General features: G+C 66.3%; 62 protein-coding genes, 1 pseudogene and 1 riboswitch. Of the genes and pseudogenes, 28 read left to right on the forward strand and 35 right to left on the reverse strand.

Features of this window, described 5'->3' with window-relative positions; all coding sequences use genetic code 11:
* Positions 1-246 (reverse strand): annotated as a pseudogene (locus KUG41_RS00680) (phycocyanin subunit beta); the annotation flags it as partial.
* Between the two features lie 125 nt (positions 247-371).
* On the opposite strand from KUG41_RS00680, the gene KUG41_RS00685 reads away from it, so the two are divergent.
* From KUG41_RS00685 to KUG41_RS00695, 3 genes are all read left to right on the forward strand, one after another.
* Positions 372-1,658, forward strand: a complete 1,287-nt coding sequence (locus KUG41_RS00685; protein WP_371733983.1) for a glutathione S-transferase family protein — start codon at positions 372-374, stop codon at positions 1,656-1,658.
* A 95-nt stretch (positions 1,659-1,753) separates the two neighbouring features.
* Positions 1,754-2,251 (forward strand): DUF2808 domain-containing protein, encoded by a 498-nt coding sequence (locus tag KUG41_RS00690; RefSeq protein WP_254216697.1) that lies wholly within the window; start codon positions 1,754-1,756, stop codon positions 2,249-2,251.
* Positions 2,252-2,292: 41 nt separating this feature from the next.
* The gene (locus KUG41_RS00695) at positions 2,293-2,571 is read left to right on the forward strand and encodes a DUF427 domain-containing protein (protein WP_216900066.1); all 279 of its coding nucleotides are present in this window, start codon (positions 2,293-2,295) and stop codon (positions 2,569-2,571) included.
* Between the two features lie 54 nt (positions 2,572-2,625).
* On the opposite strand, the gene KUG41_RS00700 is transcribed toward KUG41_RS00695, so the two are convergent.
* From KUG41_RS00700 to KUG41_RS00715, 4 genes are all read right to left on the reverse strand, one after another.
* Positions 2,626-2,880: a hypothetical protein gene (locus KUG41_RS00700; RefSeq protein ID WP_371733984.1), complete on the reverse strand. Its 255-nt coding sequence runs from the start codon at positions 2,878-2,880 to the stop codon at positions 2,626-2,628.
* Positions 2,881-2,962: 82 nt separating this feature from the next.
* Positions 2,963-4,141, reverse strand: a complete 1,179-nt coding sequence (locus tag KUG41_RS00705) for an NAD(P)/FAD-dependent oxidoreductase (protein WP_216900068.1) — start codon at positions 4,139-4,141, stop codon at positions 2,963-2,965.
* Positions 4,138-4,557: a tellurite resistance TerB family protein gene (locus KUG41_RS00710; RefSeq protein ID WP_216900070.1), complete on the reverse strand. Its 420-nt coding sequence runs from the start codon at positions 4,555-4,557 to the stop codon at positions 4,138-4,140. The genes KUG41_RS00705 and KUG41_RS00710 overlap by 4 nt, the downstream gene beginning before the upstream one ends.
* A gap of 132 nt (positions 4,558-4,689) precedes the next feature.
* A complete protein-coding gene (locus KUG41_RS00715) occupies positions 4,690-4,950 on the reverse strand; it encodes a DUF3136 domain-containing protein (RefSeq protein ID WP_216900072.1) in 261 nt (86 codons plus the stop codon).
* Positions 4,951-5,174: 224 nt separating this feature from the next.
* Here KUG41_RS00715 and KUG41_RS00720 point away from each other — a divergent pair, with 224 nt between their 5' ends.
* On the forward strand, positions 5,175-5,354 hold the full coding sequence (locus tag KUG41_RS00720) for a hypothetical protein (RefSeq protein WP_216900074.1): 180 nt from the start codon (positions 5,175-5,177) through the stop codon (positions 5,352-5,354).
* A gap of 145 nt (positions 5,355-5,499) precedes the next feature.
* On the opposite strand, the gene KUG41_RS00725 is transcribed toward KUG41_RS00720, so the two are convergent.
* From KUG41_RS00725 to KUG41_RS00755, 7 genes are all read right to left on the reverse strand, one after another.
* The gene (locus KUG41_RS00725; RefSeq protein ID WP_216900076.1) at positions 5,500-6,312 is read right to left on the reverse strand and encodes a TIGR01458 family HAD-type hydrolase; all 813 of its coding nucleotides are present in this window, start codon (positions 6,310-6,312) and stop codon (positions 5,500-5,502) included.
* A 29-nt stretch (positions 6,313-6,341) separates the two neighbouring features.
* Positions 6,342-8,510, reverse strand: coding sequence for a glutamine synthetase III (locus KUG41_RS00730; RefSeq protein ID WP_216900078.1), 2,169 nt, complete (start codon positions 8,508-8,510; stop codon positions 6,342-6,344).
* A 105-nt stretch (positions 8,511-8,615) separates the two neighbouring features.
* A complete protein-coding gene (locus tag KUG41_RS00735) occupies positions 8,616-9,044 on the reverse strand; it encodes a Hepatitis C virus core protein (protein ID WP_216900080.1) in 429 nt (142 codons plus the stop codon).
* Positions 9,045-9,069: 25 nt separating this feature from the next.
* Positions 9,070-9,435, reverse strand: coding sequence for a hypothetical protein (locus KUG41_RS00740; RefSeq protein ID WP_216900082.1), 366 nt, complete (start codon positions 9,433-9,435; stop codon positions 9,070-9,072).
* A 70-nt stretch (positions 9,436-9,505) separates the two neighbouring features.
* A complete protein-coding gene (locus tag KUG41_RS00745; protein WP_216900084.1) occupies positions 9,506-10,243 on the reverse strand; it encodes a pirin-like bicupin family protein in 738 nt (245 codons plus the stop codon).
* 9 nt (positions 10,244-10,252) lie between these two features.
* The gene (locus tag KUG41_RS00750; RefSeq protein ID WP_216900086.1) at positions 10,253-10,771 is read right to left on the reverse strand and encodes an NADPH-dependent FMN reductase; all 519 of its coding nucleotides are present in this window, start codon (positions 10,769-10,771) and stop codon (positions 10,253-10,255) included.
* Position 10,772: 1 nt separating this feature from the next.
* Positions 10,773-11,840, reverse strand: coding sequence for an alkene reductase (locus KUG41_RS00755; RefSeq protein WP_216900088.1), 1,068 nt, complete (start codon positions 11,838-11,840; stop codon positions 10,773-10,775).
* Positions 11,841-11,962: 122 nt separating this feature from the next.
* On the opposite strand from KUG41_RS00755, the gene KUG41_RS00760 reads away from it, so the two are divergent.
* Positions 11,963-12,319 (forward strand): helix-turn-helix domain-containing protein, encoded by a 357-nt coding sequence (locus KUG41_RS00760; protein ID WP_254216699.1) that lies wholly within the window; start codon positions 11,963-11,965, stop codon positions 12,317-12,319.
* On the opposite strand, the gene KUG41_RS00765 is transcribed toward KUG41_RS00760, so the two are convergent.
* Positions 12,228-14,231 carry a glycosyltransferase gene (locus tag KUG41_RS00765; protein WP_216900090.1) on the reverse strand — a complete coding sequence of 668 codons (2,004 nt, stop codon included), beginning with the start codon at positions 14,229-14,231 and terminating at the stop codon, positions 12,228-12,230. The genes KUG41_RS00760 and KUG41_RS00765 overlap by 92 nt on opposite strands.
* Before the next feature lie 117 nt (positions 14,232-14,348).
* Between KUG41_RS00765 and arsS the strand changes: the two genes are divergently transcribed.
* Positions 14,349-15,326, forward strand: a complete 978-nt coding sequence (arsS, locus tag KUG41_RS00770; protein WP_254216700.1) for an arsenosugar biosynthesis radical SAM (seleno)protein ArsS — start codon at positions 14,349-14,351, stop codon at positions 15,324-15,326.
* A gap of 487 nt (positions 15,327-15,813) precedes the next feature.
* Here the strand turns inward: arsS and glnT (KUG41_RS00775) are convergent, their stop codons facing one another.
* From glnT (KUG41_RS00775) to KUG41_RS00785, 3 genes are read right to left on the reverse strand one after another with little or no spacing between them, the layout of a single operon-like run.
* On the reverse strand, positions 15,814-17,061 hold the full coding sequence (gene glnT, locus KUG41_RS00775) for a type III glutamate--ammonia ligase (protein ID WP_216900092.1): 1,248 nt from the start codon (positions 17,059-17,061) through the stop codon (positions 15,814-15,816).
* Positions 17,062-17,119: 58 nt separating this feature from the next.
* Entirely contained in the window at positions 17,120-18,151 is a 1,032-nt protein-coding gene (locus KUG41_RS00780; RefSeq protein ID WP_216900094.1) for an alpha/beta fold hydrolase, read from the reverse strand.
* A gap of 24 nt (positions 18,152-18,175) precedes the next feature.
* Positions 18,176-19,159 (reverse strand): fatty acid desaturase, encoded by a 984-nt coding sequence (locus KUG41_RS00785; RefSeq protein WP_371733985.1) that lies wholly within the window; start codon positions 19,157-19,159, stop codon positions 18,176-18,178.
* A gap of 167 nt (positions 19,160-19,326) precedes the next feature.
* Between KUG41_RS00785 and KUG41_RS00790 the strand changes: the two genes are divergently transcribed.
* Both KUG41_RS00790 and KUG41_RS00795 read left to right on the forward strand, forming a co-directional pair.
* Entirely contained in the window at positions 19,327-20,187 is an 861-nt protein-coding gene (locus KUG41_RS00790) for a sugar phosphate isomerase/epimerase (protein ID WP_216900098.1), read from the forward strand.
* A 13-nt stretch (positions 20,188-20,200) separates the two neighbouring features.
* Positions 20,201-20,446, forward strand: a complete 246-nt coding sequence (locus tag KUG41_RS00795) for a hypothetical protein (protein WP_254216701.1) — start codon at positions 20,201-20,203, stop codon at positions 20,444-20,446.
* Here KUG41_RS00795 and KUG41_RS00800 read toward each other — a convergent pair.
* The 10 genes from KUG41_RS00800 to KUG41_RS00845 all read right to left on the reverse strand — a co-directional run bounded on the left by KUG41_RS00800 (position 20,410) and on the right by KUG41_RS00845 (position 29,142).
* Entirely contained in the window at positions 20,410-21,483 is a 1,074-nt protein-coding gene (locus KUG41_RS00800) for an aromatic ring-hydroxylating dioxygenase subunit alpha (RefSeq protein WP_216900100.1), read from the reverse strand. The two genes, KUG41_RS00795 and KUG41_RS00800, sit on opposite strands and share 37 nt — an antisense overlap.
* Positions 21,484-21,494: 11 nt before the next feature.
* Positions 21,495-22,262, reverse strand: coding sequence for an ABC transporter ATP-binding protein (locus KUG41_RS00805; RefSeq protein WP_216900102.1), 768 nt, complete (start codon positions 22,260-22,262; stop codon positions 21,495-21,497).
* Positions 22,263-22,267: 5 nt separating this feature from the next.
* On the reverse strand, positions 22,268-23,044 hold the full coding sequence (locus KUG41_RS00810; protein WP_216900104.1) for an ABC transporter permease: 777 nt from the start codon (positions 23,042-23,044) through the stop codon (positions 22,268-22,270).
* Positions 23,045-23,049: 5 nt separating this feature from the next.
* A complete protein-coding gene (locus KUG41_RS00815; protein ID WP_216900106.1) occupies positions 23,050-24,057 on the reverse strand; it encodes an ABC transporter substrate-binding protein in 1,008 nt (335 codons plus the stop codon).
* A gap of 80 nt (positions 24,058-24,137) precedes the next feature.
* Complete coding sequence (glnT, locus tag KUG41_RS00820) at positions 24,138-25,502, reverse strand: type III glutamate--ammonia ligase (protein WP_216900107.1); 1,365 nt, start codon at positions 25,500-25,502, stop codon at positions 24,138-24,140.
* Positions 25,502-26,203 carry a hydrogenase nickel incorporation protein HypB gene (gene hypB, locus KUG41_RS00825; protein ID WP_216900109.1) on the reverse strand — a complete coding sequence of 234 codons (702 nt, stop codon included), beginning with the start codon at positions 26,201-26,203 and terminating at the stop codon, positions 25,502-25,504. Before hypB ends, glnT (KUG41_RS00820) begins: the two co-directional genes overlap by 1 nt.
* A gap of 6 nt (positions 26,204-26,209) precedes the next feature.
* Positions 26,210-26,620, reverse strand: coding sequence for a hydrogenase maturation nickel metallochaperone HypA (locus KUG41_RS00830; protein WP_216900111.1), 411 nt, complete (start codon positions 26,618-26,620; stop codon positions 26,210-26,212).
* A 3-nt stretch (positions 26,621-26,623) separates the two neighbouring features.
* On the reverse strand, positions 26,624-27,748 hold the full coding sequence (speB, locus tag KUG41_RS00835; RefSeq protein ID WP_254216705.1) for an agmatinase: 1,125 nt from the start codon (positions 27,746-27,748) through the stop codon (positions 26,624-26,626).
* A 120-nt stretch (positions 27,749-27,868) separates the two neighbouring features.
* A riboswitch (guanidine-I (ykkC/yxkD leader) is annotated at positions 27,869-28,016 on the reverse strand.
* A gap of 69 nt (positions 28,017-28,085) precedes the next feature.
* Positions 28,086-28,364: a DUF3136 domain-containing protein gene (locus KUG41_RS00840; RefSeq protein WP_216900114.1), complete on the reverse strand. Its 279-nt coding sequence runs from the start codon at positions 28,362-28,364 to the stop codon at positions 28,086-28,088.
* A gap of 91 nt (positions 28,365-28,455) precedes the next feature.
* A complete protein-coding gene (locus KUG41_RS00845) occupies positions 28,456-29,142 on the reverse strand; it encodes a response regulator transcription factor (RefSeq protein ID WP_216900116.1) in 687 nt (228 codons plus the stop codon).
* 123 nt (positions 29,143-29,265) lie between these two features.
* Here KUG41_RS00845 and KUG41_RS00850 point away from each other — a divergent pair, with 123 nt between their 5' ends.
* From KUG41_RS00850 to ppk2, 3 genes are all read left to right on the forward strand, one after another.
* Positions 29,266-29,424 carry a hypothetical protein gene (locus KUG41_RS00850; RefSeq protein ID WP_216900119.1) on the forward strand — a complete coding sequence of 53 codons (159 nt, stop codon included), beginning with the start codon at positions 29,266-29,268 and terminating at the stop codon, positions 29,422-29,424.
* Between the two features lie 82 nt (positions 29,425-29,506).
* The gene (locus KUG41_RS00855; RefSeq protein WP_216900184.1) at positions 29,507-29,689 is read left to right on the forward strand and encodes a hypothetical protein; all 183 of its coding nucleotides are present in this window, start codon (positions 29,507-29,509) and stop codon (positions 29,687-29,689) included.
* 157 nt (positions 29,690-29,846) lie between these two features.
* A complete protein-coding gene (gene ppk2 / locus KUG41_RS00860) occupies positions 29,847-30,779 on the forward strand; it encodes a polyphosphate kinase 2 (RefSeq protein WP_216900120.1) in 933 nt (310 codons plus the stop codon).
* 412 nt (positions 30,780-31,191) lie between these two features.
* Here ppk2 and KUG41_RS00865 read toward each other — a convergent pair whose 3' ends face one another.
* Both KUG41_RS00865 and KUG41_RS00870 read right to left on the reverse strand, forming a co-directional pair.
* A complete protein-coding gene (locus KUG41_RS00865) occupies positions 31,192-31,770 on the reverse strand; it encodes a rhomboid family intramembrane serine protease (RefSeq protein WP_216900122.1) in 579 nt (192 codons plus the stop codon).
* A gap of 34 nt (positions 31,771-31,804) precedes the next feature.
* On the reverse strand, positions 31,805-32,716 hold the full coding sequence (locus tag KUG41_RS00870; protein ID WP_216900124.1) for an AEC family transporter: 912 nt from the start codon (positions 32,714-32,716) through the stop codon (positions 31,805-31,807).
* Between the two features lie 96 nt (positions 32,717-32,812).
* Here KUG41_RS00870 and KUG41_RS00875 point away from each other — a divergent pair, with 96 nt between their 5' ends.
* On the forward strand, positions 32,813-33,616 hold the full coding sequence (locus KUG41_RS00875; protein WP_216900126.1) for a prohibitin family protein: 804 nt from the start codon (positions 32,813-32,815) through the stop codon (positions 33,614-33,616).
* A 31-nt stretch (positions 33,617-33,647) separates the two neighbouring features.
* Entirely contained in the window at positions 33,648-34,607 is a 960-nt protein-coding gene (locus KUG41_RS00880) for an isopenicillin N synthase family oxygenase (protein WP_216900128.1), read from the forward strand.
* 4 nt (positions 34,608-34,611) lie between these two features.
* On the opposite strand, the gene KUG41_RS00885 is transcribed toward KUG41_RS00880, so the two are convergent.
* On the reverse strand, positions 34,612-34,887 hold the full coding sequence (locus KUG41_RS00885) for a hypothetical protein (RefSeq protein ID WP_216900130.1): 276 nt from the start codon (positions 34,885-34,887) through the stop codon (positions 34,612-34,614).
* Between the two features lie 99 nt (positions 34,888-34,986).
* On the opposite strand from KUG41_RS00885, the gene KUG41_RS00890 reads away from it, so the two are divergent.
* The 7 genes from KUG41_RS00890 to KUG41_RS00920 all read left to right on the forward strand — a co-directional run bounded on the left by KUG41_RS00890 (position 34,987) and on the right by KUG41_RS00920 (position 43,181).
* Positions 34,987-35,247, forward strand: coding sequence for a chlorophyll a/b-binding protein (locus KUG41_RS00890; RefSeq protein ID WP_216900132.1), 261 nt, complete (start codon positions 34,987-34,989; stop codon positions 35,245-35,247).
* Between the two features lie 375 nt (positions 35,248-35,622).
* A complete protein-coding gene (locus KUG41_RS00895) occupies positions 35,623-37,794 on the forward strand; it encodes an HAD-IIB family hydrolase (RefSeq protein ID WP_371733986.1) in 2,172 nt (723 codons plus the stop codon).
* Between the two features lie 14 nt (positions 37,795-37,808).
* Positions 37,809-38,651 (forward strand): HAD-IIB family hydrolase, encoded by an 843-nt coding sequence (locus KUG41_RS00900; RefSeq protein ID WP_216900135.1) that lies wholly within the window; start codon positions 37,809-37,811, stop codon positions 38,649-38,651.
* Positions 38,651-39,556, forward strand: coding sequence for a carbohydrate kinase (locus tag KUG41_RS00905; protein WP_216900137.1), 906 nt, complete (start codon positions 38,651-38,653; stop codon positions 39,554-39,556). The genes KUG41_RS00900 and KUG41_RS00905 overlap by 1 nt, the downstream gene beginning before the upstream one ends.
* A gap of 4 nt (positions 39,557-39,560) precedes the next feature.
* Entirely contained in the window at positions 39,561-41,513 is a 1,953-nt protein-coding gene (locus KUG41_RS00910; protein ID WP_216900139.1) for an alpha-amylase family glycosyl hydrolase, read from the forward strand.
* Positions 41,514-41,538: 25 nt separating this feature from the next.
* Complete coding sequence (locus KUG41_RS00915) at positions 41,539-42,516, forward strand: lytic transglycosylase domain-containing protein (RefSeq protein ID WP_216900141.1); 978 nt, start codon at positions 41,539-41,541, stop codon at positions 42,514-42,516.
* Between the two features lie 38 nt (positions 42,517-42,554).
* Positions 42,555-43,181 (forward strand): isoprenylcysteine carboxylmethyltransferase family protein, encoded by a 627-nt coding sequence (locus KUG41_RS00920; protein WP_216900143.1) that lies wholly within the window; start codon positions 42,555-42,557, stop codon positions 43,179-43,181.
* A 43-nt stretch (positions 43,182-43,224) separates the two neighbouring features.
* Here the strand turns inward: KUG41_RS00920 and KUG41_RS00925 are convergent, their stop codons facing one another.
* Positions 43,225-43,629, reverse strand: coding sequence for a molecular chaperone DnaJ (locus KUG41_RS00925; protein ID WP_216900145.1), 405 nt, complete (start codon positions 43,627-43,629; stop codon positions 43,225-43,227).
* A 44-nt stretch (positions 43,630-43,673) separates the two neighbouring features.
* Entirely contained in the window at positions 43,674-43,889 is a 216-nt protein-coding gene (locus KUG41_RS00930; protein ID WP_216900147.1) for a hypothetical protein, read from the reverse strand.
* A gap of 109 nt (positions 43,890-43,998) precedes the next feature.
* On the opposite strand from KUG41_RS00930, the gene KUG41_RS00935 reads away from it, so the two are divergent.
* From KUG41_RS00935 to KUG41_RS00945, 3 genes are all read left to right on the forward strand, one after another.
* Positions 43,999-44,427, forward strand: coding sequence for an RDD family protein (locus KUG41_RS00935; RefSeq protein WP_216900149.1), 429 nt, complete (start codon positions 43,999-44,001; stop codon positions 44,425-44,427).
* A gap of 64 nt (positions 44,428-44,491) precedes the next feature.
* Complete coding sequence (locus KUG41_RS00940; RefSeq protein WP_216900151.1) at positions 44,492-45,199, forward strand: hypothetical protein; 708 nt, start codon at positions 44,492-44,494, stop codon at positions 45,197-45,199.
* Positions 45,200-45,273: 74 nt separating this feature from the next.
* The gene (locus KUG41_RS00945) at positions 45,274-45,957 is read left to right on the forward strand and encodes a M23 family metallopeptidase (protein ID WP_216900153.1); all 684 of its coding nucleotides are present in this window, start codon (positions 45,274-45,276) and stop codon (positions 45,955-45,957) included.
* Between the two features lie 13 nt (positions 45,958-45,970).
* On the opposite strand, the gene KUG41_RS00950 is transcribed toward KUG41_RS00945, so the two are convergent.
* Positions 45,971-46,384, reverse strand: coding sequence for a DCC1-like thiol-disulfide oxidoreductase family protein (locus KUG41_RS00950; RefSeq protein ID WP_216900155.1), 414 nt, complete (start codon positions 46,382-46,384; stop codon positions 45,971-45,973).
* Positions 46,385-46,571: 187 nt separating this feature from the next.
* Here KUG41_RS00950 and KUG41_RS00955 point away from each other — a divergent pair, with 187 nt between their 5' ends.
* The 4 genes from KUG41_RS00955 (at position 46,572) to KUG41_RS00970 (ending at position 47,954) form a co-directional block, all read left to right on the forward strand.
* A complete protein-coding gene (locus tag KUG41_RS00955) occupies positions 46,572-46,874 on the forward strand; it encodes a hypothetical protein (protein WP_216900157.1) in 303 nt (100 codons plus the stop codon).
* A gap of 108 nt (positions 46,875-46,982) precedes the next feature.
* The gene (locus tag KUG41_RS00960; RefSeq protein WP_216900159.1) at positions 46,983-47,300 is read left to right on the forward strand and encodes a DUF1830 domain-containing protein; all 318 of its coding nucleotides are present in this window, start codon (positions 46,983-46,985) and stop codon (positions 47,298-47,300) included.
* A 202-nt stretch (positions 47,301-47,502) separates the two neighbouring features.
* Entirely contained in the window at positions 47,503-47,751 is a 249-nt protein-coding gene (locus KUG41_RS16015; RefSeq protein ID WP_371733987.1) for a hypothetical protein, read from the forward strand.
* Complete coding sequence (locus KUG41_RS00970) at positions 47,748-47,954, forward strand: hypothetical protein (protein ID WP_216900162.1); 207 nt, start codon at positions 47,748-47,750, stop codon at positions 47,952-47,954. The genes KUG41_RS16015 and KUG41_RS00970 overlap by 4 nt, the downstream gene beginning before the upstream one ends.
* On the opposite strand, the gene KUG41_RS00975 is transcribed toward KUG41_RS00970, so the two are convergent.
* Both KUG41_RS00975 and KUG41_RS00980 read right to left on the reverse strand, forming a co-directional pair.
* The gene (locus KUG41_RS00975) at positions 47,938-48,372 is read right to left on the reverse strand and encodes a nucleoside recognition domain-containing protein (protein ID WP_216900164.1); all 435 of its coding nucleotides are present in this window, start codon (positions 48,370-48,372) and stop codon (positions 47,938-47,940) included. The two genes, KUG41_RS00970 and KUG41_RS00975, sit on opposite strands and share 17 nt — an antisense overlap.
* Before the next feature lie 119 nt (positions 48,373-48,491).
* A complete protein-coding gene (locus tag KUG41_RS00980) occupies positions 48,492-48,944 on the reverse strand; it encodes a hypothetical protein (protein WP_216900166.1) in 453 nt (150 codons plus the stop codon).
* Between the two features lie 128 nt (positions 48,945-49,072).
* On the opposite strand from KUG41_RS00980, the gene KUG41_RS00985 reads away from it, so the two are divergent.
* Positions 49,073-49,666 carry a ferritin gene (locus KUG41_RS00985; protein WP_216900168.1) on the forward strand — a complete coding sequence of 198 codons (594 nt, stop codon included), beginning with the start codon at positions 49,073-49,075 and terminating at the stop codon, positions 49,664-49,666.
* Between the two features lie 30 nt (positions 49,667-49,696).
* Here KUG41_RS00985 and KUG41_RS00990 read toward each other — a convergent pair whose 3' ends face one another.
* Entirely contained in the window at positions 49,697-49,969 is a 273-nt protein-coding gene (locus KUG41_RS00990) for a hypothetical protein (protein WP_216900170.1), read from the reverse strand.
* Positions 49,970-50,071: the final 102 nt, after the last annotated feature.

Raw genomic sequence — 50,071 nt, forward strand, 5'->3', positions numbered from 1 at the left:
GCAGGCGGCCATGCGGCGATGGGTGTAGGCGTTGCCGCCGGGGGCGATCAGAGCGGGCTGCTGATCGAAGAGATCGCGGGCCGCGTTGGTGACGATCCTGGAGGCGCTGGAGGTGATGCGGTTGACGGTGTCCATCCGCTTGTTGCTCTCGGCAACCATCGCTGCCAGGGCATCGATCTGCCCAGGACTGAGGAATTCGCCGCGGGCATCGGCCTGGGCCACGAGCTTGGTGAAGGCGTCAAACATGGAAGCGAAGGTCTCGCGAAAGGTCCGGTTTCCCGACCATAGATTGCCGCTCCACGGCGGCGCGAGCCCGGCTGGCGAAGGAAAGCTGAAGGGTTTCCTAGGCTGGAATTCCCCGGTTTCGGTTCATGGCCGGCCTCGCACCCGCACCATTCAGGCCCATGGACTGGTGGGAGCTGGAACCGCTGGGGGCGCCACCGGACCCTGACCCGATGGGAGGTCCTGCCAGCGCCCGGGCGCTGCTGCGACTGTTCGGCCATTCCGAACGGGATGTCCGGGTGACGCTCTACCGCGACCACCACGCCTGGTGCCCCTATTGCCAGAAGGTGTGGCTTTGGCTTGAAGAGCGGCGGGTGCCCTACCGGGTTCGCAAGGTGACGATGTTCTGCTACGGGCAGAAGGAGTCCTGGTACACGGATCTGGTACGTGGCGGCATGCTGCCTGCCCTGGAGCTTGACGGTCGCCTGATCACCGAGAGCGATCAGATCCTCGAGGAACTTGAGCGGGCCTTCGGTTCCCTGGGGCCGGGGATGACCGATCCCGCCGTGCTGCCCCTGCGTCAGCTGGAGCGGCAGTTGTTCCGAGCCTGGTGCCAGTGGCTTTGCGTGCCCAGCCGCGATGGCTCGCAAGAGAGCAGCGGCAGGGCGGGCTTCGACCGTTTCGCCGAACGTTTCGGCCTGGCCCTCGTCGCTGATCCTGGGCCGTTCCTGCTGGGGGAGCTGAGTTCGGCGGATCTGATCTTCGTGCCCTATGTCGAGCGGATGTCGGCGAGCCTGGCCTACTACAAGGGCTATCTGCTGCGAGAGCGCCATCCCGCCATCGATCGCTGGTTCGCCGCCCTGGAGAGACGCTCCACCTATCTGGGCACCCAGAGCGATTTCCATACCCACGCCCACGACCTGCCCCCCCAGATGGGGGGCTGCCACGCCAGCGGCAGCCAGGAGCAACGGCACCTGGCGGGGCGGATCGACAGCGGGCCCTGGCCCATCCTCGGCCCGGAGCGGCCCGATCCGGAAACCAGCCAGAGCGCACCCGAGGACGCGGCCTCTGTTGCTCTTGCCAGGGTTGTGAAGCACCGGGCCGTTCTTCTGGCCCGCAATCCCCTGGGCCCGGATGGCATGGATCGGCCGCTGCGCTGTGCCCTGACCCAGCTGATCTCCGGTCGGTCTTGCCCTCCCCCCGCCGGATCGGCCGCGGGTCTGCGCTATCTGCGCGACCGCATCAGCGTGCCGAGGGACATGCCTCTGCATTCCGCCAGGTCACTGCGCAGCGCTCTGGAGCGAACCGCTGGCCTCGATCCGGCTGATCCGATGGCATCGGGCGAACCGATCCCATGGCGCCACCGGCGGGATCAGGATCCGGCCCCGTTCCTGGCGACCCCGACCCCTTCCCCCCCGAGAGGATCCTCCAGATGAACCACGCTGTATCGGTCGGCCTGCGGTTTGGCGAGCGCCTTGGTCGGCGCAGGGCCTGGGGCTGGAAGCTGCCGCTCCTGGCCCTGGCTATTCACATGGGCACAGCCGCTCCCGTCGCTGCCCTCGAGGTGGGAGGCACCACGCGGTTCGTCCGCGCCCCCTGGAAGGTGGAACTCACCAGCTACACCACCAATGTGGGCCAGATCCCTGCGGAGTACTTCTTCACGCTCCGCCTCGATCCAGACGCCGGCGCCGCGCTCGGAACCCTGACGATCCAGCAGATCCGTGGAGCCGACTGGCAGTTCCCTTTCTCAGTGGATCGCACCCGCGCCTTTCTCGGGGTCCCCCGCCGCGAGGGGACGCCAGTCCGTGTCCAGGCCAGCTTCGATGCCGCGGCCCGACGTTTCAACCTTCTGTTCCCGGAGCCCGTTCTCCCCGGGCAGACCATCACGGTCTCCCTCCGCCCGTGGGCCAACCCCTCCCAGGCGGACACCTACCTGTTTCAGGTGGTGGCTTTTCCTGCCGGCCCCGCTCCTGTCGCCAGTCCGGTGGGGGTGGGCACCCTGAGGATCTATCAGCCCACCGACCGGTAGGCCCGGGGACGCCAGAATGGAAACCCTCGGATTTGAAAACGATGCAGGCCAGTTGGAATGGACAGGTGGTCGCCAGCAGCGATGACATCGTCACGGTGGAGGGAAATGCCTATTTCCCGGCTGAATCGCTCGATCTCAGCTGCATCCGGGAATCGAGCCATCGCTCGGTCTGCGGATGGAAGGGCGAAGCCCACTACTACGACCTGGTCGTGAACGACCAGGTGAATGCCAACGCCGTCTGGTTCTACCCCGAGCCCAAGCAGGCCGCGGACAACATTCGGGGCCGGGTGGCGTTCTGGAAGGGAGTGAAAGTGAGCTGAAGTGACCGGGGAGCCCGGGGCAGTGGTGGTTCCGGCCCCAGGGGAGGGGAGGCTTCAGGTGCCCGGATGACGCAGGGTGCGCCATTCGCCGCTGAGGGTGCTCACCTCCACCCCGATGCCCACGGGCCCCTGGACCGGACCGAACTCCTCCTGCCACCAGTGCAACGCCTCGCTCCAGGCGGCATCCAGGGACTCGTAGAGGTCGTCAAGGACCGGATGGGGGTTTCCCTGCAGGTCCACCAGGCGGTAGGTGCGGCAGGCCGTGGGTGCCTTACGGCTGCGTGAGGACAGAGGTAAGGAGATCGCCACGGCTTGCCTCGCAGACAGATCTTCCATTGTGGGCCCTGTGCCAGATCAGAACTGTCACCTTCACGACATCTTCCGGTGTCGCTCAGGTGGAACCACCCCCGGAAGGCCTGCTGCCCGGGGGGCGTTTCCGTCCCGTGCGATGGCTGACCTGCCGGCTGCGCTCCTGGTAGCGGTGCACCACGGGCAGCCGCTCCTGCTCGTAGGCCTGCAGCGCCTGCCCCAGGGAGGTGGCGGCGCCGGGGGCGAGCCGTGCCGCCAGGGCCACCGCATCCTCCAGACCTGCTGTCATGCCCCGGGCCTGAGAGGAACTCATGGCATGGGCGGCATCACCGATCAGGGCCACCCGGCCCCCTGCCAGAGCGCGGAGGGGGTCGATGTCAAATGACCAGTTGGCCACCACGCACTGCGGCGGTGTGGCGGCGATGATCGCGGCCGCATCGGCCGGCAGTTTGGCAAGCGCATCGGCCGGGACCCCCTCGTCCAGCAACTGCCGCCGCCGATCGCGATCCTCCGGCAGTTCCTCCTCCTGGAAGAAGCCCCAGTGGGTCAGCTCCCTGCCCTCGGCGTCGCTGCCCAGATCAAAGAAGTTGGCGTAGATGCCCCGTCCGCGGGCATAGACGAAGAAATCACCGTCGCGGCAGAAGCTCCCATCCGCAACCACCCCCCGCCATACCCGATCTCCCAGGTAGCGAAGTCGCCGCTCCGGGCAGAGCAGGGGGGCCACCTGGGAGAAGATCCCGTCAGCTCCCACCAGCAGATCACCCGTCCATTCCCTGCCCTCGGAGAAGCGGGCGTGGACGCCCTCATCGTTCTGGCACCAGTCGACGAGCGCGTGATCGCCATGGAAACAGGCGGGATCGAGATGGCGCCAGAGAGCATCGAGAATGGCGCGGCGGTGGATCAGCAGAGACGGCAGATCTCCCGCTTCCCGTTCGGCGGGGCTGGCTTCGATCAGATCGCCCCGCAGGTTGCGGAAGACGAACCGCTGCACGGGATGGCCGCCGGCCAGCAGATCGTTGAGCAGCCCAGGGATGGCTGCGGCCGCGATGGCCTCAACGCCGCTTTTCACCAGGAGGATGCCGCAGCCTTCGGTGCGCAATTGCGGAGAGCGCTCGAACAGAGACACCCGGTGACCCTGGTGCTGCAGGATCAGGGCGAGCAGCAGTCCGGAACTTCCGGCACCCACCACGGCGATACGCAGTCCTGCAGGGGGGAGGGGCGTGTCGGCCAACAGCGGCTGCTGCACCTCCGCGGGGATCATGCGCTCACGGCAGACTCCAGGATGCTGGCATGGAGGATATCCATCACCTCCAGAACCTTGGCGGTTTCCTCCTGGTCCAGACGAAGGGTGGTAGCCAGGTCGGCAAGGATCGTCTGCTCCTGCTCCTGCAGCGGCCCGTCGGAGCGCATGATCTCGGCGGCCACGGCGTAGGCCGTGTGCCGTTGGCGGTCATCAAGCACCGCCGCCGCTTCCTCCATCAGGCCGATCGCCCCCTTGGCCCGCAGAGCCTGGAGCAGGGTGTCCATCAGGGAGATCATCTCCTTGTCGCCCCGGCCCTTGTAAGGGGCGCGGTAATCGAGGGCATGCCGGAGAGCCCGGGTGCCCGCCATGGTGAGGGCCCCGTCCCAGGAGACCGCAGCGAGCGCGACAGCAGCGAAGGCCGTTGGTGCGTCCATGGACTCCATCGTCAGTAACAGAAGATCCCGTCATCGTCCCGTGACGGGGTGCTTGTCAGTGGCCGATGTGACCGAATCCAGGACACATCACCCTTCGGAGCCAGCATCCCAGCCTGGGCTTGGGGACTTTCCTCAGCGTGTCCCGCCAGCGCCGGCGCGTCTCTCCCGGCACAGCTGCAGGTAGAGGGCATCCGGTTCCAGATAGCGGGCCGGCCGGCAGTCGTGCAGAAGGGCCAGCTGCTTCCAGCACACCGTCCGTTGGACGTTCTTGAGACTCTTCCCTTCCCGGACCAGCATCCTCATGGCCCGGCAGTAGGAGCCGTAATGGTCTTCCAGGTCCCGCAGATCGGGGGGCGGCTCCGCGGGGGAGAGCGGGTCGGTGGAGAGACTCATGGATTGACTTCAGCACTGACCAGCGCGGGGCGACTGTGCTGAAGGGAACCAAGCGTCCAGAACTTTGCAGCAGATCCTGCGGATTCAGGTGCCCGTGGCACCCTGAAGATTCGTTGCCCCCCGGCCCGATGGTGGAAAGGCCCGCCCGGGGATGGGTACGTTGATCGAAAGGGTGCCGGATGCCCAGGGGCCCGTGCTCACGCCCGCTTCCCTCCCATCGGTCCATGCAACTGCAGCTCGATGCCATCAACCTGATGCTCAGGGATCTGGGAGTACCTGACCACGCCCTGCTGCATCGGGCCGCCTTCCGTGGCTGCACCTGCGAACTGGCCGATCTTCGCGCCGAACTGATCGCCTACCTCCGGCAGCGCCGCGAGCGTCTCCGCAGCGGGGAGGACGCCTGAATCCCTGGCGGGACGCTCTTGCCCGGCGTCAACCGTCCCCTGGCTGCGGCACCAGATCAGACGGATCGCCTCCCCCTGCCCTGCCGGTGCAGGACTTCCGGCCGCCTCGAGGGTTGCCGGCGGGGGGCATGACCGAGCGGGATCCTCATTCTGGAGCGGCTGAGGGCGGCAGCCGCGGCGCTGGAGAACTCCACACGCTGTCGTCCAGGTCCGGCCAGGCCGCGATGGAAGCGATCACCAGCCCGCCCTGCGGCAGCCGTTCCTCGTCACCGGGACGGAACTTGCCGGTGCGCACCAGCACCCCTCGCAGCCCCCTGGCCATGGCCCCGGCCACATCCGCTTCCACGTCGTCCCCGACCATCAGGCAGTCCCCCGCTGGCAGCCCGGTGGAGGCCACCAGCTCATCGAAGAACGCGGCGGATGGCTTCCCCATCACCAGGGCTTCGGTTCCCGCGGCCCATTCAATGGCGGTGAGGAAGGCCCCCGCATCAAGCATCCAGCGGCCTCCCTCACGGAAGCAGCGGTTGCGGCCGATGCCGATCAGGGGTTTGCCCTGCTGCACCAGCTGGAACACCCGGTTGAGGGCCCCGTAGGTGAGCCGGTCCCTGGCATCGCCGAGCACCACGCAATCGGGATCCTCGGCAGATCCCTGGGGCAGCTTCAGGTCGGCGAAGAGGTCCTCGATCGCCGGATGCACCAGGGCATGGGGGTGCCAGCCGCGCCGCTGCAGGTAGCTGCGGGCGGCCAGGGGGGCGGTGAACAGCTCCCCTGAGCCGACCGAAAATCCCATCCGCTCCAGATCCGCCCGCAGGTCCTCCTGGGAACGGGTGGCCGTGTTGGTGACGAAACGAAGCAGGTGGCCCCGGCGTCGTGCCGAGGCCACCGCCTCCACGGCCCCGGGAAACGGGGTGCCGTCCTCGAACAGCACCCCATTGAGGTCGAGCAGCAGGGCCGTCATGGCTGCCGATCCTCAGGGGGCTCCGGTGCTCACCGGATGAAGAGCATCTCCTGGTAGGAGGGCAGGGGCCAGAGGTTGTCGTCCACCAGGGCCTCGAGGCCATCGACCGCTTCCCGCAGCTGGTGCATCAGGGGAACCAGGGTGTCGGAGGAGTAGCGCATGTGGGCCATGGTGCCGTGGGGCGCATTGCCGATGGCGCTCTCCAGGGTGCCGCTGAGCTCCATCAGCTTGGCGCTGAGGGAGGCCACCTTCGACTGGGTTTCCGGGGACACCTGCAGACCCATGGTGCTCTGCAGCTGGAGGGAACTGGCCAGTTCACCCAGATAGCGCATGGCGGCCGGATAGATCTGGGTCTGGGCGATCTGGACGGCCAGCTTGGCCTCCACATCGATGGCCAGGACGTACTGCTCGGCGTAGACCTCGAAGCGGCTTTCCAGCTCCAGGGGGCTGAGCACGCCGGTGCGGGAGAAGAGATCCCTCACGTCGGGACGCTGCAGCACCGGCAGGGAATCGGCGGTGGTGGGCAGGTTTTCGAGGCCCCGCTCCTCCACGGCCATGCGGTGCCACTCGCTGGAGTAGCCGTCGCCGCCAAAGACCACGTTGCCGTGGTCGGTCATGATCTGCTTGAGCACCGAGAAGCAGGCGCTCTGGAGGCTTTCTCCAGCCCCCATTTTCTGCTCCAGCTGGTCGGCCATGTAGGCAAGGGAATCGGCCAGGATCGTGTTCATGGCCACCAGAGGACCCGCCACGGACTGGTTGGAGCCGACGGCCCGGAACTCGAAGCGGTTGCCGGTGAAGGCGAAGGGGGAGGTGCGGTTGCGGTCGCCGGGATCCTTGGGGAATTCCGGCAGGGTGTCGACGCCGAGCTTCATCACGCCGGCGTGGGCGGAGCCGGTCACGTCCCCGTCCTTGATCTGCCGGAACACGTCCTCCAACTGGCTGCCCAGGTAGACGGAGATGATCGCCGGCGGAGCTTCGTTGGCCCCGAGGCGGTGATCGTTTCCGGCGGTGGCCACCACGGCACGCATCAGCGGGCCGTACTTATGCACCCCACGGATGACGGCTCCGCAGAACATCAGGAACTGCATGTTCTCGTGGGGGGTGTTGCCGGGATCCAGCAGGTTGCCCTGGGTGGGATTGCCCACCGACCAGTTGACGTGCTTCCCGGAGCCGTTGATGCCCTCGAAGGGTTTCTCATGCAGCAGGCAATTCATGCCATGGCGACGGGCCGTGGACTTGAGGATGGTCATCGTGAGCTGCTGGTGGTCCGTGGCCACGTTGGCCGCCTCGAAGAACGGGGCGATCTCGAACTGACCCGGAGCCACTTCGTTGTGACGCGTCTTGGCGGGGATGCCCAGCTTGTACATCTGGCGCTCCACGTCCTGCATGAACACCTGAACCCGCTGGGGGATGGCGCCGAAGTAATGGTCGTCGAACTGCTGCCCCTTGGCGGAGGGCTTGCCGAACAGGGTGCGTCCCGCCAGCAGCAGGTCGGGACGCAGGGGCACGTAGGCGCTGTCGATCAGGAAGTACTCCTGCTCGGCCCCGCAGCTGGAGTTGACCGGAGCCACCTCGGTTTCACCCATCAGCTTCAACAGGCGCTGGGCCTGTTTGTTCATCGCCGCGTTGGAGCGCAGCAGGGGGGTCTTCTTGTCGAGGGCCTCGCCGGTCCAGGAGATGAAGACCGTGGGGATACAGAGAGTGAGACCGTTGGGGGTCTCCATCAGAAAGGCGGGGCTGGTGATGTCCCAGGCGGTGTATCCCCGGGCCTCGAAGGTGGTGCGGATACCGCCGCTGGGGAACGAGGAGCCGTCGGGCTCGCCCTGCACCAGCACCTTGCCGGTGAATTCAGTGATCACCGAGCCGTCGCCCTGGACGGAGATGAAACCGTCGTGCTTTTCGGCGGTGGCGTTGGTCAGGGGATAGAAGACGTGGGCGTAATAGAGGGCGCCACGGCTGGTGGCCCATTCCTTCATCGCCTGAGCCACCACGTTGGCCACCGAGACATCAAGCTTGCCGCTTTCCTTGATGGTGCGCTGCACCGACTTGAAGATGTCCTTCGGCAGGGCCGCCTTCATCTTGGCCAGGCTGAACACATCGCTGGCCCAGAGCTCATCGAGGGACTCGATGGGGGGCGTCGCCACCGGAGGACGTTGGTGAATCTCCTGAAGGGCGGCGAAGCGTTGGGGGCTGGGCATTGGATCAGCTTGGATCGGCTGCCGGGTATCCAATCCTTGTGCCCGGCCCCATGGGTGGAGCCGTTGATACAGAACGCCAGGTTGGCCGGTGGTCTCCGCCGGCCCTCAGCGCAGGTAGGCGCGGATGGCTGGACGGCACCAGAACACCAGGGCGGCCACGGTCAGGACCCAGGTCAGAGGGGCGCCCACGGCCAGCAGGGTCCTCCCTTCGCTCACCAGCACGAGCCGCACGATGCCGTAGGCCAGCTCGATCGCCAGGCCCATCGCCAGGGCGACGATGGCCAGGATCTGGCCCCAGAGGCGCCACTGCAGCAGGGCGATGCAGGCCACCACGCCCAGGGCCACCGTGGGCAACAGGGCGCTGGTGTACACCGTGATGTTGGCGGTCCGCCAGATGCCGTCGCGCAGGATCAGCAGCAGACCCACCGGCAGGGCCAGCACATTGACCGCGAGGCCGGTCCATGCCAGGACGCGGTAGCCGCGGGGTGGCTGCAGCTCCGCAAGGGCGGCGGGGGTGGCCGATAGCGTGGGCATGGGGTCCATTCTCCCAGTTCTGCTTTCAATCGCGGTCCGGGAGGGCCCCGTCCCGGTCGGATCGAAACACCAGATCAAGGTCGGGCATCACCTGGGCGGCGATCGCCACCAGGCTCCCGAACCGTTCCTTGGTCTGGGGGGCGCCAGCTCCCATGGCCTCCCGGCTCATCAGCACCAGTTCCAGTACGGGACCATCGGCCTTGGCCTGCACGTCGGCGATCAACCGCAGCCGCAGCGTCTCATGCTCCCCTCGCACCATGGCGCTCAGGTGAGCGGGAGAGCGGTGCTCCACCTCGGCGCCGAACCGGTCGATCAGGGGCTCGAGCCGCCCGATGAGCTCGCGGGGAGTCAGCGGTGAGCGGGGCCTGAAGAGCAACAGGAAGCGGGCCATGACGTCGGGCTGCTGCCCCCATCCTGGGGCCGTTTCCGGGTTGCGCATCCCCTGAGGCGGTCCCGGACGCTCAACGCAGTTCGAACAGCAGCAGATCGGCTCCGTTCTCGCCGGCCTCAAAGGTCTCGCCGGGCCCGGCGGGAAAGCCCACGCCATCCCCCCGCTCCAGGGGGCGGCCGAAGGCTGTCCCCTGGCCGTCGATCAGCTGCAGCCAGCCCCTGGCATCGGAGGCGATCCCCAACGCCAGCCGATCCCCGGCGGCGGGGCGTGCCCGCCAGAGCCGTATCGGACGGTTGATGGCCAGGGCGCCCCTCTCGCCGTCCGGATCCAGCAGCGGGGTCCAGTCGGCCTGCAGCTGGAAGGGCTCCTGGCGATAGGCAGGGGGAAAGCCGTCCCGACTGGGTTCGATCCAGATCTGCAGCAGTCGGCAGGCCCGCTCGCCCAGATTCATCTCGCTGTGGACCACGCCCGTGCCGGCGCTCATCGCCTGCACCTCTCCCTCCCGCAGCACCTCGCTGTGGCCCATCGAATCGCGATGGTTGAGCTGGCCCTCCACCATCACCGTGACGATCTCCATGTCCCGGTGGGGATGCATGCCGAATCCGCGGCCGGCGGCGATGGTGTCGTCGTTGATCACCCGCAGCGGGCCGAATCCCATCCAGGCGGGATCGTGATGATGGGAGAAGGAGAAGCTGTGCCAGCTGTCCAGCCAGTCGAGGCGGCTGTGGAAACGCTCGGCGGCGGGCCTCACCACCAGAGAGGTCTCTGGACGGTCGTCAAAGAGGGGGGAGGAAGACGTCAGGGTCATGGGAAAGGTTCAGGTGTGGATCGGCTGCATGTGCTGGAGGCGGCGGACGATGTCATCGATGCTGCTGTCCTTGGCCGGGTTGTTGCGGTTGCTGGTGAGCTGGCGTCCCACCACATGGGCCCCCAGATGGGCCAGCTGGATGCGCAGCACGGTCATCACCTCGACGCCCGGACCGCCGGAGTGGGTGGCGATCGCGATCGGTCGGCCGTTGAACAGGCTGCGGAACCCATCCCCCTGCACCGACAGCCAGGCGATGGCGCTGGTCAGCACCGGGGGAAGGGAGCCGTTGTATTCCGGGGCGCAGATCACCCAGCGAGGGGAAGCCTCCAGCCGTTGGCTGAGGTTCGCCACTTCCGCGGGTACTCCGGACTCGGCATGGGTGCGGGGGTTGTAGAGGGGCAGGGAGAGGGTGGTGAGGTCCAGGACCTCCGCCTCCATGCCCCGGGCCCGGCCGGCGGCGGCGAAGCGTTCCGCAAGCTTGAGGTTTTCGCCGTTGCTGGCACTGAGCACGAGCAGATCGGGGGGCATGTCAGGCGGCCTCCAGGAAGGGGTAGTCGGTGTAGCCGGCGGGGCCGGCGGAGTAGTAGGTGGCCGGGTCGGGCTCCTGCAGGGGGGCGCCACGGCGGATCCGCTCGGGCAGATCGGGATTGGCCAGGAAGGCGTTGCCGAAGGCCACGGCATCCAGGTCGCCGGCGCTGATGGCAGCGTCCGCTTCGGCGGCGGTGTACCCCATGTTGGCCACCAGCACCCCGGTGAACCGTGCCCGGATCGGGGTGAGCAGATCACCCTGCTGCCGGCCCAGGAAGTCGCCCCGCATGACGTGGAGGTAGGCCAGCCCCGTGCCTTCCAGGCGCTCGGCGAGCCAGGTCGCCAGGCCGATCGGGTCACTGTCCTCCATGGCGTTGTAGCTGTTCAGCGGCGAGATGCGCAGGCCCACCAGGTCCGCCTCCTGGCGCACGGCGCCGAGAACCTCCAGCAGCAGCCGGGCCCGGTTGGCGATCGGTCCGCCGTAGGGACCGCCGCGCCGGTTGCTGCCGTCCCGCAGGAAGGAATCCAGCAGGTAGCCATTGGCACCGTGCACTTCCACTCCGTCGAAGCCGGCGGCCATGGCGTTGCGGGCGGCCGATCGGAAGCCCGCAACGATTCCAGGCAGCTCCTCGTCGGCCAGCTCCCGGGGCACCACATAGGGCTTCTTCCCCTCGGGGGTGTGCACGTCGTCGCCGGTGATGGCGATCGGGCTCGGTGCCACCGGCTGACGGCCGTCGTTGAGCAGGGGGTGGCAGGCCCGGCCGCCGTGCCAGAGCTGCAGCACGATGCGGCCTCCAGCCCCGTGCACCGCTTCGGTGGTGAGTTTCCAGCCCTCCACCTGGGCCGGCGAGTGGATGCCCGGCTCTTTCCAGAAGGCCGAGTGGCCCTCCATCACCATCGTGGCCTCGGCGATCAGCAGGCCGGCGCCGGTCCTCTGCCGGTAGTAGGCCGCCATCAGCGCGCCGGGCACGTGGTCCGGTTCGGCGCGGCAGCGGGTCAGGGGTGCCATCAGCACCCGGTTGGGCAGTTCGAGCTCGCCCAGGGTCAGGGGGGTGAACAGGTCGGTCATGGGAAAGGACCCGGCGGATGTCCCTAAGGTCGTGAAGCGACTCTGACCGAATCGCCTCGACCCTGACAAGAACGCACCGACTTGTGCCTGGGGCACCTGGCGGTAACCCCCGGGCTCCTCGCTTGACTGCCTTCCTCGATGAACCCCAGGGCCCTGGAGGCCCCCAGCACTGCCCGGCGGAACTGGCCCTTCAGGTCATGCGCGGTCGCTGGAAGGTACTGATCGTGCGGGAACTCATTGCCGGCACCCGCCGGTTCTCCGCCCTGAAGCGTTCCCTGGCGGGGGTGAGCCACAAGGTGCTTACGGCCCAGTTGCGTGAGCTGGAGACCGATGGCGTCGTGGAGCGCCGCGTGTTCGCCCAGGTGCCGCCGCGGGTCGATTACGACCTCACCGAGCGGGGTCGGGCACTGCTGCCGCTGCTGGAAGGTCTGCATGCCTGGGGAGCGGCAGGGCAGCCAGCGGCGGAAGCTGGGGAATGAGGCTGCGGCGGAACCAGCCCTCCGGCCGGATCCGCTGGAGCAGTCGCAGCAGCACCAGGGGCAGGGTGCGGAGCTCGGACGGGGCCCGGATGGTGGGCCAGAGGCCTTCGCGCCGGTAGAGCAGGGCATCGAGCCGGTCCCGTTGCAGCGGCGTGAGCGGCCCCCAGACCCCGCCGACGGCACCGGCGCCCTGGGCCATCGGCACGAAGGGCAGCGGCAGATCCGGGAGCACTCCCTCCACGGTGAGACCCTCCGCTGAGGCCAGGGACTCCCCGTCAGCACCGCTTTCCAGGTTCAGCTCGGCCCCTGCGGCGCTGATGGCCCGCAGCCGCGCCCTCTGGCGGACCCCCCGGTGCTGGAGGTGGACCGGCAGGGCCAGGGCGAACCAGGGAACCCCGTCATACCCCGGGCGGTCCCAGCAGCTGCGGATCGCCAGCAGCAGCAGCATCCCGTTGAGCAGGCTCCAGCCCAGCACCACCCCGACGGTGGCCGCCGAGACCGGCAGGGCCACCCCCTGGCCGGCCAGCAGCGGCAGCCGGCCCGGTGCCAGGTTCCACAGCGCCAGCAGCTGCAGACCCAGCAGCACCAGCAGGGGCAACAGCAGCCCGGGGTCGGGGCCGGCCGGTCCGGCACCCACCACCGCTTTCGGAGTCACCCGGAAGCGTCGCGGCCGACCCAGGGCGGTGCTGATCACGGCGGCACAGATCGGCAGCTGGAAGATCCAGCGGTACAGCTCCGGCAGGATCGCCGTGCGGGCATGGCCGCTCAGCCAGCGGGTGAGCAGCAGCTGGCTGAGAAAGAAGGGCATCGCCACGGTGAGCAGCGCCTCCCCCCCGATCAGGATCGGGGCGATCCCCAGCAGGCCCAGGCTGAGCGGGGTGCAGAGCAGCACCAGCTGGGCCGGGAAGCTGAACCAGTGCAGGATGCCCTCGCTGTAGGCCAACCGTTGCAGGAGGCTCAGACCGGTGATCGAGAGGGGGCTGGCCCCCGTGCGCAGGGTCTGGAGGGAGCCGCTGCCCCAGCGGCAGCGTTGCCGGGCCATGGCGGCTGCCGTGAATGGCGCCAGGCCCGCGCTCAGCTTCTCCGTCAGGTAATGGTTGCGGTAACCGGCCGCGGCGATGCGGATGCCGGTGGCCAGGTCCTCGGAAGGGGTGGCGGTCTCGAAGCCCCCCACCCGGTCGAGGGCCTCGCGCCGCATCACGAAGGAGGTGCCGGCGCAGACCACCGCGTTCAGGTTCTGGCGGGTGGGCTGGATCCAGCGGTAGAAGCTTTCCTCGTCGGGCAGCAGCCAGCGCTCCAGGCGCAGGTTGCGGATCACCGGATCGGCGTTCATGTAGCTCTGGGGCGTCTGGACGAAGCCCACGGCCGGATCGCGGAAGAAACCCACGGTTCGGGTCAGGAAGGGGCGCAGGGGCACGACGTCGGCATCGAACACCGCCACCAGGGCGCCCCGGCAGTGGTCCAGAGCGTGGTTGAGGTTGCCGGCCTTGGCATGGCGGCGCTCGCTTCGGGCCAGATAGCGGCAGCCAAGGCGATGGCAGAGCGTCTCCAGTTCCGGGCGGGCGCCGTCGTCGAGCAGCCAGACCGTCAGATCCGGATAGTCCATCGCCAGGCAGCCCCGCAGGCAACGTTCCACCAGCTCCAGGGGTTCCCCACAGGTGGGCACGAGCACGTCCACCGGTGGGGCAGGGTCGGGGACCGGGCAGGCGGGAGGCACAGGCCGTTCCGGCAGCAAAGTGAACCACAGCTGCAGGAAGTAGCCAGCCAGGAGCACCAGCTCCGCCGCCAGGGTCAGCAGGCTCAGTGTCGCCGCCAGAGGGCTGGCCAGGTTGAGGCTCGCGCCCATGCGCCAGACCAGGTAGCGGATCCCCAGCAGAGTCAGCAGCAGCACCGCCCAGGGCAAGCGCGTCATGGTCTGTCTCTGAATGTGAAGAAAAACCTTAGGCAGGTTCCATGGTCCATCGGTTCCCATCCCAGCCACGCCGGCAGTGTTGATCGCCCAGACTCCCCTCCAGCGCATCGCCTGGGCATGACGGAAGTGATGGTGGGGCCCCAGGCCCCGGCACGGTCTTTTCCCTCCCTGCATCGGGAGGGACTGGTCACCCTGCAGGTGAATCTGGGCTACCGCTGCAATCAATCGTGCAGCCATTGCCATGTGAATGCCGGGCCCACCCGCACCGAGACCATGGATGCGGCCACCCTGGCCCTGATTCCTCCGGTGCTCGAGGCCCGCGCGATCCGAAGCCTCGATCTCACCGGGGGAGCCCCGGAGCTCCATGACGGATTCCGCGATCTGGTGCGGACCGTCCGTGCCATGGGCGTGACGGTGATCGACCGCTGTAATCTCACGATTCTCTCGGAACCCGGCCAGGAGGATCTGGCGGCGTTCCTGGCCGAGCAGGGGGTCACGGTGGTGGCTTCCCTTCCCTGCTATCTGGCCGAGAATGTCGACCGGCAGCGGGGATCAGGTGTCTTCGCCCGCAGCATGGAGGGCCTCCGGAGTCTCAATGCCCTCGGCTACGCCCAGCCGGGCTCCGCACTGGAACTGGATCTGGTCTTCAACCCCCAGGGCCCGGCACTGCCGCCCGACCAGTCGGCCCTCGAAGCGGACTACCGCCGCTTCCTCCAGGCGGAACACGGAGTGGTGTTCAACCGGCTCTATGCGCTGGCCAACATGCCCATCCAGCGCTTCGCCCAGGTGCTGCGCAGCACCGGTGAGCTGGAGGGCTACCTGCAGTTGCTGCGCCGCAGCCACCGTGACGCCAACCTGCCCCATGTGATGTGTCGCCAGCTGATCAGCGTTGACTGGCAGGGGAGATTGTTCGACTGCGATTTCAACCAGCAGCTCGGCCTGCCGGCAGCCTGGCCCGGCCATCGAGCGGGGGGTGGGGCCTGCCTGGCCGATCTGCTGCATGTCGATCCCTCCGGAGCCCCCATCCAGGTGGCCTCCCACTGTTTCGGCTGCACCGCCGGCAGCGGCTCGAGCTGCGCCGGTTCCCTGAACTGAGAACGGACGCGGGGCAGCGGCCATGAAAAAGCCCGGATCCCCAGGGGGGGCCGGGCTTCGTGACATGGGTTTCAGTTCTGCTGACTTTCGGCCCCTTCAGGGACCAGTGATGGGTGATGCGGAAGCCAGCCGGGGAGGCCGGTTCCGTCATGGACGCGCCATCGAAGAAACGTCAGCGATTCTGTGGATCTTCGCGGATCCCTGGTGACTGGTTTCGGAGTCGGAGCTGCGGAGGGAGGCACCTGGGGCCTGGGTTTCCAGGGAGAGGTTTCCATGAACCCGTGGGCACCTGGAACGATGCATCGGGTGATCTGCGTGAGACCGGGAAACCGGGAATAGGAACAAGACTGTTGGAGCAGGGGCCTGCAGTCAACAAACTCCTGACGACTGACCGGGTGGTGTGTCTTCCATCGCTGGAGCCTCCTGGTTGCTGGGATCACTCTCCTGCCACCGGCCCTCCATGGCCATAGGCATTCGTGCCCGACTTTCAGTCGTCGCTGCGCTCGCCGATCAGGGCCTCGTAGGCCCTGCAGAAGTCTTCGCCCAGGGCCTCCCGCAGGGGTTCGTCATGGCGGAAGGCCTCCAGGGCATCCGCCTGACTGGTGGGCAAGGCTCTGGCCCCCACCGGCGGCTCGATGTAGGTGTTGACATCGCTGCGGGTTCCGGGCTCCAGACCACGCGCGATGCCGTCGAGGCCCGCCGCCAGGACGGCGGCCTGGAGCAGGTAGGGATTGGCGGCGCCGTCGCCGAGGCGTAGCTCGATCCGCTGGTCGTCGGGGATGCGGACCATGTGGGTGCGGTTGTTGCCGCCGTAGCTGATCCAGGAGGGTGACCAGGTGGCCCCCGACGTGGTGACCGAGCGGGCCAGCCGCCGGTAGCTGCCGGCCACCGGATTGGTGAGCGCGCACAGGGCGGGCGCGTGGGCCAGCAGCCCGGCCAGGAAGCGGTAGGCCAGTTCCGACAGTCCCTTCTCCCCGGAGGGGTCGTGGAACAGATTGCGCCCCGCCGCATCCCACAGGGAGGCGTGCAGGTGGGCGCCGTTGCCGGTGAGTTCCGGAATCGGTTTGGGCTGGAAGCTGACCCTCACCCCGTGCCGTTCCGCCAGGGCGGCGGCCATCACCCGGAAGAAGGCGTGCCGGTCGGCGGTGACCAGGGCTTCGGCATAGGTCCAGTTGAGTTCGAACTGGCCGTTGGCATCCTCGTGGTCGGCCTGGTACGGGCCCCAGCCGAGGCTTTCCATGCCCTCAAGCAGTTCGCTGATCAGCGGATAGTGCCGCATCAGGGCCAGCTGGTCGTAGCAGGGCTTGGCCTGCCGGTCGAGGCTGTCGGCGATGGTGTCCCGCTCCCGGTCCATCAGGAAGAACTCCGCTTCCACGCCACTGCGGAACTGCAGGCCCATGGCTGCCGCCCTGGCGATCTGACGCTGGAGCACCCGCCGGGGCGACTGCTCCAGCATCTGTCCCTCCACCTGCAGATCGGTGGCCACCCAGGCCACTTTGTGCTGCCAGGGGAGCACCATCAGGCTGGCGGGGTCGGGGATGGCCAGCACGTCCGGGTCGGCGGGCGTCATGTCCAGCCAGGCGGCGAAACCGGCGAAGCCGGCACCGGATCTGGCCAGTTCGGCGGCCGCGGAGGCGGGCACCAGCTTGGCCCGCTGCACGCCGAACAGATCGCAGAAGGAAAACAGGAAGTGGCGGATGCCGTGGGTGGCGGCGTAGCGGGCCAGGTCGGTCATCGGGGCGGGTCGGAGGTGAAAGGGGGTGGCGGAGGGGGGCGGGAGGGCCGCCGGAGGCTCAGATGGTGCAGAGGCGTTCCACTGCGGCCCGCAGCTGTCGCTGCTCGGCCGGAGCGTCCCGGGGATTGCCGGCCCGGTGGCCCAGGTCGGACTCCAGCACTTCGAAATGGGCACCGGGGATCATGGCGGCTTCGGCGGCGCAGTCCTCCGGAGTGAAGTAGAGGTCGTGGCGCCCGGCGATCACGGCGCTGCGGGCCTGGATGCGGCCCAGGGCCCGCGCCAGGTCGGCGTCCGGGTCCCCCGAGGCGATTCCCGCTGCGGCGGCCACGTCGTTGGCCAGCCAGATGTCGAGCATGGCCAGCAGGTCGTGGGGGTCGTGTCGCCGGTAGGCCGGCAGCCAGGCCTGCTCCACATAGGCATCGACGCTGGAATAGCCGAGATCCTGATGGGCGCCGCGGCGGTAGAAGGGCTGGCTCGCGGCCCAGCTGGCGTAGATCAGGGCGAAGGTGCGCAGCCCCTGCTCCGGCACGCCCCGGAAGCGGCTGCCGTCCCAGGCGGGATCTGCTGTGAGCGCCTGGCGCAGGCTGAGCAGGAACACCCGGTTGTGGGGCGTGGTGCGGGCGCTGCCGCAGACGCAGCAGATCCGCCGGGTCCGCTCCGGCTCCAGCACCGCCCAGTGGTAGGCCTGCTGGGCGCCCATCGACCAGCCGTAGATCAGGGCCGGAGAGGTCACTCCGAAGACCTCCTCCAGCAGCCGGAGCTGGGCGGTCACGTTGTCGCGATGGTCGACGGGCCAGCGTCCGCCGGCCAGACCAGGCTCCCCGGTGCTGGGGCTGCTGGAGCGGCCGTTGCCGAACTGGCTCACCAGCACCACGCACCAGCGCGCCGGATCGAGGATCGGGCCCACCACCCAGTCGATGTCCTCGGGCCAGGCGCCGTAGGAACTGGGGTAGAGCACCAGGTTGGAGCGGTCGGCGGCCAGGGTCCCGTAGACCCGGTAATCAAGGCAGGCGCCAGGAAGAATCGCCCCGCTGGCCAGGAGAAGATCTCCCAGGGCGAGGCGGCGAGTTGAGGCGGAGGCGGTCGGCAAGGGAGGGGGGACCGGCGGGGAGCGTCAGGGAAGGGCCAGTCGGGCGGGATTGCCGAGGAAGCTGCGATGCACGGCCAGATAGCCCGGGTCGCAGTGCTCCATGCGGGGCGCCAGATGCGTGTGGGCTTCGGCCAGGGCGTGGAACGGGAGGGAGGGATAGAGGTGGTGTTCCACGTGGTACGGCATCTGCCACATCAGCCAGCGCAGCGGGGCCAGGGTGCGGGTGGTGCGGGTGTTGCTGAGGCCGTCGGTGCTGGTGCTGCAGCCACCGTGTTCGGCCATCAGAACGAAGCGCAGCAGGGGCTGGCCGACGGCGAGGGGCAGCAGCCAGAACCACAGGACGGCGCCATTGCCGTGCCAGAGGGAGGCCACCAGCAGCGCCCCGTAGACGCAGAACTGCAGTCGGAGCGAGCGGGTGACCGCCTCGGTGGCCTCGGCGGGGATGTAGGGCCTGCCGCCGAAATCACCCCGCAGCCCTGCCGCGTGGCCCCGGATCTTGCCGATCCACCAGGGAAGGCCGCTGAGTTCGAGCAGATAGCTCCCGAGGCTGCCGGGGGGGGCGTCCTCAAGCTCCGGATCCAGGCCGGGCTGGTGGGTGTAGCGATGGTGCCACTGGTGGTAGCGGCGGTAGTAGTCGGCGTTGTAGAAGCTCAGCACCCCTGCCCACCAGGCCACCGTGTCGTTGAGGTCCTTGCCGATGAAAGCCGTGCGATGGCCGCACTCGTGCATGGCGCAGAAACCGAAGGCCAGTCCCCAGCCCAGGAGCAGCAGACCGCCCAGCCGCAGGGCCCAGAGACCTGCGCTGGGCATCGAAGGGATGGCCAGCGCCTCCATGGGCGCGCCCCAGAGCACGGCACCGAGCAGCAGCACCGCGCCATGGAAGGCCAGGCGGCGCCAGCCCGGACCGTCGCGCCGCTCGTTCAGCCGGCGCAGCAGGGGACCGGCCAGCAGGGGGGGAGCCGCAGGGGAATCGGTGGCCGGCGGCGCGGAAGGGATGGAGGCGGTCACGGAGGGGCGGCGGATGCTGCGGATTCTGGTCGCCGACCCCACTCTCCCGCTTGGCGTCAGCCCGCCACCGTTCCCTGCGAACATTCACTGTCCAGCCATTCTGGGAGGGCATGGACACCGGCCCCATCCCGCTGCCCGGGAAGAGTGGCAGGCACCGCACTGACCGGATGGCTTCCCTCCTGTTCTTCTCCCTCTGGGGTTTTGAAGGCTCCCTGGCCCTGGCCCTGGAGACGGCCCGCCGGGGCGTCTTCGATGGGCTGGAGCTGAACATCCGCCATCCGGCCCTGCTGGGCGACGGGGACGCCCCCGGACGGCTGCGGGATGCGGGCAGGCCCCTGGTGCTGGAGGTGGTCACCGGCGGCGGCTACGTGCCCGACCTCGCCTGGAGCCCGGCGCAGCATCTGCGTGAGCTCGGCGAACGGCTCGACGCCTGCGCTCCCCTGGATCCCCATCGGGTGACCGTGCTCACGGGCAGCGATGCCTGGCCCTTCGAGCTGCAGCGGGATTTCCTGGCACAGGCCCTGGCGCTGGTGGGCCGCACCGGCCTGGCGGTGAGTTTCGAAACCCATCGCTCCCGCTGCCTGGGCATGCCCTGGACCATTGCTTCCCTGCTGGACGCCCTGCCGGACCTGCGGCTCACGGCCGATCTCAGCCACTGGTGCGTGGTGGCCGAACGGTTGATGACCCCGGATCTGGCACCGGTTCAGGCCATGGCCGACAGGGTCGACCACATCCACGCCCGGGTGGGCCACGCCCAGGGGCCCCAGGTGTCCCATCCCTTCGCGCCCGAGCATGGCGAGGCCCTGGCGGCCCATCTGGCCTGCTGGCGACTGTTCACCGACCGGGCCCTGGAACGTGGGGCACTGCCGCCGAGCTTCACCCCCGAATTCGGTCCGGACGGGTACATGCCCACCCTGCCCTTCACCGACCGGCCGGTGGCCGATCTGCTGGAGATCAACACGGCGATGGCGGACTGGCTGCGGAACACCCTTCGCCGTGCAGACGGAGATAAGATGTGTTCACACTGAACGGACAACTACCGTGATTGACCTCCTTGATCAGCCCGTTGCAGCCGAGGCCGGCGGCGATCAGGTCGTGGACCGCCGGTCTGAGGACCGCTGGACTGAAGTGATTGGCCAGGATGGGGATCCCCGTCGCGCCGCCTTCATCGCCTCCCTGCGGGCCCGTTATGCGGTCGCCGAGCAGCGCCGCGATGCCGATGCCAAGCAGGCCCTGTTCAAGGAGGCCGCCTACCTGGGCATCCGTCCCGAGGCGTACCAGGGCTGAAGCAGCTTCGCGTAAATCGCCTGCTGGTGAAGGATGCGGGCCTCCAGCCGGTGGGGAGGCCCCGTGCGGAAACCCTCCCCGTAGCCCCGCTGGGCTGATTCCACCAAGGCGCGGTCCTCGGCCAGGAAGTGCACCATCTCGGCCATCAGCGCTTCGCCTTCGGGCTGGAGCTCCCGGGGTCCCAGCAGCCACACCTGCATGCGGCAACGGTCGATGGTTTCGGGAACGAACTGGATCATGGCCTGGCGCCCATCGGGCCACAGCAGCAGATGGTTCCAGGGGGGAAGTCCGAAGGTGAGGAATTCCCCTGCTCCGGTAGTCGGTTCGGCCCACGGCGTGGCCAGCACGTTGGCCCAGGCGCCGAAGCGATGGCCGTAGTGCTTCACCGGGCCCTGCAACCGGTGCAGGGTGGTGGGGTGGGCGATGGCGACGTGGTAATCGTCGAGGGTGTTGTCGTGGGCGATTTTCCAGTTGCAGGCCAGGGTTCGCTCGTGAAAGGCCAGGAGCTCCAGGGGGTTCCTCAGGGCTGAGGTGGCTTCCTGCAGGGGCAGATCGAGCTGGTCCTCCAGGGGGATGGGATTCACCCCCGGGGCCACCCAGATCAGGGAGGCAAGCAGCCGGCAGTCGAGATCTTCCAGCGGCCAGGCACTTCGGTCGAAGGGGTCGACGAATTCCGATTCCCGCGCCGCCGCCATGAGCCGGCCTTCGAGGTCGTAGGTCCAGCCGTGATAAGGGCAGACCAGCCTGCGGCAGGCCACGGTGCCCTGGCCCGGCTCCAGGAAGGCCACCGCCCGATGGGGGCAGCGGTTGCGGAAGGCCCGGACGATGCCATCGCTGCCGTGGCAGATGAGCACGGAAAGTCCCAGCACGTCCACGGCCCGCACCTGTCCCACGGGCAGGTCGGCAGCGGCGGCGACGGGGTGCCAGAACCGCGATGCGTAGTGTTTCCGCTCCAGGGCGGCGATGGCTTCGGAGCGGTAGAGCTCCGGCGGCAGGAAGCTGGCCACAGAGGAGGATCTGACTGGGGCGGTCGGCATGGATGGGGGCCTCAGAGCAGGGCGCCGTCCAGGCCGCGCAGGCAGCTGGCCAGCTCCTCCCGCATCTCCAGGAAGGGCTGGGACACCCTCAGGTGGCGCAGATCGGAGCGATCCAGCTGGACGTCGACGGTGTGCACGATCCGACCGGGACGCGGCGCCATGATGTGCACGGTGCCGGAGAGCAGCAGGGCCTCCTCGATGTCGTGGGTGATCAGCAGGGCCGTCAGTCCGGTGCGGCGCCACAGGTCGTGGAGGAATTCCTGCATCGATTCCCTGATCTGCAGATCGAGGGCCCCGAAGGGCTCATCCAGCAGCAGCACCTTGGGCTCGGTGGCAAGGGCCCGGGCGATGGCCACCCGCTGCTGCATCCCGCCGGAGAGTTCCCTGGGCAGACGCCGTCCTGCCTCCGCCAGGCCGACAACGTCGAGGAAGTAGGCGGTGCGTTCGCGGATCTCTGGCTTGGGCCTGCCCTGGAGGCTCATGCCGAAGGCGACATTCTCGGCCGCCGTGAGCCAGGGATAGAGGCTGTACTTCTGGAACACCATGCCGCGGTCGGAGCCGGGGCGACGCACCGGCTGGCCATCGAGCTGGATCGTGCCAGAACTGGGCCGGTCGAGACCGGCGATCAGGCGCATGACAGTGGATTTTCCGGAGCCCGAGCTGCCCACCAGGGCCATGAACTGACCGGACACCAGTTCGAAATTGATGTCATCAAGGACCAGCTTGCTGTCCCTGCCCTCTCCGAAAGTCTTGGAAACCTGAGATACCTGGAGGTGCATGGTGTTCAGTTGGCCCAGGAGCAGGCACGCCGCATCAGAAAGCGGAAGCCCAGATCAATCATCAATCCGATCAGACCGATCACAATCAGGCCCACGAAGATCTCATCGGTGCGCAGGAACCTCTGGGCAAGGCTGATGCGCTTACCCAATCCTTCATTGGCGGCCACCAGTTCGGCCACAATCACCAGGTTCCACGCGGAGGCCATGTTGATCCGGTAGGTATCGAGCACCTGGGGGGCGATGTAGGGGGCAACGACCCGGGTGAGGATCGGCAGACCGCGCCCGCCGAGGGTGAGAGCGGTTTCCACGAGCTCGTGGGGAACGAACTTCACGGAATCCATGATCATCAGGGTATTGAAGAAGAAGGTGCCGATGAAGATCAGCATGACCTTCGGCAGCTCCTCCAGGCCGAAATAGATGATCAGCAGTGGAATGAAGGCCGGTGCTGGCATGTAACGGATCAGGGCCATCAGCGGCTCCAGGAAGCGGCAGATCAACCGGTTCGTCCCCATGGCGATGCCGATCGGCAGGGCCAGCCCGGCGGAGAGGATGAACCCCAGAAAGACCCGCCTGATGCTGGCCACCGCATCGTTCACCAGGATGCCGCCGCGAAACTGGTTGGTTCCCGCTTCCCAGACCGTCCCCGGGCTGGGAAGGAACAGCTTGTCGACCGTGCCGCTGGAGGTGACGATCAGCCATACCAGGAACACCGTGAGAATGCCCAGAGTCCCGAGGACCCAGGGGTGAGAGAAGGAGCGCCGCAGAGCAGGAGACCAGGTCATCGGATTCAGCGGGCGTTGTCGACGAACTGGGACGGCAGCAGATTGCTGAGGTCGGGAGCCTTCTGGATGAGCTTCGAATCCACCAGGAAATCGCTGATCTTCCCGGCGGCGAAAGGCAGGGACAGCATGGTGTCGCCGTCCTTGAAGGCCTGACGGTTTTCTTCGAGGGTGAAGATCGTGGTGCCGGCGGCATACTCCTTGAATTCAGGCTCGCTGACGCCGGAGCGCTCCACCAGGATCGGCAGGGTGCTGGCGGGATCGTCCTTCATCGTCTTGAGGGTGGCGAACCAGGCGTCGACGATCTTCTGCACCTTCTCAGGGTTCTGGGCGACGAATTCGGTGCGGCACACCAGGTGGTCGGTGATGGCTCCCGGGAAATCCTTCGAGGTGAACAGGGCCTTGCTTCCCGGGCGCTTCAAGGCCTGGGTGGTGAAGGGGGCATAGACGCCGGCCGCATCCACCTTGCCGGCGGCAAAGGCGGCGGCGGCGGCCCCGGTTTCCAGCGGCACGAATTGCACGTCATCGACCGTCAGCCCTCCTTTCTCCAGCACCAGAAGCAGCAGGTAGTGGTCGACCGTTCCCTCCTCGACCGCCACTTTCTTGCCTTTCAGATCGGCGATGGAGGTGATTCCTTCGGCCACGATGATCTGGTCATTGCCGGTGGACTGGTCATTGGTGAGCACCACCTGCAGATCGGCTCCGCCGGCGACGGAACTGATCGTGTCATTGAGGGTCTGACTGTTGCAGTCGAGCTGGCCCGCGCTGAGGGCGTTGATCGAATCCAGATAACCGTCGAACCACTGCATCGACACCGGTACACCAGCCTTATCAAAGAGTCCCTTCTCTTCGGTGACCTTCCAGGGGAACCAGCCAGGCCAGGCGCTGTAACCGACTTTCACGGGAGTTTCCTGCTGGGCGGCCTGCTGGCAACCTGCCAGAAGACCGCCCCCCAGGGTGGCGATCAGGGCCAGTGAGAGGGCCCGGCGGCGGCGGAAGATCTTGACGTGAAGCATGGCGAAAACGGATAGATTGCAGGGACTGTTGGAGGCCAGAGGCCCAGGAATCTGGCAGGCTGGACAGAGGATTCAGCCCATCAGAAGAATTCCAGATAACGGTGCTGCTCCCATTCGGAAACGGCCGAGTGGTAAGCCGCCCACTCCTCTCTTTTGTAGGTGATAAACGCATCGAACATGGCATCACCGAATACGCTTTTCGCAAGTGGATCCACGGCAAAGGCCTCGACCGCATCTCCAAGCGTTCGCGGCAGCATGTGCAGGCCACGATCGTTTCTTTCTTGGGGGCTGAGGGTGTAGGCGTTCACCAGATTTGGTGGGCCAGGATCCAGTTCCTCCCGAATCCCTTCCAGTCCGGCTGCAAGCATCAAAGCAGCACCCAGGTAGGGATTGCAGGAGATATCGGCGGCCCTGCATTCCACCCTGCCGCCAGGAGAGGGAATCCGCAGCATGTTGGTGCGGTTGTTGTTGCCGTAGCACACAAACACGGGTGCCCATGTGAATCCCGACATGCTTCCCTGGACAACCAGCCGCTTGTAGCTGTTGACCGTGGGGGCGATCACGGCACAGATGGCGGGGGCATGGCGGAGCACACCGGCGATGAAGTGCTCGGCAAGGCGGGTGACCTTCCCCGGCGCGGCGTCGGGGGTGGCGAAAAGGTTGGCGCCACTCTCGTGATCCGCCAGCGACATGTTGAAGTGGGCGCCGCTGCCGGTGCGATCCCCGAAGGGCTTGGGCATGAACGTGGCCAGCAGCCCGTGGCGGTGGGCGATCTCCTTCGCCATCAGCTTGAAGAAGGTGAGCCGATCGGCCATGGTGAGCGCTTCGGAGTAGTCGAAGTCGGTCTCGAACTGGCCGGGGCCATCCTCGTGGTCGAAGGAGTAGACACCCCAGCCCAGACCGTTCATCGCCTCCACGAGTTCCCCCAGCCAGGGCAGGTTGTCGAGCAGGCCGCGCACGTCGTAGGCCGGTTTGTCGAGGGTGTCGCGGTCGCTGAAGGGGACCCAGCGGCCGGCGGCATCTTTCCTGAGCACGAAGAATTCGGTCTCGATGCCCAGGTTGAAGCGGAAGCCCATGGCCGCTGCCTGCTTGCGCACCCGCTGCAGGATGTTGCGGCTGCAGGCCTCGAAGGGCTGGCCGTGCAGGTGCAGGTCGCTGGCGAACCAGGCCACCTCGTTCTGCCAGGGGAGCACGGTGACGCTGGCTGGATCGGGGACGGCGGCCACCTCATCGTCGCTCACCTCCTGGGGAACACCGTCGAGGGCCGCCCCTGTGAACAGCTCGGAGCCGGCCATCATCTGGCCCAGGTGATCGAGGGGTACGGCCTTGGCCTTGCTGACGCCGTGGAGATCCACAAAGCTCGCCAGGGCGTAGCGGACCCCTTTGGCCCGCAGGTCGGCCTGAAGGGCGGCGGTGGCGTCGGAGGCAGGGTGCTGATGACCCATCAGGCATGCACCAGGGCGGGGGCGGAGCGAAAGGCCGTCAGCTGATCGGCCAGCCAGCCGTGCCAGGCCTCAAAGCCCTCGCCACTGGTGGCGGAGAGGCGGAACACCGCGGCGGCGGGATTCACCTGGCGGATATGGACCTCAATCCGCTCCACGTCCACCGGCAGGTGGGGCAGCAGATCCACCTTGGTGATCAGCACGCAGTCGGCCTCCCGGAACATCACCGGGTACTTGAGGGGCTTGTCGTCTCCTTCGGTGACGCTGAGGAGCGCCACTTTGCGGTGCTCGCCGATGGCGAACTCGGCCGGGCAGACCAGATTCCCAACGTTCTCCACCCAGAGCACGTCCAGGTCGGCGGGATCGAGCCGCTGTTGCAGCAGTTTCAGGCCGCCGCTCACCATGGCGGCATCCAGGTGGCAGGCGCGGCCGGTGGTGATCGGCACGACTGGAATCCCCACGGCCTCCAGCCGTTCAGCATCGAGCAGGGTGGTCATGTCGCCCTCCAGCACGGCCATGGACCAGCGGCTGGCCAGGGCGGCCAGGCTGCGCTCCAGCAGGGAGGTCTTGCCGGCACCGGGGCTGCTCATGACGTTGAGGCAGAGCAGCTTCCAGGCATCGAAATGGGCACGGTTGTGGTCGGCCCGGTGCTGGTTGGCGGCCAGCAGGTTCAGGCCCAGATTGTCTTCGAGCGGCATGTGCATGGGGGATCAGGCGGCGGGGCAGGGGGCAGGCGGATGGGCGGCGGGGGCCGGGACGGCTTGATCAGCGAACGCGTAGGCGACGGAGCGGATGCGCAGCTCCCGGCCGCTGACGATCTCCTCCATGGGGTGATCGCAGCAGGGGGAGCGGAAGCCGCACGACGGATCGGGGCGGTAGGTGGCCTGGCAGGGCACGCAACGGCCGACCAGGAGCACCGATTCGATCACCAGCTCGGCGCCGTCGAGCCAGCTGCCCCTGACGGCATCGCCCCAGGTGACCACCAGCTGGTCGGGTTCGACACAGGTGAAGGTGCCCACCTGGAGGTGAACCCGTTCCACCTTCGGCACCAGAGGGGAGTGCTGCCGTCTCCATTCGTCCATCGAAAGGAGCAGGCAGCGGGTCATGTCGACTTCGTGCACGGCCTATCTCCAGGCGCGGTCGACCTGCATGTTGCAGTCGCTGGAGAGCCAGGCGGGCACGGCCTTGCGGGGCAGCTGGCCGCTCACCACCAGGTGGGCCATGGTGTCGCAGATGACCCGGGTGGCCATCAGGGAGGTCATGTCGCTGACGTCGTAGGGAGGCGACACCTCCACCACCTCCAGGCCGCAGACCGGCACGTTGCGGACGATCAGCTCCAGCAGCTTGAGGGCTTCGCGGGGCAGCAGCCCACCCGGTTCGGGCCAGCCGGTGCCGGGAACGAAACCGGCATCGATGCAGTCGATGTCGAAGGAGATGTAGACGCAGTCGGTGCCGTCGGTGGCCCGCTCGATGGCGAACTTCGCCGCCGCCTCCAGACCCATGTCGCAGATGTCGGTGACGGTGAGCACGTTGGTGCCCCGCTCGCGGCAGACCTTCACCCCTTCCCGCGGCACCTGCCAGCCGCCGATGCCCAGCTGCACGAGGTTCTCGGCCGGAGCATTGGCCATGTTGGTGGCGTGGAACCACGGGGTCGTGTGCATGCGCTCGTCGAGGTCCATCTCCTGGGTGTCGACGTGGCGGTCGAAGTGGATGATCCCCACCTTCTTGTCGCCCAGATGGCGGCAGACGCCTCGGACCGTGGGGAAGCCGATCGAGTGGTCGCCGCCAAGGATGATCGGGAAGGCGCCGCTGGCGAAGACATGGGCGATCCCTTTGGAGATCTGATCGAAGCTCTTCTCGTTGTTGGCGGGGATGGTGAAGATGTCGCCCACGTCGCAGAGGGTGATCTGTTCGCGCAGATCGACCCCCATCTCGTAGTTGTACGGGGTGTAGAGGGCGGAGATGCGCCGGATCCCCTGGGGACCGAAGCGGGTCCCGGGCCGATAGGTGGTGCCGCTGTCGTGGGGAACCCCCACCACCGCCACATCAAACTCCCCGACCCGGTTCACGTCCTCCAGGTAGGGGGCTTTCATGAAGGTGTTGATGCCCGCGTAGTGGGGCAGCTCGCCTCGGGAGAAGGTGGAGATGCGGCGGTCGACGATGCTGCTCGCCGCCTCCAGGCCGAAGCGGTGGCCCTGGTCCACCTCCTGCTGCCAGCCCGTCAGAGGCAGGGCGGTCTCCTTCTCCATGGCCCTGGCTCCCTCGGTGCCAGGAGGGTGATCAGCACGAACGAAGGCACCGGCTGCATCGGCCGCATTGCCGCTGGACGGATCGTTCATCAGACCTCTTGGCACGGTGGGAATGGGGCGGTCTCCCGGGCTTTTGTCCCTCCGTGCCACTCACCCGGGGCAGCCGTGGAGCGGCCCCTGACGATGAGTGCGCTTCTCTCGGACCAGACATCCTGAAAAACGCCGGCAAGGCCAGCGTTGATGGATCGGAACCCTAGAAGCAAACTTCCGCAACTCAATCATCACCCCCCGTCGGGCAAGCAGATGTGACGGTTGCTACGGGAGAGGGCCGGTGGCTTCAGATGGCGCAGGGGAGGCCGGCCGCCTTGCGGTTGGTTTCGCGGCGCAGCAGCAGGAACAGGTAGTCGGGATCCTTGTACTGGCTCGGCAGGCACTGGTGCAGTTGCTCAAGCCGATGCCAGCAGACCGTTCGCTGGATCTTCTTGAGGGTGCGCCCTTCCTGGACCAGCAGGCGCAGCGCCTTGCAATACATCGAATAGTTGGCCTCCAATTCACCGATGGTGACGTTCGGGATCGTGACCTTCGGATGAGACGCTGGAAGCGATCGGGCGATCATCGGACATCCTTCGGGGCAGGCCCCGCAGAGATGTGTTCACTCTTGCCGCAGGGCCGGGCCGGGCGCGCCCCCCATCCGGGGACAATCCGCTTCAGACCCGCACCATGCCGCAACGCATGCCTTTCAGCACCGCCTGCAGGCGGGTGTTGACGCCAAGCGCCCGGAGCAGGCGTTTGGTGTAGGTGCGAGCGGTGGCACCGCTGACCTGGAGCCGTTCGGCGATCTCCCGGTCGCTCAGCCCGCTGGCCAGCAGGTCCAGCACCTCGCATTCCTTCGGCGTCAGGCGGGGACAGCTCAGGAAGGGCAGTCTGCCGCTGCGGAGGGAGGCGCTCCGGTAGGAGTGATTCGCCATCACCGCCATCACTGCCGCCTCGAGGGGACGCTGGCCCTCGACCACATCGGCCTCCGCCACCACCGCCTGCAGCCAGGGGGCGTCAGCGTGTTCCGCGGGAATCACATCGCCCAGGGCCAGCATCACGACCTTGAGATCGGGCTGCCGTTCCAGCGCCAGGCGTGCGAGCTCGAAGCCGCTGCCGCCGTCGAGGCGGTCGGTGCACAGCAGCAGGCCGTAGGGCTCTCTGGCCAGATACGCCAGGCAGGTGGTTTCGTCCGTGACAGCACAGCCGATCAGGCTGCGGTTGCGGAGGCCTTCGCAGACGGTGCGCAGCAGAAAACGTCCCTTCATGGCGATCGCCAGGCGGCCGCGGATCTCCAGAGACAGCAGCAGGCCATCCAGGCCCGCACCCTCAAGGCTGTCGAGAAAGGGGGTGAAATCCATGGATCCGACGCTATCGAGTCTTATGAACCGGATCGGCCATGGGGGTTCGCTGACCCGAACGCCGCATCGGCGCTGCGCCCCTTCCGTTTCGGTTAAGGTTTGGTCAGCTGACAGATAACGGTCATGTACGAAGACCATCCAGTGCTCAATTCCCTTCAGCAGCAGCTTGGCTCTCTGAGGGACCAGTACCGCCGCATTCCCAACGAGCTCAACCGCTACCGAGTGGTCCGCCAGGAGCAGCTCATCGCCCAGTGGGCTCCTGCCGTCGCCACCATCGGATGAATCGGTTCGGCTCATCGGCGATGCAGCGTTCCGGCTGCAGTCGATCAGCCCAGACTCCCCGGCTTTTCACTCTCTGTTAAGCTTGGAAGACCTCCGCGATGAGGTGATGCACGAAAACCATCCTGTTTATCAGGCCCTGCTTGCCAGGCTCAGCCACTTCACGGACCAGTACCGCCGCCATCCCAGCGAGCACACGCGCTACTGCCTGGTGCGCCAGGAGCAGTTGATCGCCCAGTGGGCTCCTGGGACCACGGCATTCCCCTGAGTGCCGGCTTCCCCAGGGGGCTCAGCGCGGGTGGGGTGAACCGGTGTGCTGGAAATCATCCTTAAGAGACTCCCCCTCTTTCCTGGTGGGTGTTCAATGTTGCCGTAAGCGCCTCAAACATCGGCTATTCCGGGGTGAGCACACCTTTCACTCCGCTATGGGTAAAAAAGACAAGAGTGGTCTCAAGACCAAGGCCAAATCAGGGAAAAAATCCAAAAACGGCCATAGCTCAGGGAACCTGAACGAGGCGGATCTCTACGGAGCCTCCCCCATTTTTGACGACCTCGCCAGCCATTCCGAGGGACGCCCCCCCAAGCTGGACCGCAAATTCTACGAAAAGGAGCTGGTTCGCCTTCAGGTCGAGCTGGTCAAGATGCAGTACTGGGTCAAGCATGTGGGCTACCGCATGATCCTGCTGTTCGAAGGCCGGGATGCGGCCGGCAAGGGCGGCACCATCAAACGGATCACCGAACCGCTGAACCCGCGTGGTTGCAACGTTGTGGCCCTGGGCACCCCGTCCGACCAGCAGAAGACCCAGTGGTACTTCCAGCGTTACGTCGAGAACTTCCCCTCCGCCGGGGAGATCGTGCTGTTCGACCGCAGCTGGTACAACCGCGCCGGCGTGGAGAAGGTGATGGGCTTCTGCTCGCCTGAGCAGGTGGATGAATTCATGCTCTCCTGCCCGGAGTTCGAGCGCATGCTCGTCCGCAGCGGCATCACCCTGATCAAGTACTGGTTCTCCGTGAGCGACGACGAACAGGAAGCCCGTTTCCGCTCCCGCCTCGAGGATCCCGCCCGCCGCTGGAAGCTCAGCCCGATGGATCTGGAATCCCGTGACCGCTGGGTGGAGTTCTCCCGGGCCAAGGACGAGATGTTCGCCCATACGAACATCCCCGAAGCGCCCTGGTTCACGGTGGAGGCCAATGACAAGCGCCGGGCCCGGCTCAACTGCATCCGCCATCTCCTCAGCAAGGTTCCCTACGAGGACATGACCCCGGAAGCCATCGAACTGCCCCCCCGCAAGAGCGGCACCGACTATCAGCGGCCCCCCATGAACGAGCAGTTCTTCGTGCCCAACACCTATCCCTGATCCAGCCGCCAGCGCTCCCCCCCAGCAGCTCCAGCCAGATCAGCACCATCAGCCATTTGGCCTGGAAGCGGTTCAGCAGCGTCCGCCCGCCCGGATGCCAGGGGGCATGGTCGCCATCGGGAGCCGGGCTCACCCGGCTGGAACGGCCGCGTCGGGTCTGGTGATCGCTCCAGTTGACCTGACGGATGTGGTTCAGCCCGGCGGCGGTGCCGGCGAGCCCTGCATCGCCGCTGGGAGAGGTCAGCTTTCGCGGTTCCAGGGCCTGGGCCGTGAAGGTTCCTTCGGCGTCCACTGAACCGAAGACGTACCAGCCCTCCTCACCCACCGATGCGGCCAGCAGCCCTCGGGATCGAACAGGCGCCGGTCGTCGTGCTGCACCCGGAAGCGTTGCTCCACGGGCGTGGGACCGGGATCAGCCCCGCTCACGGAAGATGGCCAGGGCCGCCAGCAGGCCACCGACAAAGCCCGAAGCGTGCCCGATCCAGCTCACCCCCGGGGGGCTCAGAAACGGCAGCAGGCTGGGCAGGGCCCCACCGTAGGCGAACAGGGCGGTGAGGGATAGCAGGATCGAGACCATCCGGCGCTCCAGCCAGCCAATCAGCAGCAGATAGCCCAGCAGGCCGTAGATCACCCCGGAAAGCCCATGGCTGGCCTGGTGCCAGAACAGCCAGACGGGAATGGCTGTCGCATAGACCCCCAGCCATACGGCCAGGTAGTCGCCCCGGCTCTTGGCCAGCACCAGCCAGGAGAGGGGGAGGAACCAGAGGCTGTTGCTGATCAGATGGCCGAAGCCGCTGTGGCTGAAGGGCGCCGTAAGCACGCCGAGGAACGGGCCTCCCGGCACCATGGGCAGGTTCCAGCGACCGCCGAAGACCAGCTGGTCGATGATCTCCTGGGTCCACGGCACGGCAAGGATCAGCAGGGGCACCAGGGCCATCCCCCCCAGGCGGGCGAGGCTGCGGTCAAGACGCTCGGCGAGGGAACCGGCCATGGCCGCTGGCGGGGGGCAGGGAGTGGCGGCAGTCCTAGCTTGCCAATGGCCCGGACAGCAGCCACCACCACAGCGGAACGCTCACCAGGGCCAGGACGGTGCTCCACAGCACCAGACCCGCCGCCCCCTGGGCCGCTGCCGCCCGCCCGGCACCAGCCGCTTCGGTGAGCAGCAGCACCGAAACGGCCGTGGGAGCAGCCGACTGCAGCACCACCGCATCCCGCAGAGGCGTGGGCAGCCTGAGCAGGCTGGCCAGCAGCAGCATGACCAGCGGCAGAACCAGCAGCTTGCCCATCACCGCCGCCTCCAGCCCCCGGGCCGCGTGGTCACCGGGAGCACGCTGCCGGAGTGTCAGGCCCAGTCGCATGCCCACCAGGGCCAGGGCCACCAGGATCACGGCACGGGCCGGCCACCGGAGCCAGACGGCCAGCGTCCCGCTCCAGGGGGTCTGCTGCAGGATCAGCGCCACCAGCAGCCCACGCAGGGCTGGGCTGCCGGCAAGGATCCGCAGCAGCCGCCGGCCGCTCGTGGTCCTGGTCTGGAGCAGCAGGGGACCGAGGCTCCAGGTGATCAGCGTGGCGACCAGATCGAAGGCGATCGTGAAGCCGATGGCGGTGGGGGGCAGCAGCGCCAGCGCGACGGGTAGGCCCCAGTAACTGGTGTTGCCCACGATGCAACCCAGGCGCAGGCTGCCGTCGGGGATCCGCCGGCGCAGGGGCGGCAGGCGCAGCAGCAGCAGCCCAAGGCCCGAGGCAGTGGCCGCCATCAGCCCAGCGGTGAGCAGGCCGGCCTGGAACTCCGACCGCAGCAGCAGGGCCACCAGGCTGATGGGAATCCCCCAGCTGATCAGCGGTGGAGCCAGCCTGGCGGGAAGTCCCGGGAACCTTCCGACCAGCAGCAGGCCGAGGGCCAGGGCAGGGACCAGTTCGACAACGAGCCCCAGCACCTCCCCCTTGCCTCTGCCCTCGCCGCTCCCAGGATGCCGGCTCCTCGCCCGCCCCGCTGCCTAGGGTCGGGCGACTTTCCCTGCCAGCGGCCCACAATGCAATCTCCCATGCGCTCCGGCGCTGACAATGGCCCTGGCGGGCTCTGGCAGCTGATCTTCGCGGCCGTGCTGGGAGGACTGGTGCTGATCACCCAGACCGTCTTCATCGTGCCGGCGGGCAATGTGGCTGTGGTCACCACCCTGGGCAAGGTCACCGGTGCCCCGCGCCAGCCGGGGGCCAACGTCAAGATTCCCCTGGCCCAGAACACCTCCCTGTTCGACGTACGCACCCAGGTGCGGCCGGAGCAGTTCTCCACCCTCACCAAGGACCTGCAGGTGATCCAGGCCACCGCCACCGTCAAGTACGCCATGAAGCCCGCCGAGGCCGGCCGCATCTACGAAACGATCGCCACCGACGACCAGCAGATCTACCCGCGGGTGATCCAGCCCTCCCTGCTCAAGGCCCTCAAGTCGGTCTTCTCCCAGTACGAACTGGTCACCATCGCCACGGAATGGAATTCGATCTCTGAGCTGGTGCAGGAGAAGGTGGCCGATGAGCTGCGCAAGTTCGGCTACGTCACCGTGCAGGGCCTTGATCTGACGGGCCTTCAGATCGCCGAGGAATACCGGGCCGCCATCGAGCAGAAGCAGATCGCCGAGCAGCAACTGCTGCGGGCCCAGACCGAGGTCCGGATCGCCGAGCAGGAGGCCAAGCGCTACCAGATGCTCAACTCCAGCCTCGACGACCAGGTGCTCTACAAGCTCTTCCTCGACAAGTGGGACGGTCAGACCTCGGTGGTGCCGGCCCTGCCCGGAGCGGCCGGCAGCGGCAGTCCGGTGATCGTCAACGGACGCCGCTGATCGGACGCCGTCGCGGAGAGGGAGGGGGTCCATGGAGCCGGCCATTCTCGATGTGGATCTGCTGGCTTTCGAGCGGGGCGGCAGCAGCACCAAGGCGGCGGTCGTCGATGGCGTGATGCGGAGCCTGGCCACGGGTTTCGTGTACACCAGCAGTGATCTGCCGGAGGACCTGCTGGATTCCACCTACGGCCTGCTGCAGCGGTTCTTCTCCCTTGACGGGGAGAGCAAGGAGCGCTTCCACGCCCAGGGGGCCAGCGGCCAGACCGGTTACACCGGAGTGCTGGTGGAAACCGCCGCCGGCTCCGACCGGCCGGACTGGAAGGAGATGCTGAACTGGTCGGCCCCGCTGCCCTCAGGCCACCCCCTGCGACGTCGGTTCCCGGATCTCTATCCGGAGCAGGTGCTGCCGGAGGCGGCCGTGCCGGGGATTGCTGCGCTGCTGGGAGAGTTCCATCGGGCCATCGCCGATCTGCAGCGGCGTTTCCTGCGGGTGATCGCCCTGGGCATCGGTTGCTCCGAGGACTTCTTTGAGGAGATCGTGCTCGAAGCCCCGACCCTCACCAGAGCCCTGCGGTATCCGCCCATGCCCCAGGCACCGCCGGGGGGCCATCTCTGGGCTGCAGCCCATGGGGACATCAACCTGATCACCGCCCTGCCGAGGGCCACCGGGCCAGGCCTGCAGGTGCAGGTGGGTGGGGAATGGATGCCGGCCCAGCCACCCGAGGGCCGGGTGATCATCAACAGCGGGATGATGCTGGAGCGCCTCAGCAACGGCCGCATCCCCACCGGCTGGCATCGGGTGGAGGCACCGGTCACCAACCCCGCCAGCGAGCGCCTGAGCGTGGTGCAGTTCTGCCATGCCCGGCCCTGGACGATCCTGGCGCCGGTGCCCTCCTGCTGCGGCGGTGAGCACCCCCAGCGGTACGGCGCCATCCGCGCCGCCGATGCCCTCGAAGAGGTGCTCTACCGGATCAACCTGCTCGAGCGCTGAGGGGTCACCGGGGAGGGTGGCGGCGGAGCCACATACCCCCTTCGCCCATGAACTCCACGATCCAGGGGGCCGGGATCCGTTCGAAGTCGCCGGTGTCGATGTTCAGGACCTGGGCGAAATCCTGTGAAGTGGGGCCGCTGAGGTGGCAGATCCGGCCGATGAACCAGGGCCTGCCGGCCGCGGCGACCACGGCCAGGTGACCCGGTCGCGCCTCCCGGAACCGGTCGGGATTGGCCCTTCGCAGCGGGGCCACGGCGGGATCGATCTGCCCAGGTGCCATGCTTCTGCTGTGGTACACATGTACTGTAGTCCGATCCAGGCGTGGCGCCAGGGGGTGATCGCCTGCCGCATAGGGTGGATTCCGGCAACCGCGTGACCCATGGGTGAAAGCACGAGAGACGGCAGAACTCAGGGCCCCGGAGCCGTTCCGGGGGAGGCTTTCCAGTACGAGCCCCTGGAGCGCTTCGGGGAAGGCCTGATCACCTCTCGCCCCTGGAACCGCAAAGCGCTGGAGGGGGTGGAGCGGCTCAACGGGCGCGTGGCGATGCTGGGATTCATGGCGGCCCTGATCGGCGAGGAACTCACCGGCCAGGGCATCCTGGGACAGTTGCGACTGATGCTGCTCTGGGTACTGGGCTGAGACGTCCGATGACAGCACCGGACCCATGGCGGCGGGTCTGAATCTCCATCGACCGCCTTCTCGATGAACACCTGGCCGGGGCTTGCTGAGCGAACATCAAACGTCCCGGCGATGGCTGACGTGACGTGAATGCCCCGCAATTCTGTGGTAATCTAACTTATAATGACTGTGAATACGACTTGAGATCTACACATTCGACATGCCTTGATATCTTGCGTCTCTGCCTATGAATTCAAGGCTTTCTTTGCTCATCATGGTTTTCTCTTGGCTTTCTTGCCAAGGGCTTCTCTCCCCGAAGAAGGCTGCGACACGCCACCCCCCGGCCATCTGACCACTCCCTGACCGGCGGCTGTGTGGGCAGCCCTTCTGGTTTGAGTGTCCATCCTGCACCATTTCTTGATCATGAAGAAGGCAGCCAAAGACAACCCCCTTTACATCCTGATGATCAGTATTCATGGTCTGATTCGGGGTTTGAATCTTGAGCTCGGACGGGATGCTGACACCGGTGGTCAGACAAAGTACGTGGTGGAACTGACCAAGGCGCTGTCTCGCCAGTCGTCTGTCGAGAGAGTCGATCTGGTCACCCGGCGCATCACCGATGGCGCTGTGGCGAAAGATTACGCTGAGCCGTCGGAAGATCTCGGTCACAACGCGCGGATCATTCGCATTGATGCCGGTCCGGGACTCTATATCCCTAAGGAAGATCTGTGGGGTCATCTTGATGCCTTCACCGATGAGCTGTTCACCTGGATTCATCGCCAGCCTCGTCTTCCTGATGTGCTCCACAGCCACTATGCGGATGCCGGTTACGTCGGGGTCCGTCTTTCTCACCTCACGGGTCTGCCGCTGATCCACACCGGTCACTCACTCGGCAGGGACAAGGTGCGCAGACTTCTGGCCCTCGGTCTCACGGTGGATCAAATCGAGCAGCGTTACCGGATGTCCGATCGGATCAGAGCGGAAGAAGATGTTCTCAACAGTGCCAGTCTTGTGATTACAAGCACTCACAATGAGATCGAAGATCAATACGAACTCTACGACTGTTACACCCCTGAAAAAATGTCAGTGATCCCTCCGGGGACCGACCTGAACCAATTTCACCCACCCACTCGTGAGGATGGGCCGATCCCGTTTGCCGGCACTCTTTGCAAGTATCTGCGCGAGCCTGAAAAACCCATGATCCTGGCTTTGTCAAGGCCGGACGAGCGAAAGAACATCGTGTCGTTACTGGAAGCCTATGGCCAGTCAGAGCGTTTGCAGCAACTGGCTAATCTGGTGATTGTCGCCGGTAATCGCAACGATATCCGCGAACTCAATGAAGGTGCCCAGCACGTCCTGACCGAGCTGCTTCTGGTGATGGACTGTTATGAGCTCAACGGTCTCGTCGCCCTGCCCAAGCACCATGCTTCCAGTGACGTGGCCGATATCTACCGGCTCGCCGCCGCATCAAAGGGAGTCTTCGTCAATCCTGCCCTCACCGAACCCTTCGGCCTGACCCTGCTTGAGGCCGCCGCCAGTGGTCTGCCGCTGGTGGCGACGGAAGCGGGTGGTCCGGTGGACATCATCGGCAATTGCAGGAACGGCCTGCTCGTCGATCCTCTTGACGAAGCCGCCATTGCAAGCGCCTTACTTGATATTCTGGAAGACGGGGAATTGTGGGCGAAGTTCTCTGAGAATGGCCTCCAGAATGTCGCCAGATTCTATTCATGGGAGGCCCATGCTCTGGCCTACCTCGAGAAACTGAGTGATCTCATTCAGCAGGCCCGGATGACCTCACGACCCGCCCCCCTGTCCTCCGCTCCTGTCGTTCAGACCCGCACCCACGCCATCTTCACAGCGATCGATAACACCCTGCTGGGGGATGCGGAGGCTCTGGCGGAGTTCGTAAAAGTGATGCGGCAGCATCATCGCAAGGTCCTCTTCGGAATTTCGACCGGTCGACGCCTTGATTCCGTTCTCAAGATTCTGAAGACCCATTCCATACCCATGCCCGATATTCTCATCACCAGTCTCGGCACGGAAATTTATTATCCTCCGCAGCTCACCACGGATATCGCCTGGAATCACCACATTGACCATTGGTGGACTCCGAAAGTGCTCAAGCGAATCATCGACCCTTTGCCAGGACTCACTCCCCAGCCGAGGGATCAACGGAGTCGTTTCAAGGTGTCTTACTACTACGATGAGCATCAGGCACCCTCCATGGAGGAGATCCTCACCCTGCTTCGTCAGCAGGAGCTCTCCGTTCATACGACCCTGTCCTTCGGACAGTACATTGACTTCGTTCCGGCCCGCGCTTCGAAAGGACAGGCCTTGCGTTACGTGGCCAATCAGTGGAAAATCCCGCTGGAACAGGTTCTTGTCAACGGAGGCTCAGGTGGGGATGAAGACATGCTTCGGGGAAATACCCTCGGTGTGGTTGTGGCCAGTCCCCACCGCGAGGAACTTGCCCAACTGAACGATTCTGAGCGGGTGTACTTCGCTAAGGGTTCTCATGCATCGGGTATCCTTGAAGCTATTGAGTATTATGATTTCTTCAACCTATAACTTTATTCCAAAGTATGCGCCGTCTTTTCATCTGCACAGATCTTGATCGCACTTTGTTGCCCAATGGTGAGCCACCCGAGTCAGCGGAAGCAAGGCCTGCTTTCCGGCGTTTCGTTGCTCATCCCGAAATATCTCTTGCCTATGTGAGCGGCAGGCATCTGGCCTTGGTGGAGCAATCGATCCAGGACTATGCATTACCTTCACCGGACTGGATCGTTGGGGATGTCGGCAGTTCCATCTACGAGCAAACTCGCCATGGCTGGTCCTTGCTTTCGTCATGGTCCCGCCACATCGCTGTCGACTGGCAGGGGTATGCTGCCGCAGATCTTGTTCCGTTGTTTGAAGGACTATCTGGTTTGACCCTGCAACCCCAGGACCGTCAGAACACCTACAAGCTCAGTTACTTCATCCCTCTGGACGCTGATCTCTCCAGCCTGACGCTGGCCATGCAGAATGTCCTCAAGAACCTGAAGATTAGTGCCAGCCTGATTTACAGCGTGGATGAGCAAGCTGCTATCGGTCTGATGGATGTCCTTCCGGAAAGAGCTACCAAGCTCCATGCCGTCGAGTTCCTGATGCGCGAGAACGGCTTTGGTTGCGATGGTACGGTGTTCGCCGGCGACAGCGGCAACGACCTTCCTGTTCTGGTCAGCTCCGTTCCCTCGGTGCTGGTGGCCAATGCCCATGTCGATGTGATCCATCAGGCCACCGCCGAAGCGCAACGCATGGGAACGGCCGATCGTTTATACCTGGCGAAAGGTGACTTCATGGGCATGAATGGGAACTACAGTGCAGGAATCCTGGAAGGGATTGCCCATTTTCATATCGATCTGAAGCCGGAGATGGCCTTGATCTGATGCAGCAATCATCTTCGATCACGATTTTCGGGGAAGTCCTTTTCGATTGTTTCCCTGATGGCAGCGAGGTGCTTGGAGGCGCCCCTTTCAACGTCGCCTGGCATTTGCAGGGGTTCGGGCTGTCGCCCTGTTTCATCAGCCGCGTTGGGATGGATGCCCAGGGGGAGCAGATCAGGGCCGCCATGCGGGGCTGGGGGCTGGACAGCTCCTCGCTGCAGCTGGACCCCATCCATCCCACGGGCAGGGTGAGTGTCCGCATCGAGAACGGCGAGCCCCACTACGACATCGTGGCAGGAAGTGCCTACGACTTCATCCAGTCCGCTGACCTGCCGCAGGCAAGCTCCACCGGCATCCTCTACCACGGATCCCTGGCTCTGCGCCATTCCTGCTCGGCGTCCGCCCTGGAGGCCCTCAAGGCGGATCATCAGGGCACGATCTTTCTGGATGTCAACCTGCGCAACCCCTGGTGGTCGAAGCCGACGATCCTTTCGCTTGTGGACGACGCCGATCACGTCAAGCTCAACGAGGCAGAGCTGGCTTTGCTGGGGCCAGACCTGCCAGACGATGCCGACGACGGCCGCCTGACGGCGGCGATGGAGGCCTTCGTCTCCTCCCATGGCCTGACGACGCTGATCCTCACCCTCGGGGCCCGAGGCGCCATGCTCTGGAGCGAAGGGCAGGTCTTTCGCGTCGATCCCGTGCCTGATACTGCTGTGGTCGACACGGTCGGTGCGGGAGATGCCTTCGCTTCCGCCATGCTGCTCGGCCTCAGCTGCCGGTGGCCTCTGCCGGTCAGCCTGGAGCATGCCGGGGACTTCGCTGCCGCGCTGGTGTCCCGCAGGGGCGCGACGATCAATGAGCCAGCTGTTTATCAGCGGTTTCTGAAGCAATGGACCACAAACTGATTCCATGTACGAGCAAATCTCCCATTCGCTACTGAATTCCATCCTGGATGATCTGAGGCCGGAGATCCGTCGTCAGGATCTGCGCCACTTCTACACCAGGCTCGGGGCTAACTTCTACGCGATCCATTCTCTATTTGTCACCCTTTACGGTCATCGAGACGACTTCAAACTGCAGCTTCTGCGCTTGGTGGAAACCATGGCGCGCGGCTATATCGATCGATCGGCTGATCTGGAGGCGATGGATATCCAGAGAGAGTACGATCACAACTGGTTCCTGTCCCAGAAATGGGTGGGGATGGCCATCTATTCCAATGGTTTTGCCGAAGACCTGGCCGATCTTGAGAACAAGATCAGCTACTTTCAAGAGTTAGGTATTAATATTGTCCACATCCTTCCCATTCTGATGTGTCCCACCGGGAAGAGTGATGGCGGCTACGCCATCAGTGACTTCCGTCAGATCGACGATCGGGTCGGCAATATCGACGATCTGCGACGGATTGCTGAGGAGTTCAGAAAGCGGGACATCCTCCTCGTCCTCGATATTGTCCTGAATCACACTTCCGATGAGCATGAGTGGGCCAAGCGTGCCATCGCTGGCGATGAGCAGTATCAGGATTATTATTATACGTTCCAGAACAGAGATATTCCTGATGTCTTTGAGCAGAGCATGCCCGAGGTATTCCCTGAGACTGATCCGGGTAACTTCACATGGAATGAGGAAATGGGCCGATGGGTGATGACGGTCTTTCACGACTACCAGTGGGACCTCAATTATTCCAATCCGGCTGTCTTCATCGAGATGCTCGATGTGTTGCTGTTCTGGGCCAACCAGGGGGTCGACGTTCTGCGCCTTGATGCCGTTGCCTTTCTTTGGAAAAAGCTCGGCACCACCTGCCAGAACGAACGCAAGGCCCATCTCATTCTCCAGCTCATGAAGGATTGCTGCCAGGTGACAGCACCTGGCGTTCTGTTCATTGCGGAGGCCATCGTGGCGCCGATCGAAATCACCAAGTACTTCGGTGAAGACGCCATCGTTGCCAAGGAGTGCGAAATTGCTTACAACGCCACGCTGATGGCCCTGTTGTGGGACAGCGTGGCGACTCGCAACACCAAGCTTCTCTCCCAGGGCATCAAGAGCTTGCCCAACAAGCTTGAACGGGCCACCTGGCTGAACTATGTCCGTTGTCATGATGACATCGGCTTCGGCTTTGATGACAAGGACATTGAGCTGGTCGGTTACGAGCCCCGGGCCCATCGCCGCTTCCTCATCGACTACTTCAAAGGAGATTTCGATTCGATCCCCCGTGGGGTGGCCTTCATGCCCAACGATGCCACCGGCGATGCCCGCATTTGCGGTTCCCTCGCCTCCCTGGTCGGGCTTGAATCGGCAATTGAGTCCAATGATCAGAAACTGATCGCCACGGCGATCAGCCGCATCCTGCTGATGCACGGCATCATCCTCTCCTTTGGTGGCATACCGCTCATTTACAACGGAGATGCTCTTGGCGTTCTGAATGATTACAGCTTCTACGACGATCCCAGCAAGAGCAATGACACGCGCTGGGTGCATCGGCCCAAGATCAACTGGGACAAAGCTGAGCTCAGGATGAAGCAGGGAACCGCGGAATATTTCATTTTTACGGCCATGAAAAAGATGATCTCCATCCGCAAGGAGATCTCAGCCTTTGCAGACTTCAATAATCGCGATATTCTCAATCTCGATAATGACTATCTGCTTGCCTTCGTTCGCTTCAATCATCTGCGCCCCTCTGAAATGGTGCTTGTGCTTGCCAACTTCAATGATCAGCCCCAGTTCTTCGATCTCGATTCCCTGGGTCATTCCGTGTTCAGCAGCCATGACCCACTGATCGATCTCTACAGCGGGCGCCGCCCCTCCCAGTCCGGCAGCAGGATTGCCTTGCAGGCCTATCAGTTCTACTGGCTCACCAAGACCTGATTCCTCCACCGCTGCGAGCCGCTCCATGCGTGTCCTCACCTACGTTCTGCTTGCTTCCCTGCTGGCATCCGCGGCCACAGCGGTGGTCCGGTCGGGGCTCCCGCCCGATTCCACGGTTCCGTCCACCGCCACGGATCCAGCTCCCCTTGGGCAGGGCCCGCCGGTGGAGCGCCCTCAGCAGGAGCAGGCTGCGGCGGTCCGGTCCTACCCCAGGCTTCCGTCGGACCCTGCCGCCATCGCGGCCCAGCTGGTGTCGGTTGAGGAGGCGCTGCGCTCGGACTCCACGGACGCCGCGCAGCTGCCCGAACTGGGCCACCGCCAGCAGGTGATCTACCGCCGTCTGTCCGAGGATCAGGCCCTCGCCAACCAGGTGCGGGTTTACCTGAGCGCCCGCTGGCAGACCGTGCTCGACCTGCACGTGGCCGCTCGCCGGGAGTTCCTGGCCATGCACCGGGGGGAGCGTCGCTCCGCTGTGGTCCCCGCCTGGCGCATCATCCCGCCCGAAGCGGCCGATCAGCTGCTGCGTTACTACCGCGAGGCGGCGGCCGCCACCGGCATTCCCTGGGAGGTGCTGGCCGCCGTGAATCTGGTGGAAACCGGAATGGGCCGCATCGACGGGGTCTCTGTGGCCGATGCCCGGGGCCCGATGCAGTTCCTGCCAAGCACCTGGGCTGAGCCAGGCATCGGCAAGGGCAACATCCGCGATCCCCAGGATGCGATCCATGCCGCTGCCCGCTACCTCGTGCGTCGTGGTGGCCTCAGGGATATCCGCCGGGGCCTCTGGGGATACAACAACAGCAACCATTACGTGAACGCGGTGCTGCTCTACGCCCAACTGCTCCGGGAGGACCCTGCTGCCTTCACCGGTCTGTACCACTGGGAGATCCACTACGCCTCCTCTGTCGGCGATCTGTGGCTGCCGGTGGGGTATGACCAGCCCAGGCCCCTGCCCGTCGGCCAGTACCTGCGCCGTTTCCCCGCTTCCGCTCCTCCGGAGGGCTGAGGTTCCTGCCAGCATCGGAGCACGGCGAACGGCCCTGCATGACCCAGCTGCAAGCGATCAACATTGCCAAGGTGACCACCGCGGTGGCTCTGCTGATCCCCGCCCTGGTGCTGGGGCTCGATGACCAGCGCGTTGTGATCTATCTCTCCCTTCACGTCAGCTACTGCGTCTGGTGGCTGCTCGAACAGGCGTTGTTTCCCTGGAGGTCCCGCCAGCTGTTCACCGAGCTGGTGCAACCCCTCCAGGTCATCGCGATCGTGCTCTATGTCGGCGTCTTCTACGCGCTGCCGGGCTGGCTCGCCATGGCCAATCCGGCGCCCCTGGCACCCCTGACGACCGCCCTCGGTCTGATCCTCTACGTCTTCGGATCGCTTCTGAACACCGCCGCCGATGTTCAGAAGGGAACGGCCAAGGAACTGGGAGCCACCCTGGTGGCGGACGGGGCCTGGAGACGGATCCGCCACGTCAACTATCTCGGTGACCTGCTCCGCTACAGCAGTTTCGCGGTGATCGCCGGTTCAGCCTGGGCCTGGCTCCTGCCGGCTTCGGTGCTGGCGCTGTATCTGCCGCGCATGATCCGCAAGGAGGCCGCCATGGCCGATCGCTATCCCGGCTTTGCGGCCTATCGGCAGAGCAGCTGGTGGCTGCTGCCGGGACTGGTGTGATGTCTCCGGCCCCCTTTATGGACGGCTGGTGCGGCTCGGTCGATCAGGTCACACCCCTGCCCAGCAGCACATCTCTGGCTCCGTTGATCGCCTGCATGGTGGCGTGGTGGCCCCCCCGGTCGGGGTGATGCTCCGCGGCGGCCCGTTTCCAGGCCAGGGAGACGTCGGCGGGCCGCAATCGGCCGGCCAGGGCCAGCCCAAGGCGCGAACGGGCCTCGATCGCGACGATGTCGGGACTGCGACCGAGGGGGCCATGGTCGGCGGCGGAGAGGCCCGTGCCCTTCTTGCGTCGGCCTTTGGATCCGATCGTGCGGGCCCTGTTGCCCTGGCCTGGGGCTGCAAAACCCCTGCCGATGGGTTGGCGATCCGTCGACGCCGCCGCTCGGGCCGCCGGGGAAGGCTTCAGGGACAGAAGGGCGCTGGGGGTATCGAGCAGGGAGCCAGCCATGGGTTCGGGAGCCAGCTCAACCGGTGCTCTGGGTGGGGCTCGCCTCAGGCGGCAGCGGAGTCGAGGCCGGGCGCCATGTCGAACTCGAACTCGGCGAGGAGATCGCTGGCCAGCTGATCGCTGGGTTCAGGGCTGAGATCGGTGGCCAGAGGAGCCATCATCGCTGCGGGAGCCTGGTCGCGACCGCCGGCCATCGCGGGAGCCAGAAAGGCCATCGCAAGACCCACCATCAGGGCGAAGAAGAAGGTCAGGGCTCGCATGGGCCATTGAAGGGAGATTCGTACTGTCCTAACACCGCTGCGGCTGCCCGCGCGGCCCAACGGAGAGGATGGTTCGATGGCTGTGTCCTGCTCTTTGCCTGGTCCGGCCATGGCCTATGCGGGATTCTGGGTCCGCACGGCTGCTTCGCTGGTCGATTCGGTGCTGATCTCCCTGATCACCGGACCCTTTCTGCTGCTGTTTTACGGCCTCTTCTTCCAGCTCCGCAGCGCCACCGCCGACCTGGTGATCGGCACCGTGCTCTCCGCCCTGCTGGTGATCCTCTTCTGGCGCTGGAAGCAGGGCACCCCCGGCAAGCTGCTGTTCCGTCTGCGGATCGTGGACGCCCGTTCCGGTGGGGAGCCTTCCCTGCGCCAGTGGTGCCTGCGCTACCTCGGCTATGTCCTTTCCACCCTGCCGCTGTTGCTGGGCTTCCTATGGGTCGCCTGGGATCCCCGTCGCCAGGGCTGGCACGACAAGATCGCCGGCACGCTGGTGATCCATCCCGCTGCGAGGGGGACCCGCCAGGGGCGTTCCTAGGACGTCCTGGGGGAACGCTGCTTCAGGCCCCCTGTGGCCCCGTCCTTTCCGGCCGCTTTCCGCCATGAGCGAATCTCCCCGTGATCCCCTGCTCAACGCCCTCCAGGCGCGCCGGAACCAGGATCCTCTGGCGGCGGCCAGGATCGGCGCCGAGGAGGTCAGCCGCCGGTTGCTGGACGCCATGGCGACGGCCGAAGGGGTCCATGTGGAATCTCTCCTGGCGGTGTGCGGCTCCCTTGCCGGGCAGGCCTGCCAGGCCAGTCTGAGGGCCCGCGCCAGGGCCGCCGGCCGGGAGGAGACGGCGGGACTGCATGTCGTCGGTACCGGGGACGGGGGCACCTTCCTGGTGGGGGAGGGGCTGGTCGGGATGCTGTTCAACGACCCCTTCGCCACCTGGAGCCTGGCCGCCGGCGCCGCCCAGCAGGCCGGATGCACCGACCTGCCGGATCCGACGGACCTGTGGCGCCACGGGATGGCCACCCTGGGGCATGAGACGTTCGGTGTGCCCCGGGTCCCCGACCCGCACCGGCCCTCTCAGGAGTCGCTGCAGCAGCTGCCGAGCCTCTGGCCCGCCGTGCTGCCTGTGGCCCGGGAACTTTGCCCCGACCCGGCGGCATGGCCCATCCTCTTCGGCCTGGTGGCCCAGAAGGCCATCACCCTGGGCAGGGACGTGATCGATCCCTGCGTCGCCCTGCGCATCGTGATGGATACGGCCGTCGCCAGCGCCATGGTGGTGCTCCCCGGGGGGCCGGCGGCTGAGCCTCGGGGCTGAGGTCGGGCCGGAGCCCGTCTTGGCAGAGGCTCTCCGTGGCGCTACCAAGGCGCGACAGCCTCTGCAGCAGGCGCATGACGTCCCGACGCCGACCCATTCCGACCCTGGTGCTGTTGGGCTGGCTTCTGCCGGCGGCCTGGCTGCTGGCGCCGCCCCTGCTGGCGATGGGGGATCCCCAGCCCCAGCCCCGGCCCCGACAGGTGCCTGTGGAGATTCCCGTTGGCGATCTGGGAGGCAACGAACGCCTGCCCGAGTCGCTGCGATCCAGGTACCGGCCCGCTCCGGCGGGGGTGACACCGGCGCTCCAGGCCGGGGCGCTGGGATTCCCACTGGCGCAGCGCCCCACGGAGGTGGCCCCCTTCGGCTGGCGTCTGGCCGACTCCAGCACCGACTGGCGTCTGCATACGGGCCTCGATCTGGTCGTGCCGGAGGGAACTCCCGTTCTCTCGGCTTTGCCGGGTACGGTCCGGCTGGTGGATGAAGTGGCTGACTACGGCCTGGTCGTCGTGATCGACCACGGACTTGGTTGGCAGAGTCTGTATGGCCATCTGCTGGACGTGGCCGTCCTGCCGGGGGCGGGTGTCGCTGCAGCCGCGCCCATCGGCCGGGTGGGCCGCAGCGGTTCGGCCAGCACCGCCCAGCTCCATTTCGAATGGCGTCAGCTCCGCCAGGGCCGACTGGTGGCGGTGGATCCCTCGCCCCTGCTGCAAGCGGTCGGTTTCAGCGCGTCGGTGGCCCGCCGCCCGCTTCTGCCGTGAGGTCCCCTTCAGGTCAGGGCCTGTCGGGATCCACCGGCAGGCCCTTGAGCGCCAGGGCCACCTGTCGCGCCGCCAGCAGCAGGGGGTAGAGCCGATCGCTGCGGGAGGAGTCTCCGAACAGGGGAACCAGCAGCCGCAGCAGGGGATCGCTGGGGGACATCAGCCCGCAGATCTGCCTGATGGCGGCTGCGCCGTGCCAGGCCTTCTCTCCCCGGAGCAGCACGGCCCCTTCGGCCAGGGCCAGCCCCCGGCCCTGAAGTCGGCGCCGCAGGGGGGCGTCGGCCCGGCCGTCGACGATGCGCAGGTTCGGCAGGCCACCCCGCAGCTCGCTGCTCAGGGCGAACTGGCGGCAGAACGGGCAGCCGCCGTCGTAGACGAGCAGCCATTCGCCTGGGTCCGGGTCGACGCTGTCTGGGGCGGAAGGCACGGGAGGGCGACGGCGAGGCCGTGGCGGAGAGCATGGAGTTGATTCTGCTGCCGTGGTTCTCGCCGCCGCGGCTGGGAGGCAGGTGCAATGTTTCGGGAAGTCCTGACAGGTGACGGAATTGTGTGATCTTTGGCACCTTCGTCTCCATCAGAACGGCTAAATCTTCTGGCATCAGATGGCCGCAAAGATGCTGACACCCAACACCCGTCTGCGACTGCAGGAGATCATCAGAAGGATTGGCGATTCCGATCCTGTCAGCCTGCAGGAGCGCATCTATGTGCAGAAGTTCGCTGACCGAGACGCCAGTGTCTGGAGCTGGCTGCGCCGGGCCCAGCGACAGCAGCGGCAGGGGGTGCCGAAGCCCGGCCTGGATCATTTTCTGGCGGAGATGGACCTCGGTGAACCATGTGAGGACAGCGCCTTCGATCCCCTTCGGGACGATCTGGGTGACTGGTTTTCCGGCGCGCCCCACTGGCTGAGACGCAGCTGAGCAGCGGGCTGACGAGTACATACACCCATTTCCGTGGGTTCGTCACATCGGCAACTGACGGGATCGACATTCCAGTGCATGGATGTAATCCGTGACGTCGAGGGTGCCATGGATCCGTTGCTTTGTAGTTACCGTAACTGTTCGGAGCGGATGCGCATCGTTCGTTGCTGCGGGCCGGGAGATTTCTTCCTCGAAAGGGTTGTCTTTCCATTTGAACTGCTGACGTTCCACTGCCCGCCATCCACTGATGTGCAGATCTGGGCGAGGGAGTCGGCGGGTGTCGTGCTCGCCGAACAACTCTCTGCAGATTCCATGGCGATGGAGGAGAGTGACACGGTGCCGCGGCCGGCATGGCTACCCCAGATTCCGATCCGTGCCGTGGGAGTGAAGGGGAACGCCAGTTCGGTCTGCCTCCAACGCGGCTGACCCCAGCCCCGCCCACCGGCATCGTCTGCAGTGCCAGGTATCGGGAGCACGCCACCGGGGCCTGGCATCCGGAATCTCCGGCACGGGTCGATGCCAGGTGATTCCCCCCAGGCTCGCCAGCGAGAGGGAGTTGTTGCGCTGCCACACTCCGCTTGATCTGCAGCGGGTTCAGGAGGATGTGCTGGCGGCCGAGGAGGCCGTCATGGCCGGGCAGGTCCGCAACGCCTCCGCGGTGGTGCCTCCCCCCGGTCATCACGCCGGCTCCACCGGGGGCATGGGGTTCTGCACCTACAACGTTCTGCACTTACAACAACGTGGCCATCGCCGCCCGGCACCTGCAGGCAGAGCATGGGCTGGCGATGGTGCTGTTCTTCAGCAGTCACCAGGCACCGCTCCATCCGGGGGACCGGAACGCGGCTGGAGCGGGGGGAGGGGCCGGGGGAGGACTTGACCTGCAACTGCCCCCTTCCGGCCGGGACCTCAGGGTCCCAGCTGCTGGCCGCCTGGCGACAGCAACTGCTGCCGCTGGCGGAGGCCTTCGCCCCCGAGTTCGTGCTGGTCTCCACGCTGGAAGGCAGTTACGGCCCGGCCGGCCTGGTGTCGGCTGCCGCTGCCCATAGGGCGGCTCTGATGGTCGTCAGCCAGCTGGGTTGAGCCCGGGCCTGAGCTGGGGCCAGTGACCGGTCCAGCCGTCAGTGGACCTGCAGCCAGTGGCCCCCTGGAACACCACCAGAGCCACCACCCAGGCCAGGGCCAGGGACCACAGCACCGACCGAATCGCGAAGCTCCGGCTCCGGGATTCCTTGAGCTGGGCGGCCACCGTGGCCAGGCAGGGGGTGTGGGGGAGGGTGAAGGCCATGAAGCTGAGGGCCTGCAGGGGAGTGATGGCGGCCTGCCGCACGGTCCCCAGGCCCCCTTCACCAGTTCGGTAGCTCACCGCCATGGCTCCCAGCAGGGCCACCGTGCGGGTTCCGGCATCGGTCTCCTGCTCCCCGGCACCGCCATGGCAGCCGCCTTCGGACTGGAACGGTGTGGACCGGCGCCGGGCAGCCCAAGTGGGTGTGCAATCCATCCCCTCTCCAGCGGTGCGGGCCGACGGGCCGGTGGTTGTCGGAGGCAGAGAGCGCTGATCAATGGCACCCGTTCCGGCAACCGATGGCACGCCGGCAGGCCGCGGCGGCGCCGCTCCCCTCATGCGATCCCCGGCTGCGCCCGGGTTCGCCACCACAGCCAGCCCTCCCGGTTGATCAGCAGGCCGATCACCACCAGAACCACCATCAGCAGGATCTGATCGACCCGTGCATCGGGCACCAGGATGTCGGCCGCCAGATGGGGGATGTTGGTGAGGGTGTAGACGACGCTGAGCCAGAAGTGGCCTGCCCGCCAGCGCCGCCAGCGACGGATATGGCCCGGATCGCTGGCGGCGTAGGCGATCAGCACCAACGCCGCCAGGGGCAACAGGAAGTAGAGCAGCATCGCTGTGAACACCAGCGGCAGGCGGGCGAGGGGCACATGGCCCTCGATCTCCGGGGAGAGCCCATGGAAGAGGGGCATCAGCCCCAGCTCCACATGGAACAGCATGGCCAGCAGCCAGGCGATCCAGAGGCTGCGCAGCCGCAGGGCATGGTCGATGGTGCCTGCCATGGGGAATGTGCAGGGCATCCCGAGTCTGGGTCGCGGCCCCGGCCGGTGGGTGGCGGCTTCGGACTTCGTTGTGGCGCCCCCCTACCCTGGGTCTCCGGGGATGGATCCTTTCCCCCACGTCGAGGACCATGACTCCCTTCACCTCTTCTCTCTCCAGCGAGGCCGCGACGAGCGTGGTCGCCACCGGGCCCGCCGGCAGGGCCATGGCCCAGCCCATGGACGGGGCCCTGCTCGAGGGGCTGCAGGAGCACCTGGCCCTGGAACGCAAGGCCAGTACGGCCTACTGGGCCATGGCCATCTGGTTCGCAGAGCGGGAGTTGCGGGGCTTCGCCACCTACCTCCGGAGCGAGTCCCAGGGGGAGCTGGACCATGCCGGTCGGGTTGCCGATTACCTGATCGCCCGCGGCCAGACGGTGGAACTGACCTCCCTGCCGGCCCCCCGCCAGCAGTGGCGCGACGCCGAGGAGATTCTCGCCGAGGCCTTCCGCATGGAGGCGGATGTCACCACCTCGCTGCAGCTGCTCTACGCCATGGCCGAGCGCTCCGGCGACGTGCGCACCACCGTGTTTCTGGATCCGATGGTGCAGGGACAGATCGACGCCGAGAACAGCACCGCCCACCTGCTGGGCAGGGTGCGTTTCGGCCGCCAGGAGGCCGCCGCCATGCTGCTGATCGACGGGGAACTGGCCGCGGGCCAGCCGGCGCCGGCCACGGTGGCCTGAGCGCCCGCGCCGTTCCCGACCCGCTGCACTTCAGGGGGTCAGGGGGCGCAGGCTGAGCTCCAGCAGCAAGGCCACCGCCAGGCGGTCCCGCAGGGGCATGCGGCCCAGCTGAAGGGCGAGCCGCTGGAGCTCCGACCGCCGTTGCTGCAGCCGTGCCGCCTCCTGGCCGAGCCGCAGGAGCAGTCTCTCCTCGCGGCAGGCCGCCAGCAGGCCGGCCAGCTGCTGCCAGCGCTGGCGCAGGTCGGCCATCTCTCGGCAGAGGCTGCCGACCAGGCTCTCCGATGGCTGGGTGGTGGTGAGCATCCCGTTGCTCAGGCGGCGAGGGGTGCGCCGTCGACCAGCTCCGGCGACAGGCGCAGGCCCGCTGCACCGCTGGGGGCCTCCAGCAGCTGGGCGGTGCGGATG

The sequence above is a fragment of the Synechococcus sp. CCY 9618 genome, assembly GCF_019038415.1.
Lineage (GTDB): Bacteria > Cyanobacteriota > Cyanobacteriia > PCC-6307 > Cyanobiaceae > Cyanobium.

Excerpts from the sequence above, each read along its gene's own strand:
- glnT (WP_216900092.1), bottom strand. The coding sequence starts at position 17,061 with ATGACCGACCTGGCCCGCTACGCCGCCACCCACGGCATCCGCCACTTC.
- KUG41_RS00710 (WP_216900070.1), bottom strand. The coding sequence starts at position 4,557 with ATGGACGCACCAACGGCCTTCGCTGCTGTCGCGCTCGCTGCGGTCTCC.
- KUG41_RS00920 (WP_216900143.1), top strand. The coding sequence starts at position 42,555 with ATGACCCAGCTGCAAGCGATCAACATTGCCAAGGTGACCACCGCGGTG.
- KUG41_RS00715 (WP_216900072.1), bottom strand. The coding sequence starts at position 4,950 with ATGAGTCTCTCCACCGACCCGCTCTCCCCCGCGGAGCCGCCCCCCGAT.
- KUG41_RS00745 (WP_216900084.1), bottom strand. The coding sequence starts at position 10,243 with ATGACCCTGACGTCTTCCTCCCCCCTCTTTGACGACCGTCCAGAGACC.
- KUG41_RS16015 (WP_371733987.1), top strand. The coding sequence starts at position 47,503 with ATGGCCGGGCAGGTCCGCAACGCCTCCGCGGTGGTGCCTCCCCCCGGT.
- KUG41_RS00755 (WP_216900088.1), bottom strand. The coding sequence starts at position 11,840 with ATGACCGACCTGTTCACCCCCCTGACCCTGGGCGAGCTCGAACTGCCC.
- KUG41_RS00955 (WP_216900157.1), top strand. The coding sequence starts at position 46,572 with ATGCTGACACCCAACACCCGTCTGCGACTGCAGGAGATCATCAGAAGG.
- KUG41_RS00845 (WP_216900116.1), bottom strand. The coding sequence starts at position 29,142 with ATGGATTTCACCCCCTTTCTCGACAGCCTTGAGGGTGCGGGCCTGGAT.
- KUG41_RS00880 (WP_216900128.1), top strand. The coding sequence starts at position 33,648 with ATGGAGCCGGCCATTCTCGATGTGGATCTGCTGGCTTTCGAGCGGGGC.
- KUG41_RS00905 (WP_216900137.1), top strand. The coding sequence starts at position 38,651 with ATGCAGCAATCATCTTCGATCACGATTTTCGGGGAAGTCCTTTTCGAT.
- KUG41_RS00695 (WP_216900066.1), top strand. The coding sequence starts at position 2,293 with ATGCAGGCCAGTTGGAATGGACAGGTGGTCGCCAGCAGCGATGACATC.
- KUG41_RS00890 (WP_216900132.1), top strand. The coding sequence starts at position 34,987 with ATGGGTGAAAGCACGAGAGACGGCAGAACTCAGGGCCCCGGAGCCGTT.
- KUG41_RS00935 (WP_216900149.1), top strand. The coding sequence starts at position 43,999 with ATGGCCTATGCGGGATTCTGGGTCCGCACGGCTGCTTCGCTGGTCGAT.
- KUG41_RS00865 (WP_216900122.1), bottom strand. The coding sequence starts at position 31,770 with ATGGCCGGTTCCCTCGCCGAGCGTCTTGACCGCAGCCTCGCCCGCCTG.
- KUG41_RS00885 (WP_216900130.1), bottom strand. The coding sequence starts at position 34,887 with ATGGCACCTGGGCAGATCGATCCCGCCGTGGCCCCGCTGCGAAGGGCC.
- arsS (WP_254216700.1), top strand. The coding sequence starts at position 14,349 with ATGACGGAAGTGATGGTGGGGCCCCAGGCCCCGGCACGGTCTTTTCCC.
- speB (WP_254216705.1), bottom strand. The coding sequence starts at position 27,748 with ATGGAGAAGGAGACCGCCCTGCCTCTGACGGGCTGGCAGCAGGAGGTG.
- KUG41_RS00945 (WP_216900153.1), top strand. The coding sequence starts at position 45,274 with ATGACGTCCCGACGCCGACCCATTCCGACCCTGGTGCTGTTGGGCTGG.
- KUG41_RS00800 (WP_216900100.1), bottom strand. The coding sequence starts at position 21,483 with ATGCCGACCGCCCCAGTCAGATCCTCCTCTGTGGCCAGCTTCCTGCCG.
- KUG41_RS00725 (WP_216900076.1), bottom strand. The coding sequence starts at position 6,312 with ATGACGGCCCTGCTGCTCGACCTCAATGGGGTGCTGTTCGAGGACGGC.
- KUG41_RS00985 (WP_216900168.1), top strand. The coding sequence starts at position 49,073 with ATGACTCCCTTCACCTCTTCTCTCTCCAGCGAGGCCGCGACGAGCGTG.
- KUG41_RS00925 (WP_216900145.1), bottom strand. The coding sequence starts at position 43,629 with ATGGCTGGCTCCCTGCTCGATACCCCCAGCGCCCTTCTGTCCCTGAAG.
- KUG41_RS00705 (WP_216900068.1), bottom strand. The coding sequence starts at position 4,141 with ATGATCCCCGCGGAGGTGCAGCAGCCGCTGTTGGCCGACACGCCCCTC.
- KUG41_RS00850 (WP_216900119.1), top strand. The coding sequence starts at position 29,266 with ATGTACGAAGACCATCCAGTGCTCAATTCCCTTCAGCAGCAGCTTGGC.
- KUG41_RS00960 (WP_216900159.1), top strand. The coding sequence starts at position 46,983 with ATGGATCCGTTGCTTTGTAGTTACCGTAACTGTTCGGAGCGGATGCGC.
- KUG41_RS00765 (WP_216900090.1), bottom strand. The coding sequence starts at position 14,231 with ATGACGCGCTTGCCCTGGGCGGTGCTGCTGCTGACTCTGCTGGGGATC.
- KUG41_RS00930 (WP_216900147.1), bottom strand. The coding sequence starts at position 43,889 with ATGCGAGCCCTGACCTTCTTCTTCGCCCTGATGGTGGGTCTTGCGATG.
- ppk2 (WP_216900120.1), top strand. The coding sequence starts at position 29,847 with ATGGGTAAAAAAGACAAGAGTGGTCTCAAGACCAAGGCCAAATCAGGG.
- KUG41_RS00910 (WP_216900139.1), top strand. The coding sequence starts at position 39,561 with ATGTACGAGCAAATCTCCCATTCGCTACTGAATTCCATCCTGGATGAT.
- KUG41_RS00975 (WP_216900164.1), bottom strand. The coding sequence starts at position 48,372 with ATGGATTGCACACCCACTTGGGCTGCCCGGCGCCGGTCCACACCGTTC.
- KUG41_RS00750 (WP_216900086.1), bottom strand. The coding sequence starts at position 10,771 with ATGCCCCCCGATCTGCTCGTGCTCAGTGCCAGCAACGGCGAAAACCTC.
- KUG41_RS00815 (WP_216900106.1), bottom strand. The coding sequence starts at position 24,057 with ATGCTTCACGTCAAGATCTTCCGCCGCCGCCGGGCCCTCTCACTGGCC.
- KUG41_RS00980 (WP_216900166.1), bottom strand. The coding sequence starts at position 48,944 with ATGGCAGGCACCATCGACCATGCCCTGCGGCTGCGCAGCCTCTGGATC.
- KUG41_RS00735 (WP_216900080.1), bottom strand. The coding sequence starts at position 9,044 with ATGCCCACGCTATCGGCCACCCCCGCCGCCCTTGCGGAGCTGCAGCCA.
- glnT (WP_216900107.1), bottom strand. The coding sequence starts at position 25,502 with ATGGGTCATCAGCACCCTGCCTCCGACGCCACCGCCGCCCTTCAGGCC.
- KUG41_RS00840 (WP_216900114.1), bottom strand. The coding sequence starts at position 28,364 with ATGATCGCCCGATCGCTTCCAGCGTCTCATCCGAAGGTCACGATCCCG.
- KUG41_RS00915 (WP_216900141.1), top strand. The coding sequence starts at position 41,539 with ATGCGTGTCCTCACCTACGTTCTGCTTGCTTCCCTGCTGGCATCCGCG.
- KUG41_RS00940 (WP_216900151.1), top strand. The coding sequence starts at position 44,492 with ATGAGCGAATCTCCCCGTGATCCCCTGCTCAACGCCCTCCAGGCGCGC.
- KUG41_RS00805 (WP_216900102.1), bottom strand. The coding sequence starts at position 22,262 with ATGCACCTCCAGGTATCTCAGGTTTCCAAGACTTTCGGAGAGGGCAGG.
- KUG41_RS00690 (WP_254216697.1), top strand. The coding sequence starts at position 1,754 with ATGGGCACAGCCGCTCCCGTCGCTGCCCTCGAGGTGGGAGGCACCACG.
- KUG41_RS00730 (WP_216900078.1), bottom strand. The coding sequence starts at position 8,510 with ATGCCCAGCCCCCAACGCTTCGCCGCCCTTCAGGAGATTCACCAACGT.
- KUG41_RS00790 (WP_216900098.1), top strand. The coding sequence starts at position 19,327 with ATGGCTTCCCTCCTGTTCTTCTCCCTCTGGGGTTTTGAAGGCTCCCTG.
- KUG41_RS00875 (WP_216900126.1), top strand. The coding sequence starts at position 32,813 with ATGCAATCTCCCATGCGCTCCGGCGCTGACAATGGCCCTGGCGGGCTC.
- KUG41_RS00810 (WP_216900104.1), bottom strand. The coding sequence starts at position 23,044 with ATGACCTGGTCTCCTGCTCTGCGGCGCTCCTTCTCTCACCCCTGGGTC.
- KUG41_RS00740 (WP_216900082.1), bottom strand. The coding sequence starts at position 9,435 with ATGGCCCGCTTCCTGTTGCTCTTCAGGCCCCGCTCACCGCTGACTCCC.
- KUG41_RS00685 (WP_371733983.1), top strand. The coding sequence starts at position 372 with ATGGCCGGCCTCGCACCCGCACCATTCAGGCCCATGGACTGGTGGGAG.
- KUG41_RS00990 (WP_216900170.1), bottom strand. The coding sequence starts at position 49,969 with ATGCTCACCACCACCCAGCCATCGGAGAGCCTGGTCGGCAGCCTCTGC.
- hypB (WP_216900109.1), bottom strand. The coding sequence starts at position 26,203 with ATGCACATGCCGCTCGAAGACAATCTGGGCCTGAACCTGCTGGCCGCC.
- KUG41_RS00900 (WP_216900135.1), top strand. The coding sequence starts at position 37,809 with ATGCGCCGTCTTTTCATCTGCACAGATCTTGATCGCACTTTGTTGCCC.
- KUG41_RS00720 (WP_216900074.1), top strand. The coding sequence starts at position 5,175 with ATGCAACTGCAGCTCGATGCCATCAACCTGATGCTCAGGGATCTGGGA.